The 53,635-nt window shown below is 68.9% G+C and carries 64 protein-coding genes, 2 tRNA genes and 2 pseudogenes (1 of these 68 cut by a window edge); 48 read left to right on the forward strand and 20 right to left on the reverse strand.

Translation table 11 applies throughout. From position 1 onward, the window contains the following. Nucleotides 1-91: 91 nt before the first annotated feature. Nucleotides 92-1,048 (reverse strand): YihY/virulence factor BrkB family protein, encoded by a 957-nt coding sequence (locus tag ACWEO7_RS17915; protein ID WP_452424567.1) that lies wholly within the window; start codon nt 1,046-1,048, stop codon nt 92-94. A gap of 199 nt (nt 1,049-1,247) precedes the next feature. On the opposite strand from ACWEO7_RS17915, the gene ACWEO7_RS17920 reads away from it, so the two are divergent. After that, nucleotides 1,248-1,736, forward strand: coding sequence for an FBP domain-containing protein (locus tag ACWEO7_RS17920; protein WP_356961448.1), 489 nt, complete (start codon nt 1,248-1,250; stop codon nt 1,734-1,736). Between the two features lie 217 nt (nt 1,737-1,953). Here the strand turns inward: ACWEO7_RS17920 and ACWEO7_RS17925 are convergent, their stop codons facing one another. Then, on the reverse strand, nt 1,954-2,475 hold the full coding sequence (locus tag ACWEO7_RS17925; RefSeq protein WP_452424569.1) for a YbaB/EbfC family nucleoid-associated protein: 522 nt from the start codon (nt 2,473-2,475) through the stop codon (nt 1,954-1,956). 26 nt (nt 2,476-2,501) lie between these two features. Further along, nucleotides 2,502-2,894, reverse strand: a complete 393-nt coding sequence (locus tag ACWEO7_RS17930) for a DUF4440 domain-containing protein (protein WP_452424571.1) — start codon at nt 2,892-2,894, stop codon at nt 2,502-2,504. 91 nt (nt 2,895-2,985) lie between these two features. Here ACWEO7_RS17930 and ACWEO7_RS17935 point away from each other — a divergent pair, with 91 nt between their 5' ends. After that, entirely contained in the window at nt 2,986-4,098 is a 1,113-nt protein-coding gene (locus ACWEO7_RS17935) for an alcohol dehydrogenase catalytic domain-containing protein (RefSeq protein WP_452424573.1), read from the forward strand. Nucleotides 4,099-4,142: 44 nt separating this feature from the next. Here the strand turns inward: ACWEO7_RS17935 and ACWEO7_RS17940 are convergent, their stop codons facing one another. Beyond that, nucleotides 4,143-4,577, reverse strand: a complete 435-nt coding sequence (locus tag ACWEO7_RS17940) for a MarR family winged helix-turn-helix transcriptional regulator (protein WP_450024293.1) — start codon at nt 4,575-4,577, stop codon at nt 4,143-4,145. Between the two features lie 638 nt (nt 4,578-5,215). On the opposite strand from ACWEO7_RS17940, the gene dapB reads away from it, so the two are divergent. The 5 genes and pseudogenes from dapB to ACWEO7_RS17965 all read left to right on the forward strand — a co-directional run bounded on the left by dapB (nt 5,216) and on the right by ACWEO7_RS17965 (nt 8,112). Beyond that, entirely contained in the window at nt 5,216-5,962 is a 747-nt protein-coding gene (dapB, locus tag ACWEO7_RS17945; protein WP_452424574.1) for a 4-hydroxy-tetrahydrodipicolinate reductase, read from the forward strand. Between the two features lie 34 nt (nt 5,963-5,996). Beyond that, complete coding sequence (locus tag ACWEO7_RS17950; RefSeq protein WP_452424575.1) at nt 5,997-6,497, forward strand: hypothetical protein; 501 nt, start codon at nt 5,997-5,999, stop codon at nt 6,495-6,497. A 28-nt stretch (nt 6,498-6,525) separates the two neighbouring features. Further along, nucleotides 6,526-6,741 (forward strand): annotated as a pseudogene (locus ACWEO7_RS17955) (flavodoxin family protein); the annotation flags it as partial. 62 nt (nt 6,742-6,803) lie between these two features. Beyond that, a complete protein-coding gene (locus ACWEO7_RS17960; RefSeq protein ID WP_452424577.1) occupies nt 6,804-7,610 on the forward strand; it encodes a hypothetical protein in 807 nt (268 codons plus the stop codon). Nucleotides 7,611-7,659: 49 nt separating this feature from the next. Further along, nucleotides 7,660-8,112: a flavodoxin family protein gene (locus tag ACWEO7_RS17965; RefSeq protein ID WP_452424578.1), complete on the forward strand. Its 453-nt coding sequence runs from the start codon at nt 7,660-7,662 to the stop codon at nt 8,110-8,112. Here the strand turns inward: ACWEO7_RS17965 and ACWEO7_RS17970 are convergent. Then, a complete protein-coding gene (locus ACWEO7_RS17970) occupies nt 8,102-8,950 on the reverse strand; it encodes a hypothetical protein (protein WP_452424580.1) in 849 nt (282 codons plus the stop codon). The two genes, ACWEO7_RS17965 and ACWEO7_RS17970, sit on opposite strands and share 11 nt — an antisense overlap. Between ACWEO7_RS17970 and ACWEO7_RS17975 the strand changes: the two genes are divergently transcribed. From ACWEO7_RS17975 to ACWEO7_RS18030, 12 genes are all read left to right on the forward strand, one after another. Further along, nucleotides 8,949-9,155, forward strand: coding sequence for a hypothetical protein (locus ACWEO7_RS17975; protein ID WP_452424582.1), 207 nt, complete (start codon nt 8,949-8,951; stop codon nt 9,153-9,155). The genes ACWEO7_RS17970 and ACWEO7_RS17975 overlap by 2 nt on opposite strands. 349 nt (nt 9,156-9,504) lie before the next feature. Beyond that, complete coding sequence (locus ACWEO7_RS17980; RefSeq protein WP_452424583.1) at nt 9,505-9,840, forward strand: helix-turn-helix domain-containing protein; 336 nt, start codon at nt 9,505-9,507, stop codon at nt 9,838-9,840. Further along, complete coding sequence (locus ACWEO7_RS17985; RefSeq protein ID WP_452424585.1) at nt 9,837-10,448, forward strand: HNH endonuclease; 612 nt, start codon at nt 9,837-9,839, stop codon at nt 10,446-10,448. Before ACWEO7_RS17980 ends, ACWEO7_RS17985 begins: the two co-directional genes overlap by 4 nt. A 132-nt stretch (nt 10,449-10,580) precedes the next feature. Next, nucleotides 10,581-10,901, forward strand: a complete 321-nt coding sequence (locus ACWEO7_RS17990; protein ID WP_452424587.1) for a helix-turn-helix domain-containing protein — start codon at nt 10,581-10,583, stop codon at nt 10,899-10,901. A 95-nt stretch (nt 10,902-10,996) separates the two neighbouring features. Next, nucleotides 10,997-12,469: a hypothetical protein gene (locus ACWEO7_RS17995; protein WP_452424588.1), complete on the forward strand. Its 1,473-nt coding sequence runs from the start codon at nt 10,997-10,999 to the stop codon at nt 12,467-12,469. A 708-nt stretch (nt 12,470-13,177) separates the two neighbouring features. After that, a complete protein-coding gene (locus ACWEO7_RS18000) occupies nt 13,178-13,396 on the forward strand; it encodes a hypothetical protein (RefSeq protein ID WP_452424590.1) in 219 nt (72 codons plus the stop codon). 65 nt (nt 13,397-13,461) lie between these two features. Then, nucleotides 13,462-13,740 (forward strand): hypothetical protein, encoded by a 279-nt coding sequence (locus tag ACWEO7_RS18005; protein WP_452424591.1) that lies wholly within the window; start codon nt 13,462-13,464, stop codon nt 13,738-13,740. A gap of 110 nt (nt 13,741-13,850) precedes the next feature. Next, nucleotides 13,851-14,600, forward strand: coding sequence for a hypothetical protein (locus ACWEO7_RS18010; RefSeq protein ID WP_452424593.1), 750 nt, complete (start codon nt 13,851-13,853; stop codon nt 14,598-14,600). A gap of 70 nt (nt 14,601-14,670) precedes the next feature. Further along, on the forward strand, nt 14,671-15,177 hold the full coding sequence (locus ACWEO7_RS18015; protein ID WP_452424595.1) for a hypothetical protein: 507 nt from the start codon (nt 14,671-14,673) through the stop codon (nt 15,175-15,177). A 17-nt stretch (nt 15,178-15,194) separates the two neighbouring features. Further along, the gene (locus ACWEO7_RS18020) at nt 15,195-15,851 is read left to right on the forward strand and encodes a hypothetical protein (RefSeq protein ID WP_452424597.1); all 657 of its coding nucleotides are present in this window, start codon (nt 15,195-15,197) and stop codon (nt 15,849-15,851) included. A gap of 127 nt (nt 15,852-15,978) precedes the next feature. Beyond that, the gene (locus tag ACWEO7_RS18025) at nt 15,979-16,713 is read left to right on the forward strand and encodes a recombinase family protein (protein ID WP_452424599.1); all 735 of its coding nucleotides are present in this window, start codon (nt 15,979-15,981) and stop codon (nt 16,711-16,713) included. Then, on the forward strand, nt 16,710-17,363 hold the full coding sequence (locus tag ACWEO7_RS18030) for a hypothetical protein (protein WP_452424601.1): 654 nt from the start codon (nt 16,710-16,712) through the stop codon (nt 17,361-17,363). The genes ACWEO7_RS18025 and ACWEO7_RS18030 overlap by 4 nt, the downstream gene beginning before the upstream one ends. Nucleotides 17,364-17,442: 79 nt before the next feature. Here the strand turns inward: ACWEO7_RS18030 and ACWEO7_RS18035 are convergent, their stop codons facing one another. Beyond that, nucleotides 17,443-17,670 carry a hypothetical protein gene (locus ACWEO7_RS18035; protein WP_452424602.1) on the reverse strand — a complete coding sequence of 76 codons (228 nt, stop codon included), beginning with the start codon at nt 17,668-17,670 and terminating at the stop codon, nt 17,443-17,445. Further along, nucleotides 17,667-17,987 carry a hypothetical protein gene (locus ACWEO7_RS18040; RefSeq protein WP_452424603.1) on the reverse strand — a complete coding sequence of 107 codons (321 nt, stop codon included), beginning with the start codon at nt 17,985-17,987 and terminating at the stop codon, nt 17,667-17,669. Before ACWEO7_RS18040 ends, ACWEO7_RS18035 begins: the two co-directional genes overlap by 4 nt. 161 nt (nt 17,988-18,148) lie before the next feature. Between ACWEO7_RS18040 and ACWEO7_RS18045 the strand changes: the two genes are divergently transcribed. Further along, nucleotides 18,149-18,385 carry a helix-turn-helix domain-containing protein gene (locus ACWEO7_RS18045; protein ID WP_393234111.1) on the forward strand — a complete coding sequence of 79 codons (237 nt, stop codon included), beginning with the start codon at nt 18,149-18,151 and terminating at the stop codon, nt 18,383-18,385. A gap of 99 nt (nt 18,386-18,484) precedes the next feature. On the opposite strand, the gene ACWEO7_RS18050 is transcribed toward ACWEO7_RS18045, so the two are convergent. Both ACWEO7_RS18050 and ACWEO7_RS18055 read right to left on the reverse strand, forming a co-directional pair. Further along, nucleotides 18,485-19,267, reverse strand: a complete 783-nt coding sequence (locus ACWEO7_RS18050; protein WP_452424605.1) for a hypothetical protein — start codon at nt 19,265-19,267, stop codon at nt 18,485-18,487. Nucleotides 19,268-19,708: 441 nt separating this feature from the next. Continuing rightward, on the reverse strand, nt 19,709-21,139 hold the full coding sequence (locus ACWEO7_RS18055; protein ID WP_452424607.1) for a recombinase family protein: 1,431 nt from the start codon (nt 21,137-21,139) through the stop codon (nt 19,709-19,711). Between the two features lie 25 nt (nt 21,140-21,164). Here ACWEO7_RS18055 and ACWEO7_RS18060 point away from each other — a divergent pair. The 5 genes and pseudogenes from ACWEO7_RS18060 to ACWEO7_RS18080 all read left to right on the forward strand — a co-directional run. Beyond that, nucleotides 21,165-21,404, forward strand: a pseudogene (locus ACWEO7_RS18060) (flavodoxin family protein); the annotation flags it as partial. 73 nt (nt 21,405-21,477) lie between these two features. Continuing rightward, entirely contained in the window at nt 21,478-22,197 is a 720-nt protein-coding gene (locus ACWEO7_RS18065) for a DNA-binding response regulator (protein ID WP_452424695.1), read from the forward strand. Continuing rightward, the gene (locus ACWEO7_RS18070) at nt 22,161-23,483 is read left to right on the forward strand and encodes a sensor histidine kinase (protein WP_452424609.1); all 1,323 of its coding nucleotides are present in this window, start codon (nt 22,161-22,163) and stop codon (nt 23,481-23,483) included. Before ACWEO7_RS18065 ends, ACWEO7_RS18070 begins: the two co-directional genes overlap by 37 nt. Next, nucleotides 23,476-24,495: a hypothetical protein gene (locus ACWEO7_RS18075; protein ID WP_452424611.1), complete on the forward strand. Its 1,020-nt coding sequence runs from the start codon at nt 23,476-23,478 to the stop codon at nt 24,493-24,495. The genes ACWEO7_RS18070 and ACWEO7_RS18075 overlap by 8 nt, the downstream gene beginning before the upstream one ends. 32 nt (nt 24,496-24,527) lie before the next feature. Further along, nucleotides 24,528-25,727 carry a winged helix-turn-helix domain-containing protein gene (locus ACWEO7_RS18080; protein WP_379251309.1) on the forward strand — a complete coding sequence of 400 codons (1,200 nt, stop codon included), beginning with the start codon at nt 24,528-24,530 and terminating at the stop codon, nt 25,725-25,727. Nucleotides 25,728-25,737: 10 nt separating this feature from the next. Here ACWEO7_RS18080 and ACWEO7_RS18085 read toward each other — a convergent pair whose 3' ends face one another. Beyond that, nucleotides 25,738-26,181 (reverse strand): hypothetical protein, encoded by a 444-nt coding sequence (locus ACWEO7_RS18085; RefSeq protein WP_452424613.1) that lies wholly within the window; start codon nt 26,179-26,181, stop codon nt 25,738-25,740. A 148-nt stretch (nt 26,182-26,329) separates the two neighbouring features. Between ACWEO7_RS18085 and dapA the strand changes: the two genes are divergently transcribed. Together dapA and ACWEO7_RS18095 are read left to right on the forward strand one after the other, a co-directional pair. Beyond that, nucleotides 26,330-27,238 (forward strand): 4-hydroxy-tetrahydrodipicolinate synthase, encoded by a 909-nt coding sequence (dapA, locus tag ACWEO7_RS18090; RefSeq protein WP_452424615.1) that lies wholly within the window; start codon nt 26,330-26,332, stop codon nt 27,236-27,238. After that, complete coding sequence (locus ACWEO7_RS18095; protein WP_452424616.1) at nt 27,235-29,196, forward strand: ribonuclease J; 1,962 nt, start codon at nt 27,235-27,237, stop codon at nt 29,194-29,196. The genes dapA and ACWEO7_RS18095 overlap by 4 nt, the downstream gene beginning before the upstream one ends. 63 nt (nt 29,197-29,259) lie before the next feature. On the opposite strand, the gene ACWEO7_RS18100 is transcribed toward ACWEO7_RS18095, so the two are convergent. Together ACWEO7_RS18100 and ACWEO7_RS18105 are read right to left on the reverse strand one after the other, a co-directional pair. Next, nucleotides 29,260-29,817, reverse strand: coding sequence for a hypothetical protein (locus tag ACWEO7_RS18100; RefSeq protein WP_355070182.1), 558 nt, complete (start codon nt 29,815-29,817; stop codon nt 29,260-29,262). A gap of 26 nt (nt 29,818-29,843) precedes the next feature. Further along, a complete protein-coding gene (locus ACWEO7_RS18105) occupies nt 29,844-30,224 on the reverse strand; it encodes a DUF4189 domain-containing protein (RefSeq protein ID WP_355070184.1) in 381 nt (126 codons plus the stop codon). Nucleotides 30,225-30,636: 412 nt separating this feature from the next. Here ACWEO7_RS18105 and ACWEO7_RS18110 point away from each other — a divergent pair, with 412 nt between their 5' ends. After that, nucleotides 30,637-31,260, forward strand: coding sequence for a TIGR03085 family metal-binding protein (locus ACWEO7_RS18110; protein ID WP_452424618.1), 624 nt, complete (start codon nt 30,637-30,639; stop codon nt 31,258-31,260). A 116-nt stretch (nt 31,261-31,376) separates the two neighbouring features. Next, entirely contained in the window at nt 31,377-33,983 is a 2,607-nt protein-coding gene (locus ACWEO7_RS18115) for a DNA translocase FtsK (protein ID WP_452424620.1), read from the forward strand. 6 nt (nt 33,984-33,989) lie between these two features. Here the strand turns inward: ACWEO7_RS18115 and ACWEO7_RS18120 are convergent. The 3 genes from ACWEO7_RS18120 to ACWEO7_RS18130 form a co-directional block, all read right to left on the reverse strand. Further along, nucleotides 33,990-34,066: transfer RNA gene (locus tag ACWEO7_RS18120), tRNA-Leu, on the reverse strand. A gap of 30 nt (nt 34,067-34,096) precedes the next feature. Continuing rightward, nucleotides 34,097-34,169 (reverse strand) — tRNA-Trp (locus ACWEO7_RS18125). A 421-nt stretch (nt 34,170-34,590) separates the two neighbouring features. Then, nucleotides 34,591-34,716: a hypothetical protein gene (locus ACWEO7_RS18130; protein ID WP_452424622.1), complete on the reverse strand. Its 126-nt coding sequence runs from the start codon at nt 34,714-34,716 to the stop codon at nt 34,591-34,593. Between the two features lie 128 nt (nt 34,717-34,844). On the opposite strand from ACWEO7_RS18130, the gene ACWEO7_RS18135 reads away from it, so the two are divergent. Next, nucleotides 34,845-35,825 carry a TerC family protein gene (locus tag ACWEO7_RS18135; protein WP_452424623.1) on the forward strand — a complete coding sequence of 327 codons (981 nt, stop codon included), beginning with the start codon at nt 34,845-34,847 and terminating at the stop codon, nt 35,823-35,825. A gap of 4 nt (nt 35,826-35,829) precedes the next feature. Here the strand turns inward: ACWEO7_RS18135 and ACWEO7_RS18140 are convergent, their stop codons facing one another. Together ACWEO7_RS18140 and ACWEO7_RS18145 are read right to left on the reverse strand one after the other, a co-directional pair. Continuing rightward, nucleotides 35,830-36,114 (reverse strand): YciI family protein, encoded by a 285-nt coding sequence (locus ACWEO7_RS18140; RefSeq protein ID WP_452424624.1) that lies wholly within the window; start codon nt 36,112-36,114, stop codon nt 35,830-35,832. Between the two features lie 26 nt (nt 36,115-36,140). Beyond that, nucleotides 36,141-36,707 (reverse strand): amino-acid N-acetyltransferase, encoded by a 567-nt coding sequence (locus tag ACWEO7_RS18145; RefSeq protein ID WP_450016517.1) that lies wholly within the window; start codon nt 36,705-36,707, stop codon nt 36,141-36,143. 142 nt (nt 36,708-36,849) lie between these two features. On the opposite strand from ACWEO7_RS18145, the gene pgsA reads away from it, so the two are divergent. The 5 genes from pgsA to pspM all read left to right on the forward strand — a co-directional run bounded on the left by pgsA (nt 36,850) and on the right by pspM (nt 40,645). Next, nucleotides 36,850-37,509 carry a CDP-diacylglycerol--glycerol-3-phosphate 3-phosphatidyltransferase gene (gene pgsA / locus ACWEO7_RS18150; RefSeq protein ID WP_364426864.1) on the forward strand — a complete coding sequence of 220 codons (660 nt, stop codon included), beginning with the start codon at nt 36,850-36,852 and terminating at the stop codon, nt 37,507-37,509. Next, a complete protein-coding gene (locus ACWEO7_RS18155; protein ID WP_452424626.1) occupies nt 37,506-38,033 on the forward strand; it encodes a CinA family protein in 528 nt (175 codons plus the stop codon). Before pgsA ends, ACWEO7_RS18155 begins: the two co-directional genes overlap by 4 nt. A gap of 112 nt (nt 38,034-38,145) precedes the next feature. Continuing rightward, the gene (locus ACWEO7_RS18160; protein ID WP_452424628.1) at nt 38,146-38,595 is read left to right on the forward strand and encodes a helix-turn-helix domain-containing protein; all 450 of its coding nucleotides are present in this window, start codon (nt 38,146-38,148) and stop codon (nt 38,593-38,595) included. 199 nt (nt 38,596-38,794) lie between these two features. Further along, complete coding sequence (locus ACWEO7_RS18165; protein ID WP_355070202.1) at nt 38,795-39,616, forward strand: PspA/IM30 family protein; 822 nt, start codon at nt 38,795-38,797, stop codon at nt 39,614-39,616. Between the two features lie 138 nt (nt 39,617-39,754). Next, on the forward strand, nt 39,755-40,645 hold the full coding sequence (gene pspM, locus ACWEO7_RS18170) for a phage shock envelope stress response protein PspM (protein ID WP_452424629.1): 891 nt from the start codon (nt 39,755-39,757) through the stop codon (nt 40,643-40,645). A 10-nt stretch (nt 40,646-40,655) separates the two neighbouring features. On the opposite strand, the gene ACWEO7_RS18175 is transcribed toward pspM, so the two are convergent. Beyond that, nucleotides 40,656-40,856: a hypothetical protein gene (locus ACWEO7_RS18175; protein WP_067809022.1), complete on the reverse strand. Its 201-nt coding sequence runs from the start codon at nt 40,854-40,856 to the stop codon at nt 40,656-40,658. Nucleotides 40,857-41,101: 245 nt separating this feature from the next. Between ACWEO7_RS18175 and ACWEO7_RS18180 the strand changes: the two genes are divergently transcribed. The 7 genes from ACWEO7_RS18180 (at nt 41,102) to ACWEO7_RS18210 (ending at nt 46,765) form a co-directional block, all read left to right on the forward strand. Further along, nucleotides 41,102-42,610 carry a phosphatase PAP2 family protein gene (locus ACWEO7_RS18180; RefSeq protein WP_452424631.1) on the forward strand — a complete coding sequence of 503 codons (1,509 nt, stop codon included), beginning with the start codon at nt 41,102-41,104 and terminating at the stop codon, nt 42,608-42,610. 166 nt (nt 42,611-42,776) lie between these two features. After that, nucleotides 42,777-42,944, forward strand: a complete 168-nt coding sequence (locus tag ACWEO7_RS18185) for a hypothetical protein (RefSeq protein ID WP_450016530.1) — start codon at nt 42,777-42,779, stop codon at nt 42,942-42,944. 80 nt (nt 42,945-43,024) lie between these two features. Then, nucleotides 43,025-43,648: a PRC-barrel domain-containing protein gene (locus ACWEO7_RS18190; RefSeq protein WP_452424633.1), complete on the forward strand. Its 624-nt coding sequence runs from the start codon at nt 43,025-43,027 to the stop codon at nt 43,646-43,648. Nucleotides 43,649-43,879: 231 nt separating this feature from the next. Beyond that, on the forward strand, nt 43,880-44,053 hold the full coding sequence (locus ACWEO7_RS18195; RefSeq protein WP_355070211.1) for a hypothetical protein: 174 nt from the start codon (nt 43,880-43,882) through the stop codon (nt 44,051-44,053). Between the two features lie 60 nt (nt 44,054-44,113). Continuing rightward, nucleotides 44,114-45,271, forward strand: a complete 1,158-nt coding sequence (locus tag ACWEO7_RS18200) for a glycosyltransferase (protein WP_452424635.1) — start codon at nt 44,114-44,116, stop codon at nt 45,269-45,271. Between the two features lie 64 nt (nt 45,272-45,335). Continuing rightward, on the forward strand, nt 45,336-45,530 hold the full coding sequence (locus ACWEO7_RS18205; protein WP_450016537.1) for a DUF3046 domain-containing protein: 195 nt from the start codon (nt 45,336-45,338) through the stop codon (nt 45,528-45,530). Beyond that, complete coding sequence (locus ACWEO7_RS18210; protein WP_452424637.1) at nt 45,527-46,765, forward strand: APH(3') family aminoglycoside O-phosphotransferase; 1,239 nt, start codon at nt 45,527-45,529, stop codon at nt 46,763-46,765. The genes ACWEO7_RS18205 and ACWEO7_RS18210 overlap by 4 nt, the downstream gene beginning before the upstream one ends. Nucleotides 46,766-46,768: 3 nt before the next feature. Here ACWEO7_RS18210 and ACWEO7_RS18215 read toward each other — a convergent pair whose 3' ends face one another. After that, a complete protein-coding gene (locus tag ACWEO7_RS18215) occupies nt 46,769-47,284 on the reverse strand; it encodes a CGNR zinc finger domain-containing protein (protein ID WP_450016727.1) in 516 nt (171 codons plus the stop codon). A 154-nt stretch (nt 47,285-47,438) separates the two neighbouring features. Here ACWEO7_RS18215 and ACWEO7_RS18220 point away from each other — a divergent pair, with 154 nt between their 5' ends. Genes ACWEO7_RS18220 through ACWEO7_RS18230 form a run of 3 tightly spaced genes read left to right on the forward strand, consistent with a single transcriptional unit; the run spans nt 47,439 to nt 49,288 of the window. Beyond that, nucleotides 47,439-47,900, forward strand: coding sequence for a VOC family protein (locus ACWEO7_RS18220; protein ID WP_452424639.1), 462 nt, complete (start codon nt 47,439-47,441; stop codon nt 47,898-47,900). 29 nt (nt 47,901-47,929) lie between these two features. After that, a complete protein-coding gene (locus ACWEO7_RS18225; protein ID WP_452424641.1) occupies nt 47,930-48,814 on the forward strand; it encodes a pyridoxamine 5'-phosphate oxidase family protein in 885 nt (294 codons plus the stop codon). Between the two features lie 24 nt (nt 48,815-48,838). Beyond that, the gene (locus ACWEO7_RS18230) at nt 48,839-49,288 is read left to right on the forward strand and encodes a nuclear transport factor 2 family protein (protein ID WP_452424643.1); all 450 of its coding nucleotides are present in this window, start codon (nt 48,839-48,841) and stop codon (nt 49,286-49,288) included. Between the two features lie 68 nt (nt 49,289-49,356). Here ACWEO7_RS18230 and ACWEO7_RS18235 read toward each other — a convergent pair whose 3' ends face one another. Next, nucleotides 49,357-50,766, reverse strand: coding sequence for an MFS transporter (locus ACWEO7_RS18235; protein ID WP_452424645.1), 1,410 nt, complete (start codon nt 50,764-50,766; stop codon nt 49,357-49,359). Between the two features lie 98 nt (nt 50,767-50,864). Here ACWEO7_RS18235 and ACWEO7_RS18240 point away from each other — a divergent pair, with 98 nt between their 5' ends. The 3 genes from ACWEO7_RS18240 to recX all read left to right on the forward strand — a co-directional run. Beyond that, nucleotides 50,865-51,887, forward strand: coding sequence for an Lrp/AsnC family transcriptional regulator (locus ACWEO7_RS18240; protein ID WP_452424646.1), 1,023 nt, complete (start codon nt 50,865-50,867; stop codon nt 51,885-51,887). 170 nt (nt 51,888-52,057) lie between these two features. Next, nucleotides 52,058-53,101, forward strand: a complete 1,044-nt coding sequence (gene recA / locus ACWEO7_RS18245) for a recombinase RecA (RefSeq protein ID WP_452424648.1) — start codon at nt 52,058-52,060, stop codon at nt 53,099-53,101. A 196-nt stretch (nt 53,102-53,297) separates the two neighbouring features. After that, nucleotides 53,298-53,635 carry the 5' portion of a recombination regulator RecX gene (gene recX, locus ACWEO7_RS18250; protein ID WP_452424649.1) on the forward strand. 319 nt of this gene lie beyond the right edge of the window, so the window shows 338 of its 657 coding nt (coding positions 1-338); it begins with the start codon at nt 53,298-53,300; its stop codon lies beyond the right edge, outside the window.

Below are 53,635 nucleotides of genomic sequence, written 5' to 3' on the forward strand. Positions count from 1 at the left end.
ACTGCCTGACCCGCGGCACCGCCTACAACGAAGAAACCCACGTCAGCAACCGCCAACGCGTACTCGCCGCCTGAGGTTGACAGAAGGTGTCTCATTCGTCGGGCTCGTCGCGCGGCGGCAAGTATGGCTCGGCCTCCTCGGGGTGGCCGCCCGCGATGCTGCGCGCACGCGCGAGTTCGGCATCGAGTTCCGCCCCCAGCAGGATCGCGATGTTCGAGATCCACAGCCAGACGAGGAAGACGACCACGCCACCGAGGGAGCCGTAGACCCGGTTGTAGGAGCCGAAGTGGCCGACGTAGAACGCGAATCCCCAGGACGCGCCCGCCCAGAGCAGGACGGCTATGGCGCTACCGGGCGTCAGCCAGCGGAATCCCGGCTGCCGCACGTTCGGCGCCGCCCAGTACAGCAGGGCGAAGACCAGACCGATCAGTGCCATCATCACCGGCCACTTGACGATGCCCCACACCGTGATCGTGGCGTGCCCGAGGCCGAGCCACCGGCCGATCTGCTCGGCCAGCGAACCGCTGACGACGACGCCGACGGTGCAGGCGCCCAGCAAGACCACCACCGCGGCGGTCAGGGCGACCCGCACCGGCACGGTCTTCCAGACCGGGCGCCCCTCCGCGATGTCGTAGATGGCGTTGGTCGCGCGCATGAACGCGCCGATGTAGGCGGACGCGGTCCACAGCGCCGACGCCAACCCGAGCAACGCCAGCGGTCCGGCCGGTGCTTGCGCTTGCTCTATGTTGTTCACCGCGTCGACGAGCAGATCGGTGCCGCTGCCCGGCGCGATCTCGCGCATGGTGTCGATCAGCGCCTTGGTGTCGTCGCGTCCCAGCATGCCCAGCCCTGCGGTCAGCACGATCAACCCCGGAAACAGCGACAGCACGCTGTAGTACGTCAACGCCGCGGCCCAGTCGGTGAGATTGTCTCTTTGGAACTCGCCGACCGACCGCTCGACCACGCCCCACCACGCCCGCCACGGCAGATCCGCCGGCCCGCGCAGCCGACGTCGCGTCGTAAACCTTTTCTGCAATTCCTGCGCCACCCGCCTCACCTCCCGCTTGCGGCGGATACCCGGCGGGTGGGCTCCGAAACAGATTCGCGGGCAGCGATGTTCGATGATTTCTGCTCACTCGGCGGATGCTCGGCACGGTGCGCGGAGGGCGGAAAATCCGTTGTTCCCCGTACCACGCAACCGTAACGTCGCTCGAGTTTGTCCACCGATCGACCTAAGGAGACCCATCGTGGAACCCGTCACCGAACGCGACATCAGATCGTCGTTCGTCAACTGTTCGAAAGGCGACGCCAAACGGCTGCCGGTACCCAAGGACCTGGACGAACGGCCCTGGGCGGATCTGGACTTCCTCGGCTGGAGCGATCCGTCTCTGCCCGGGCGCGGGTACCTGGTCGTCCCGCGCGACGACCGCTTGGTGGGCGTGGCACTGCGCTATGCCACCGGCGGCACCGGCCGGGCGCAGATGTGCACGATCTGCCTGACCACCCATACCGGCGGCGGAGTCTCGCTGATGACCGCGCACAAGGCGGGCGAATCCGGCCGTAGGGGCAACTCGGTCGGCACCTACATGTGCACCGATCTCGCTTGCTCGCTCTACGCGCGCAACAAGAAGCGCCCCGCGCTCGGGAGCCGATACCGCGAGGATCTCACGCCAGAAGAGAAGATCGAGCGGGTGCGCGACAACCTGAACACGTTCCTGGCGAAGCTGTACGCCTGATCCTCGCGCCCATCCACCGGCAGCCGGTGCGCTGCCCGCCAGAACGGAGGTAGATGCCATGTGCCGACATTCGACAACCGCACTATCGAGCCACCCCGAGTCGCCTACACCGCAACGGGGCTCGGGGTGGCCGTGATTCCTCGCCGGTCGAGTCGACCCGGATCGCCCGGGTCGTCCCGTTCGGTGAGGAATCCCCACTCCGGAGATCCCGAGCGCGTCAGCCCGCCGGTTCGTCGCGCGCGGGTTCCCACACCGCGCGCAAGCTGGGGGCGCCGGGGACCAGATCCGGCAGGTCGGGGATCGAGCCAGCCTCGGCGACGATCGGAGCGATGATCGCCGCGTGCTGTTCGCGGGCCAGCCGAGCCGCCTGTTTGCCCGCTTCGGTGACCGAACGGCCCAGCTGTTCCGGTGTGCTGCGCAGCGCGGTCGGCGCGAACCGTACGTCGACGAGGATGCCGGCCGCATCCACGGTCACCTCCACCGACTTGTCCGCCGACACGGCCGTGCACCGCAGGGCGGCCAGCTGGTCGCGCACCTCCGACAGGTGGGTGCGCTGCTCGGCGAGCGCATCCAGGATGTGGTCCACCTGGTTGCGGATTCCGCTGTTGGCGGAGCGCAGCCCGTCGCGTTCCCACCGGTCCACCGGCACCGACCTCCTCGAGTCCACCTTGTTCCCGACCGTCGAATCGCGTCCGGGAACGAGGCCGAAATTGTCCGGCAGGCGGGACGCGAAACGCATCGCGCGCATCCCGACGCTGGGAAGGGTCAGGTCGGTGCGGACTCGGTCTCGTGCACCGACAGCCAGCGAACCGCGCCGGGGTCATCGGTCGTCAGCACGGCGGTCACGCGGCGGTTGGTGACGCTCCCGGCCGTCCGATGTGTCTCCAGGAACCGCACCACCGCGATGTCGCCGGAGCGCAGGAGTTCCTCGACTTCGGACACTTCGATCACCAATCCGGGCAGAGCATTTCGCGCGCCGCGGAGACCCGCGAGCAACGCGCCGCGCCCGAGCAATTCGCCACCGGTCGTCACCATACTGAACCGTTCGTGCTGCGCCGCGGCGAACCGCTCGAACACCTCCGCCTGCGCTTGCGACCCGAGCCACGTCGCCAGGTCGGCGTGCAACCGCTTAACCGCAGCCACCAGATCCACACCCATGCGCGGCATCGTACGCAGGCGGCTCCCGACGTGGCGGTGAGCGGCGACCGCCCCATGTGCCCGGACCGCAGGGCGCGGTAGCGTCGGCGGCATGAAGATTCGTGGAGCGGTCCTGGAGCAGATCGCGGCGCCGGCGCCCTTCGCCGAGTCGGCGCCCATCACCGTGTGCGATCTGGAGCTGCGCGAGCCGGGGCCGGGAGAACTGCTGGTCCGGATCGAGGCGGCGGGGATCTGCCATTCGGACCTGTCCGTGGTGTACGGCAACCGGGTCCGGCCGGTGCCCATGCTGCTTGGCCACGAGGCCGCGGGCCGGGTGGAAGCGGTCGGTCCCGGTGACGGTGATATCGCGGTCGGGCAGCGCGTGGTCATGACGTTCCTGCCGCGGTGCGGTGAGTGCGCGGGGTGCGCGACCGACGGTCGCACGCCTTGCGTGCCCGGCAGCGTCGCCAACAACGCGGGCGAATTGCTCAACGGCGGCAGGCGGTTGTCCCGTGACGGCGCCGAGGTGCACCACCACCTGGGTGTGTCCGCTTTCGCCACCCACGCGGTGGTGGATCGCAGGTCGGTCGTGCCGGTCGAGGACGACGTGCCCGCCGAGGTCGCCGCCGTTCTCGGTTGCGCCGTGCTGACCGGCGGTGGCGCTCTGCTGAACTCGGCGCGACCTGGCGCCGGTGACCGGGTGATGGTCGTCGGCCTGGGCGGCGTCGGGATGGCGGCGGTGCTGGTCGCGGTGTCGCTCGCCGCCGAGGGACACGAGGTGATCGCGGTCGACACCGTGCCGGAGAAGCTGGCGCTCGCCCGGGAATTGGGCGTAAACGCGGCGTACACCCCGGCCGAGGTCGCCGAGCTCGGTGTGCAGGCCGAGGTGGTGGTCGAGGCGGCGGGCAACGTCCGTGCCTTCGAGACCGCAGTCGCCGCGACCGCTCCGGGCGGCACGACCGTGACGGTCGGACTGCCCGCTCCTGACGCTCGTGCGAGTATCTCGCCGTTGGCGCTGGTCGCCCAGGGGCGCTCCATCGTCGGCAGTTACCTCGGTTCCGCGGTGCCGTCGCGGGACATCCCCGAGTACGTCCGCATGTGGCGGGCGGGACGTCTGCCGGTGGAGCGTCTCGTCTCGGCGCACGTCGGGCTCGACGAAATCAACCGGGCCATGGATGAACTCGCCGCGGGCCACGCCTTGCGGCAGGTCATCGTCTTCGACTGACCGGGTGCGCCGCCGGAGCCCGCTCGACCGCGGGCGCGCGTCGCTCAACCGGTGGGCCGGTCCATCCGGTCGATGAATCGCTCCAGCAGGCGGGCGAACTCGGCGCGCTCGGCGGGGGTCCAGTCGGCCATGGCGGCGGCCATGGCGGCCCGCCTGCCCGCTCTGGCCTCGGCCACCGCCTGGTTCCCGGCGGCGGTCAGGCGCAGGACCGAACGCCGTCCGTCGCGCTGATCGGCGACGCGTTCCAGCAGGCCGGAGGACACCGCCTGGGCTGCGAGGCGGCTGGCCCTCGGCTGATCCACGCCGAGCGCGGGAGCGAGCGCGCCGACCGTGTCGGCCGCGCCGTCGGCCACGGCGTCCAGCGCGCGGAACACCGCGACGGGAATCGCGCCGTCGCTCAGCGCACCGCGTGTCTGCCTGCGCCGGATCCGAACCATCGCCGCTTCGACGGCGACGGTGATCGCATCGTCCTCGTCCATTCCCTCACTCTGTCATGCCCGGAATTCATATGTGAATACATCTAATTGTCGCAACACATGCAAGGTCCAGTCGCGGACGCTGGCAGGTGACGCACTCGCTTGCCGACAGACCACAGCGCGCCGACGACATCCGTGACGCGCTCGACACGTTCTGAGCCGACGACTCCGAACGGCCGACCGAACTGGCCGGGCTCGTCGCCGACGGGCTGGTCTCCGACGACGGGGGCGCGCTGTCGCCGACCGAGGAGGGTCGTGTCACTCACGACGAGGCCTTCGTCCGGATCGCCGGTCGCGGAAGGCAATTGGCGGAGGGGAATCAGCGATGAGCAGTTCGCCGGAACCCTGCGGATCCTGCGACGGATGGTCGTCGACCTCGCAGGCGCGCCGAACTCGGAGGCCGGTGCACCGCGCCGGACGCGATAGGCGGCTTCCTCGCCTGGCTCGGCCCGGCGCGAATCCGAGGGTGGACGTCGTCCGGCGGCGTTCGTCGAGCGGCCGCCTTCGCCTCCGCTCGGCTCGGCGCAGGGCAGCGCGGAGTTCTGGTTGCCGCTCTTTCGCCGGGCACTGTCGGGCGGCGGGCTCGCGGTCGGCCCGGCCCATTAGGCTGATCCCGACCGGAAACGGAACGAGGAGGTGCGGTGGCCATTCGGGTCGGAGTGCTCGGAGCGCGAGGCAAAGTCGGACAGGCGATCTGCGCGGCGGTGACGGCGGCGGACGATCTGGAACTGGTCGCCGCCGTCGACAAGGACGATTCGCTCGACGGGTTCGTCGCGGCGGATACCCAGGTGGTCGTCGACTTCACCCACCCCGACGTGGTGATGGGGAATCTGAAGTTCCTGGTGGAGCACGGCATCCACGCGGTGGTCGGCACCACCGGTTTCGATGAGGCTCGCTTGGCGGAGGTGCGGAGCTGGCTGTCGGGTCGCCCCGAAGTCGGCGTGCTGATCGCGCCGAACTTCGCCATCGGCGCGGTGCTGTCCATGCGTTTCGCCGAGCAGGCCGCCCGGTTCTTCGAATCGGTGGAGGTCATCGAGTTGCACCACCCCAACAAAGCGGACGCGCCGTCCGGCACCGCCTACCGCACCGCGGGCTTGATCGCCGCCGCACGGGACAAAGCGGGCCTGAACCGCAGTCCCGACGCGACGACAACCGAGCTGGAGGGTGCGCGCGGCGCCGACGTGGACGGGGTGCGGGTGCACTCGGTGCGGCTCGCCGGTCTGGTCGCCCACCAAGAGGTGCTGTTCGGCACGCAGGGGGAGACGCTCACGATCCGGCACGACTCGATCGACCGCTCATCGTTCGCCCCCGGTGTGCTGCTCGGCGTGCGTGAGATCGCGAACCGCCCCGGTCTCACCGTCGGACTCGACCCGTTCCTGGACCTGTGAGCCGGTGGCGAGCGCCGCGGCGTGGAGCGCGACCGTGAGCGGCTCGGAGCCTGCCGAGCGCAAGGGCAGCGGGGAAATCGTCAAGGTCGTCGCGCCGATCGCGGCGCTCATCTTGGTGCTCGTGTTCTATTTCCTGCTGCTCGGCCGGATCGCGTTCAGCCTGATCGGTTCGGGCGAGGCGGCGGCGATCGTGATCGGCGTCGGCGTGCTGATCCTGCCGCTGCTGGGCGTCTGGATCGTCGTGGCCACGGTGCGCGCGGCCCTGGCGCATCAGCATCTGGCGCGGCGCATCCACAACGAGGGCCTGGAACTCGACACCTCCGCGTTGCCGCGCCTGCCGTCCGGCCGCATCGAACGCGCGGCCGCCGACGAGCTTTTCGCGACGGTCAAGGCGGAGTGGGAGGCCGACCCGGACAACTGGCGCGTCTCCTACCGCCTCGCGCGCGCCTACGACTACGCCGGTGACCGCACCAGGGCCCGCGAGACCATGCGCCGCGCGGTCGCCCTGGAACGGCACGAGCGCGGCACCGACTGACGATCGCGCGGGCCGATACCATCGCAGGGTGGCCCGGTTGCTGATCATCCATCACACGCCGTCCCCGCACATGCAGGCGATGTTCGAGGCCGTTGTCTCCGGGGCCACGGACCCCGAGATCGAAAACGTGGAGGTGGTGCGCCGAGCCGCGCTGGCGGTCACCGCGTCCGACGTTCTGGCCGCCGACGGATATCTGCTGGGCAGTCCGGCGAACCTGGGATACATGAGTGGTGCGCTCAAGCATAATTTGCACGGTTACCGGGGTACTAGCTTACGGGTATTGGACCGTTGTCAGCGGAGCCTGGGATGACAACAGTCGTGGCGTGGGAGCGCGAGGTCGGCTCACAGCGCGAACTTGTGATGGCTAGCGATAGCCGTCTAGGTGGCGGCGAAGATTGGGACGCATGCGCGAAAATCTTCGATGTCGGTAGGTCGGACGCGCTGTTGGGGTTCGCTGGCAATACATGGCGAGCATTGCCCCTTATATTTCAGGTGCTTGCAACCACGAGATCCTACGAGGGATCGTTGCTACGAACCTTGGACTTACCAAAGTACGCCGGTCATCTTGAGCGCGTGTTGAATGTGGTCTTGGACCAAGCTATGGGACCAGCCGCAGCAGATCCTCCCGACTGTGAATTCCTGCTAGCGGGATGGTCCTGGTCCGAGGGTCGGTTCCTGATCTACCACTACCTATTCGACAAGGGTACTTCGCGATTTGTTCTTTCTGGGTTGCGGAACCCTCCGCCTTCTATCGCAAGGCCTGCCAAAGTCCGCTTGTATGGCGTAATTGGTGACGCTGGCCGCAAACTCACCGGCCAGCTGGCAAAGGGTTACAACCTTGGGGCCATGTCGGGGAAGCTCGATTACCGTCCTCTAGAGGCGCTGTACAAGCAGACGATGGATCCAGAAATACGCAGCGTGGGTGGCCCAGTGCAAGTCGCGAAGGTTTACAAATCAATCAGAGTTGAGCACTTCGCAACTCGCATCCACGGGAAGCTCTACATCTCTGGGCGTCCGGTATTACCTCACTCAGAGAACGTCGATCTTCGTGTGATTGCACGTGGTGAGGATGGAACGTGGGAAATCGAGCGACGGAAGGACTCGGCTGAGTGACGTGTCATCTGGTAGATGCTGAAGGTGTCGTTAAACAAAGGTCGCGCTTGTGACCCGCCTCCTGATCATCCACCACACCCCCTCGCCGCACTGCCAGGCGATGTTCGAGGCCGTGATATCCGGTGCGACCGACCCGGAAATCACCGGCGTGGAGGTGGTGCGCCGAGCCGCGCTGGCGGTGACGCCGACCGATGTCCTGGAGGCGGATGGGTACCTGCTCGGCACCCCGGCGAACCTGGGGTACATGAGCGGCGGGCTGAAGGTCGCCTTCGATGCGATCTACTACCCCTGCCTGGACTCCACGCGCGGGCGGCCGTTCGGGGCGTACTTCCACGGCAACGAAGGCACCGAGGGCGCGGAGAAGGGCGTCACCTCGATCACAACCGGTCTGGGCTGGGTGAAAGCGGCAGAGTACGTGACGGTTTCGGGACCTCCGGCCAAGGCCGACATCGAGGCGTGCTGGGAACTCGGCGCGACCGTCGCCGCTCAACTTATGCAGTAGCCGCCTCGGGATCGTCATCGGTCTCGGCGATAACCTGTTCGATCTCTCCTTGCTCTCCTTGTCGTTCTTCGCCTACGGCCTCGTGTAGGGACTTCCAGACAGCCGGGTCGGGTGCGGTGATGTTGTCCGGCAACGGCGTATCCACCGGTGCCGTCCATACCTGAACCTCCCTGTCCAGGATGGTCCTCGTGACGACTACGTTGTCGGTCAGGACATCACGGCTGACTGCCAGCACACCCTGATCGATCAACGATTTCAGCATCACCGCCGTGTAGATCACTCGGTCGCAGATTCGAGCGACCCCCTGGGCGGCGGCCTGGAAGCGGTCATCGATGCTGAGATCGCGGATGATGGGGGATCTAGGAGTCATCGCGTGTACGACGTCACCGTAGAGCCAGGCGTACATCAGCTTTCGGTCTGTGATCGATCCATTACGGGTACCTACGTAGTACGCCTGGGCGTCGAGATTAGCGTCGATGACCTCGCGCCAGTAGCCGCGCCACCAGTCCAAATCGATCTCGGTGCTGAGCTTTTCTGAGCCGACCACCTCTTCCAAGGCATCAAACACCTTGTCGTAGTAGATCGGCTCGCTGCTCAGTATCAAAGGGCGAACTCTGCTTGCGAGGGACTCCAATCTCTCCTCGTCGGGGAACTCGGCCCTGAGCCGGTAGTTCTCCTCCCCAGTCTTGGTGTTCACTGTGACTACGACGTTGATCTCGCCCTTATGAAGCCGCTCCATCAGCTCCGCCTGGTCTCGGATTAGCGAGTGCTCCATCACCCGACGAGCGCGAAGCAGAAAGCCCTCGATGATCGCCTGCGGTGTAGGTTTCTTTGCCATGTGTGGCACTGTAAGCACAGCCTCCGACAGCCCTCATTGGTACCGCCGCGAGATCCTGGACATGCTGCGGCGCGTGACCGTGCTCAAAGCCCCCAAAGGCCGCCGGTCGTCCGGCGCGTACTTCTCCCCGGAGTTCGTCCGGCTGGAGTGGATGACACCTACTGCCGCTGGACATTCCGCAGGAGCCCGATTCACCACCGACTAACGGCTCGGCCGAGCCGTGGTGTGTACGGAGTCGCCCTGGCGCTGTGTAAATCCTTTTGCAAAATCCCTGCTCAGAGGGGTCTCAGAGCTAGGTCAACGCCGGTTCGTGGCCTATCGTAGGTCCTACGCCCCAAGCGATGATCAACCTCCGCAGGGAGTTTGGGGCGGCTCCACGGAACGAACCACCGGGACCTACAGAGACGGACCCGGCAGGCGGAGTGGAGATGCCGCAAGCCGCGTTGGGAGACGCTGAGCGTCTTCCTCGCACGTAGACCCGGAGACCAGGCGCGGAGGCTGGTCGGCTCAGGGGAGCGTGCGGAATCACCCACTCACCCTGGGAGTTCCGCACAATGTCCGCCACCAGCCACTACCTCTCCACCACCGATATCGCGAAGCGGTTCGAAGTCCAGGTGGACACCGTGTACCGCTACGTTGCCGAAGAGGGCCTTCCGGCGCATCGCATCGCCCGCCGCTTGAGGTTTCTCCCCGACGAGGTGGATGCCTGGGTTCGCGCCCGGACCACCTCCGCCTCCGGGATGCCCACTGCCCCTGCCGCGGCGGTGCGCTCCGCCGACCCCGATTGGGTCGCCACCCAGCTGGCCCAGTTCACACCGGCTGACCTTCGCCGGGCGGGGGAAGTTCTGCTCTCCCTCGCGGGCACCCTGGACGGCCGGGGCGCGGCATGAGCCAGAAGCGGGACATGCCGTCCATGAACGCCATCGCGGACCACTGGCGCAATGCGGTCCCGGAGTGGCTGGAGCGCAAGGTGCTCGATAGCCATCCGAACGCCTGGCACTGGCCGTTCTGTTTCGGCTGTGGCTGGTTCGCGCCGGTGACGGGTAGGCGGCGTGACTCCTGGATCAGGGCGAACGGCTGGTTGGACCGGGCGCACCTGGCCGATCGCGCGCGCGGAGGTCCGGACACGCCGTCCAACCTGGTCCCGCTATGCCACCTGTGCCATGACGTGATGCCGTCGTTCGATGAGCGGGCTGTCGCCTTGGAGTGGGTGCGGATGCGTCCACGCTGCGAACCGCTCTGGCAGTGCCACACCGATGACCGGTTCGACTCCAGCTACCCGCCGAATCGCCACACCACGCTGATCCGCGCACGGGCGCGCTACCTGGAGACGCAGGCGAATATCGCGGAGATCCTGGCCGCTGCCACGGAGACCGGTCCGCCGCTGACCGCGCAGCGCTTCGCCCAGCTCGCACAGTGGATCGGCGGACCTGAGCGCCTGGAACACGCCATCGGCCGCGACTTCTGGCCCGTCATCGCCGCCCAGATAGCCGCGTAGCCCCCGCTGCCGCTGCCCATAACGCACTGGGTCCGTGGAATGCCTTGTCCCCGTGGTTCTTCCACGGACTCCTCTGCACCCACGTTTGCCAGAGTCCTATCAAGCCCTCGCCGACCCCAGGAGATCGACACCATGACCCCCGAAATTCCTCCCCGCCGCCGGATGGTCGGCACCAAAGAGGCAGCAGCGCAGATGAATTGCGCGGAGAAGACCATCCGGAAGCTGTGCCTGTCCGGCGACATCCCGGCGGTGAAGGTGGGCGCGCACTGGCGGATCGACCTGGACGCGCTGCCTGGCCGTGGCCCTGCGACGCCAGCCGCCGGACTCCCGGCCGAACTCATCGCGTCGCTGGTCGCGGAGGTCGTCATGGCCGCTGAGGTGCTCACCCAGGCTGATGCCCACGCCATCGCCGGAGTGGTGAAGCAGGCGTGGACGACCTCCGCCGCCGCGTAATCCCCAGGACGCCTGGCGAATCAGGCAGTCCTCCACCTACGAAACGGCCCGCCCCGAGTTCGCCTTCGGGACGGGCCAGAGAGGGGATCAACCCCATGAATTCCGAGATCGAGTCTATCCCGACGATCAAGCCCTTTGCCGAGTGGCGTGCCGCCGCCGCACTGGCCCCAGCATCCGAGCGTGATGCTCGGCTGGCAAAGGTGCTGGCAGACAACATGGCCCTATTCGACTCCTCGCCGCAGCTGCGGCACGTCGCGGCGTTCGCGCGCAGCCGTGGGGCTGGGGTCTACGCGACCCTCGGTCACGTGCTGATGCGGGTGGTTGCGATGGTGCCGAACACGGTGGTGCTGCCGCCGATCATCGGCACAACCATGTCACTGAACCAGCTGATCATGTTCTCGGGAGACTCCGGCGGCGGTAAGGACGCTGCTATCGGAGCTGCGACGGACGGCCTGCGTTACGTTGCTGACGGCCGCGCCCGGACCTGGAGGGCCGTCCAGCCTGGTACCGGTGAGGGGCTGAACCGGTCCTACGCCAAGGGCGAGAAGGTCGGCGGCAAGCCGATGGTCAGGTTCCACAGTCGGGCCGCGATGTTCGCCTTCCGGGACGTGGCGGCGTTCGAGCGGCTGGCCGAGCGGCAGGGCGCGACCCTGGTCCCCGAGTTGCTGAAGGCCGCGCACGGCCAGGAACTCGGGTTCGCCAATGCCGACCACGACCGGCGGGTGATCCTCCCGGCGCATAGCTACCGGCTGTGCCTGTCGATGGGCGTGCAGGAGGGCAACGGCGGAGCGCTGCTGAACGAGCAGGCGGTACGTGACGGTCTGCCGCAGCGGCTGTTGTGGCTGCCGGTGAAAGACGGGTTCGCGACCAGGCGCAGCCGCCAGAGCGCCAAGGCGGCCGTGTCCGGCCCACTGACACTGGATATCCCGCAGTTCGGAGTGAAGCCCTTCGATCCGCTGGACCCCAGCGCGGTGGTGGACCCGATGGACCCGGAGGAACTGGACCTGGTGGAGATCAAGGTAGCAGACCACATCGCCGACTTGATCTGGGATACGAACGAGTTGAAGAACGCTCACCCGATGGGGCGTCTCCCGGCCGGTATGGACCCGATGGCCGGGCACCGGCTGCTGACGTGCGAGAAGGTCGGCGCGGCCTTCATGGCACTGCACGGAGAGATGGCCCTGTCGGGAGAGCGGTGGCAGCAGGCCGAAGCCCTGATGGCCGTCTCCGACGCGGTAGCGGCCTACAACCTGGAGGCGATCGCAGAGGCGGACGTGGCCGAGGACCAGCGGATCGGCCGCAAGCGCGGCGTACAGAACGCGGCGGCTGCGGCCGAGTCGGCGGGGATCATCCGGGCCTTCGAGGAAGCTCTTGCGTCTCGGGTCTTGGACCTGCTGCGCAAGGGCGGCGAACTGGCCTACGGCGAGATCAGCCGCAACCTGAGTACGAACCAGAAGGCGCAGCTCGGTGACGTGCTGACCAAGATGGTGCGCGGCGGGAGCATCGAATCCAAGCGCACGGAGTATCAGACCGGCAAGTTCAGCACGAAATACCGGCTGGTCGAATGATGTCGGGGTGGGGCGGCGAGCTGCGCGGAGGCGCACCGAACGGCGTAGGCGGAGTAGGCGGCGTAGGTTCGCGGTGTAGGTTCCGTTTCCGCAGGTCAGAGGGCGTAGGTTCGCGTAGGTCGCCTACGCCGCTCCGCGAGCGGAACCCCCAAAGGGATTCCCCTCTCTATATGACGCGAAGCCCAATAACGCACGTAATAAGTGCTATATCCCTTCACATAGAGAGGGGTTTCGCCCTCCGGTGCGGCGTAGGTCGCCTACGCGAACCTACGCCCTCTGACCTGGCAAAACGGACCCTACGCCGCGAACCTACGCGACCTACTCCGCCTACGCCGCTGCCGCTGCACAGCTCGCCCCTCCGGCCCGCCGTGCCATACCCGGAGCACCGGAGCGCACGCCCAGTGCGCCTGCGGGATCAGGCCGACAAAGCACGGAAACCGTTGCACTGCCATCGAATTCACCCGGGCAACCCCGGCCCTACAACCCCTCAACCGATTGGAGCTGTGAAATGACCACCTCGTTGCGTCTCTCGCTGACGTTCGCCCCCGACCCCAACAACCCGGATGGACGGGGCGGCCCCTGCCCGCTGGAGCAGCGTCTCGCCCTCGCGGAGGCTGCGCGGCGCGTGTTGGCTGTGCGGCCGTGCCCTGTGAGCCCGGACCTCGCGGTTCGGCTGGAGGCCGTGGCGAAGTACCGGTGGGCTGCGTCATGAGCACCGACAACGCACGGATTCCGTTGAACTCCATCAACTCCCGTGCGCCGCTGCCGCCGGGGCAGCGCCGGTTCCGCATCCCAGCGGACGAGGTGATGCGGCAGCGCCGGGCGGGCGGCGCATATGAGGGCCTGACTCGGATCGACCTGGCGGCGGCGGAGGTGGACCGGCTGAACGGTCGCGAACCTGCGCCTGAGAACCACCCCGAGACATAGACAGAGCGGCCCCGGTCGCTTCCCAGAGCGATCGGGGCCGGTAACCGTGAAAGGACTGCGAATCCATGATGACCGAGACCCTGCCCCGCCCTCAGCGCCGGGCCTTCGTTCCGCCGCCGCCCATCCTCGACCCGTGGTTCTACTGGCTGTCGGACTACTGCCCGCGTTGCGTGCACACCGCCGCCTGGCGGCCGGACAGCCTCACCGAGCCGCACGCCTTCACCTGGACGGGCGGCGCGACGGTGACCACGGCGCACACCTGCGGGTGCTGCGGCTCCCGCTGGACCTTCACCTGGCCGACTGCCCTTGTCCTTGAGCCCGAGGAAGCCCCCGAAACGTTCTGACCTGCCGGAACGGGCACCGCGGATTGTGGTCTAAATCACCCGCAAATCGTCAATTTATTCCCACTTACCCATCCTGACAAGGCATTTCGAGACACATAGGAGAACGAACCATGATCGAGTTCAGTGCCCGCGTGGGAGTGCCCGCCGGGCAGAGCTACAACGACCGGTACGGCTACCGGGGACCGAACCCCCAGGGGCGGGTCTACACCCAGGGCGAACGGGACCACCGCGCGGACTCCCTGGAGGTCCAGCGCGACCGCCGCCGGAAGCGGCTGACTGTGGTCTATGACGAACGCCTGCGCCTGTCGGCGGAGGTGGTGGAGGCGGTGGGCGGCGCATCGGCCGCTATCGCCTCCGACCGGCGGCCGACCCGGTGGACGACCGCGATCGGCGACGCCTTCGCGGAGATCGCGGCGGCGCTGACCGAGATAGCGGGAGCCGTGCGCACTCCCGTCCCGCACTGGCCCGCCACCCTGTCCGCTGGGGCAGTGGCGGATGGGGGATGGGCGTCGATGCTCGTGGAGGGCGCGCGGGGCATGGACGACGCCGTGAGCGCTGCGCTCGCGCCCAGCGCGCCGGGAGCGGCGAACACCTCGGAGTTCATCGTGGAGCGGCTGCGCACCATCGACAACGCCGGGCGGTCGCTGGGTGCCCACGTCGGGCAGATCCAGGCGGCGGAGGCTCCCAAGCCTCCGGCCCCGACTCAGGCCGCCGTGGCAGCGGCGGACCCGATGGAAGCGCTCCGGCGCAGGCACTCCCGCGAACGGGAGGAGCTGCGCGAGCGCCAGAGCGCCGAATGGGCCACGGCGAGTGCCGAAGTGAAGGCGGCCCGGATCGCTGCCCAGGCGGCACGGTCATGACCCGGACCGATGCACGGCCAGCCCGGAGGCTGGAGACCCAGAATCCGACTCACCACCCGGAGGCAACGACATGGCACGCCTGACCTTGTCCGATCTGACCGAGGACGAATACGGCCGCGTGCTGCTGGCTGTCCACGAGGCGGGACATGCCGTGATGGCGGCGCTGGCGGGCGGGTCGGTCACCAACTGCCAGGTCAACGCCGGGCACGGCAACGTGGAGTTCTACGGCCACGACCCGGCGCGCACCGCCGGTATCGCCTGGGCTGGATCGTTCGCCGAACTGCTGTTCGTCCATCGTGACCGCCCGCCGGAGAGTGCCGTCCGGGAGGCGTTCGCCGAGGTGTCCGCCGAGGACCGGGAGGGGATGACCTCCGGCCGTCCTCGGCAGGCCGAGGCCGATATCCGGTTCGCCATGCCCGCGATCCGCCGTCTGGCCTCGCGGATCTACGCCCAAGGGTTCGCGACCCGCACCGAGATCCACGCCGCGCTGGGTGTCCGGCCGGGCATGGATATCGACATGGTGCGCTGGGCGTACCGCAACCGCATCGACCCCGCCACCGTCACCCCGGCGGCGTGACCTAGGAGGTAATGACCATGCCGAAACCTGATATCGCCCAGGCCGACGAGCGGGACCGCCAGACGAAGGCGCTGGAACTGCGGATCGCTGGCGCGACCTATGACCAGATCGCGAAGACGCTGGAGTACTCGGACCGTGCCAGCGCCTACAACGCGGTGAGCGCGGTGCTCAAGCGCCGGGAGTCCACTGCCGCTGCCGAATACAGGGAGTTGGAGGACGCGCGGCTGGATCTCGCCCTGCGGAAGGTCGCGCCGGGAGTTGCGGCCGGAGACCTCAAGGCGATCGAGTTGTGGCTGCGGATTCACGATCGCCGGGTGAAGCTCCACGGCCTGGCTTTGCCGGAGAAGCTTCAGGTGCAGAACGTCGGCCTGGACCATGAAGCATTCACCACCACCGTGGACGAAGACATGCGGCTGCTGGGCATCCACCCGCAGATGGACGTGCCGCTGGTCGAGGACGACCCGGACGGGGAGCCCTGGGCCAACACCGGAGACCTGTTCCCGGGTGCGCGGTCCGCCCTGCCCGCCGCCGACAACCAGACCGGGCAGCCCAATCCGGCACCGGCGCTGCCGGACCCGACGCCCGTCCGCGCTCCGGTCGCTCCGCCACGGGATAGCCGGTGGGACGCGAGCATCGAAGGGCGGCGCTTGACGTGGGGTGACGTCCTGCGGTGAGACGGTAGGCCGCCGGAGGCGGGGATGTGCGCCGCCCGCCTCCGGCCCAGCCAATCCGTCAACCACATTGCAGCATTACTTAAAAGTATCGTTGCAGTGCTGGTCGGAGCGCTATAGGCTGGAAAACATGAAGGTCATCGCCTACATCCGCACCTCCACCAAGGATCAGCTTGCCGCCTACGGTCCGGCCCGGCAGCGGGAGGCGATCACCGCTTGGGCGAAGCAGCACGGGCACCGGATCGTCGCGGAGGTGATCGAGGACGTGTCCGGCACCGTGGCTCCGTTCGAGCGCGAGGCGTGGATAGACGTGGTGGCCCGGTGCTGCGACGGCGAGGCCGGTGGGGTGGTCGTCTCGGACCTCTCCCGGCTGTCCCGCGACCAGGTGCGCCTGGAGCTGACCATTGAGCAGATGGGCGTGTGCGAGGCGAAGCTGTTCTCCACCTCGGGCGAGGAACAGTCCATGCTCGACAACCCTGACGACCCACAGCGCAAGCTGATCCGCACGATCATCGCCGCCATCAACGAGTACGACCGGGCGATGATCGTGCAGCGGGTCCAGGCCGGACGGCGGATCAAGAAGGCGGCCGGTGGCTACGCCGGAGGACAGCCGCCCTACGGCTACCGGGGCGGTGACAGCTCCAAAGAACTGGTGCCCGACGAGGTTGAGCAGGCGGTGGTGCGCCGGATGTTGGCGCTGCGGCGCGAGAAACTTTCCACGCACAAGATCGCCGACGCCCTCAACGCCGAGGGGCTGACCAACCGGAAGGGCGGCGCGTGGGCGTCGGCGTCGGTGGCCCGGATCGTGAAGCGCGAGACCGAGACGGGCCGACACCACCCCCAGCCGAAAGGACGTACCCCATGAGTGGGACGGCCAACGTCAAGCCGCCGAAGACAAACGCGGAGTGGGTGCGCAACACCGAACGCCGCCTCGCCCAGACCGAACACCCCTCGTCCGCGCGGGTTGGAAACTGGGTCCTGTCCACCCACCCGGACACCGGCGACTTGATCGCTTCGAATGTCAACGGTGGAAGTTTGATCTTGGCCGAGCAGCCCGAACCCAGCGACACCCCGGACACCGTCACATCCCCGGCGTGCGCCGTGGTCGTAGGCCGTAGCTCCCTGCAATCCATCCCGTCCGGCGGCGCGTTCATCGTGTGGGACTCGAATCTGGCGGAGGTTGGCGGGGCGTGGGGCGCGGGAAGCGGCACGGTTTCCGCGCTGACCGTGCCGCAGAGCGGGCTGTACCAGATCGCGGCGTCGATTCATTGGGAAACGGGCGGCATCACGGCGACCTCCGCGATTTTCGTGGATGACCGCGCCGTGTTGTCCAGCCGGATCACCGATGGAATCGGAAGCTCGTGGATAACTTCCCAGGTCAATGGGCTTCGGAACCTTGAGCAGGGGGCGGTTGTGCGGATGTCCGTGAGCACCGGAGCCGGTAACAAGATCGGAGCAAGCCCTCTGACCGCGACCCCCGTCCCCTCCCAACTGAGCCTGATCCGGGTGGGCTGAGGCATCCGGATACCCTGAACAACGCCGAGACCCCGGCCGGATAGCTCCCGGCCGGGGTCTCGGTCTGTGTGCGTGGCGATCAGGCGGCGCTGTGTCTACGTCTACTCGCTGGTCTTCGGTCGGGCCGCGTGCCGTTGACCGGCCGCAGCCTCACCGTGTCGGCGGCGGCGGCCCGGCGCTCCCGCTCCACTCTCGCGCGGATGCCCTCCACGCTGCGCTCCGGCGGTATGCGCTCCGGCCACCACATCGCCCAGGCCAGCACCCCGAGGGGCAGCGTGATCACGGCGGCCCACCCGAGCGCGATCACCGGATGTCCTCGGCAAACACCGACCGCCGGGGAAGGCTGAGCCGGGGGTTCACGGTCTCCACGTCGGCGATCTCCTGGACTCTGCGCAGCTCCGCATGGTCCAGGTGGTCCGATGAGGGCATGAGCACGGTGTCGGCCCCGATGCACTGGAGCTGCGCCGACACCGGCAGCACCGATATCTCATCGGGCCAGACCAGCCGGTAGCCGAGCCTGGACGCCAGCCGCTCCACCCCCGCCCGGTCCCATTCGACGCTGAGTGATAGTTCGACATCTATCCATCCGAGCGCTCTGGGCTGGTCCGTTGTGTCGTGGGTCATAGTGTCCTCCGGTCATCCGTAATTGAACACTTATAAGTCTCCGTCAGAGGACACGATTACGCACGGTTTCCGTCTCATATAGGTATGGAGACGGATAGGTATGTAGACCTGAGAAGATTCGGCCGGGCACTCTGTCGGGCATCATGGAAGGTGATCTTCAGGTGACGCTAGGGCGCAACGTGCGTGCCATCCGGATAGCGCGTGGCCTGAGTCAGGAGGCATTCGCCGACGCCCTGGGTGTGCACCGGACCTACATGGGCACGCTGGAGCGCGGACAGCGGAATCTCTCCTTGCGAGCTGTGGAGCGGCTGGCTGATCTCCTGGGCATAGAGGACCCGCGCACGCTGCTGAGCGAGACCATGACCGTCTCCGTGACCGTGACCGACCCGGGGCAGTAGGTCCCGCTGCGTCGCCCGCGTAGACCGGTACCGTCCGACCCGACGCACGGAATCCCTACCCTTGCAACGGATTCCGTGCGTTATGCCATCACGTGACGGTCAGGGCGTTGGGTCGATGGTCACCGCATATGCCGCGCATTCGTACCCCACCGTCACCACCCGCTCGGACAGGGCATAGACCGTGTTGTTGTACGCCGGGACGCTGTGGCTTCCGGTGGTCACCACCTGCTCGAAGACCGGCGCGCGCCAGACGAACAGCGGGCCGGTAGCCACCAGGGTGTTCCCCAGCGCGGAGTCATACCCACCGCCGAACACCCACGTATTGCCCATGTTCGTCCGCAGCAGAGGCGAACCGCTGGCCGCCTTGAGGTATGCGGCCTGCACCGCCCAGCGCCGGGAGGCGTGGAGGTAGCCCGCATACCCCTGTTCGCCCAGGAACGCCTCCAGGGTGCCGATCGCAGTAGCCAGGTCCGGCACGACGGTGGGTGTTCCGGCGTCGGCCAGTAGCCGCGCGGCGAAGGCGGATTCGACCAGGTTCGGCTCGTGGAGGCTGCGGGTGTGGGTGGCGCGGGCCTGGACCTCCGCCTCCGTCTGGTCGGTCCGGCACTCCGAGGCCGCCCAGACCACCATCGGATCGAAGTGCAGCGGCGCGCCGCGCTCGCCCGCCGCCTTGATCGCCGGGTTGTCGTCGCAGAGTTCGGTGGAGTAGGTGCCTACGCCCGTGTCGCAGTTGTACGGGTAGAGGTCGACACCCGCCAGCAATTCCCGGGTGGGTTCGGTGGTGTCGAACACGCTCGCGGCGGCGTAGAGGCCGTATCCCTGGGTGGGCAGCGGCAGCGCTTCGAAGACGACGGGCAACGGGGTCGCGGCGGTAGTGGTCACGGTGTCCTCCTGATCGGATGCCCCGAGGCTACGAACCGACCCGGCAGCGCTGTCCTGCGCGAAGGGGAGCGGACACCCCGGCCGGGGTCTGTACGGCCAAGTCCAAGCTCTCCGGCCGGGGTGTCCGCTGGGGGCGCGACGTGACCGACTACCGCAGCAGGACCGTCGCGCCCTGGGGCAGACGGTAGGCGCTGGCCGTGCACAGACCGACCCCGGAGACGCCAACGGCCCGACGCTCCGGGCATCGGGCCGTGGTGTGAGCGGCCCACTGCTTCGGGCTGGGGACGCTCTGCCGATCGCGATAGGAGTTCGAACCGATTCGACGCCTCCAGTCTAGAAAGGTGGGGTGTGCGCTCCGGGCGCGCCACGGCCCGGCCGGATAGCTCCCGGCCGGGCCGTTGGTCGGTGGTGAATCAGGCAGCGCTACGACGCCCTCCAGGGCTACACGGGGCGGCGGCGGGGAGTGATGTTGATGCCTTTGCGCTTGTCCGCCCAGCGGCCCTTGCCGATGCGCTCGATCTCGATCACCAAAACCGCCTTGATGAATTCGCGCTGCGCGACCAGATCCAGCCCCCGCCACATCTTGACCGGATCAGGGGCTGTGGCGAGCGCTTTGACGGCCGGGTCGATGAACGTCGGCGCGGCGGCGGCTTCGGCCTCGGTGATCTGAGCCTCCAGCCGGGTAGCGACCCGGGCACCCGTGGCTGCGGGCATCCGCCCTTCGGCGATCTCCGTCTCCACTTCCTCCAGCTGGCGGCGCAGCTCGGCCAGCCGGACTCCGGCGGTGGGGTCGGTCGCGGGAGTCTCGGCCAGAGCCTCAAGCGCCTCCGGGGTGGTGAGGATGCCCTCAACGACTGCGTGTACGGCGTCGTCCACGATGTCCTGTGTGCGGGCGACGCACATCTTCTTGCAGCCGTACACCGGCCACTTCCGGCCGTCTACCTTGGACTTCCCTCCCCAGCGCCGCCAGACGGGCTCCTTGCAGACGGCGCAGGTCGCGATGCCGGAGGCGAGGTACTTCACCGGCACGCCACGCGGTCCGGACGTGCGAGCGGCGAACAGCGCCACGAGGTCGTTGTGCTGGTCCTCGGTGAGGATCGCCTCCCACGTCCCCTTGCCGTGAATGACGCCCCGGCCGCGCTTGCCGTTGATGACCTCGCTGTGGGTGCGGAAACCGGCCAGGGTCGGATTCACCAGCAGGCGACGGAGTTTCGCGGAGTCCCACCCGCGCGGGTCCTTGGTCTCCATCCAGCGCACCGTAGAGCCGAACGACTGGCCGTCGAGCACGCGGCGCGCTGCCTCCCGGATCAGCGCGGCCTGCGCCGGGTTCGGCTCCCACCACTTGCTGATCACCCGGCCCTGCTCGTCGGTTTCGGTGGCGACCCGGTATCCGTAGGGGATGCGCCCGTGGGGCTTTCCGGCGGCGAGGTTGGCGCGGTGGGCGCGCATGATCCGGTCCCGGATCTGGTCGGCCTCCTTCTCCGACAGCAGTGCGTCGAGGCCGGTCGCGAACCGGTCATCGCCCTTGGTGAGATCGAACAACTTCCCGTTGTACGACCAGAACACCCCCAGCTCGGCGCACAGGTCCCGCAGCTCCACGTAGCGGCCGAGTTCACGCTGAGCCCGCGACGCCTCCCAGGTCACCAGCACGTCGCCGGGGATGAGGGTCATCTTGAGGCGGGCGTACTCGGGGCGGTCCTTGGTGGCGTAGCGGGAGGCGGAGCGGTCGTTGTCGGTGAACACCTCGAACACCGGCCAACCATTGCGCTCGCACACCGCGCGGCACTCGGCCTCCTGCTCATCGACGGACCGGCCGCCTGCGTTGTCAGAGCTGACACGGGTGTAGATGAGGGCGCGGAGCGGGGTCGTCATAGTAGGGGAGTTTAAGACGTAAATACACGCGTTCGACACGTTCTACTATCCGTGCCTGGACTCCACGCGCGGGCGTCCGTACGGCTTGTATCTGCACGGCAACGAAGGCACCGAGGGCGCCGAGCGCGGGGTGGCGAGCATCACCACCGGACTGGGCTGGGAGCAGGCCTCCGCCGCGGTCGTGGTCTCCGGTCCGCCCGCCAAGGAGGATTTGCAGCGGTGCTGGGAGCTGGGCGCCACGCTCGCGGCCGGGCTCATGCCCTGATCCCCCGAATTCTGGTGTCTGACCATGGCGCACCATTGCCCGGCATACTGTCTGCGATGTTGTCGCGGTGGGGATGTGGACGAGTACCTCGGGATGGGAGAGCCAGGTGACCTGGGCCGAAGGGAGCGAGAACGCCCCGCGCCGAATCGGATTGGTCGAGGACCACGAATCGGTCGCGATCGGTCTCGCCGCGATGCTCGCGCGGGAAACGGATCTCGATCTGGTGCTGACCGCGGGCACCGTGCCGGAACTGCTGTCCGCCGCCGACGGCGCGCCGAAGCTGGATCTGGTGGTGCTGGACCTGCGGCTGGCCGACGGGTCCTCGCCCGAGGACAACGTGCGCGCCCTGCGTGACCGCGGCATCGAGGTGCTGGTCTTCACCGGCGCGGACAACGCCTTCCTGGTGCGGTCCGCCGCGCGCGCCGGGGTGCTCGGTGTGGTGCGCAAGTCGGAGGACGTGCAGACGGTCGTCGCCGCCGTCCGCCGTGCGGCCAGCGGCGAACAGGTGGTCACCACCGACTGGGCGGCCGCCATCGACGGCGACCCGCAGCTATCCGACGTGGGCCTGAGCCCGCGCCAGGAGGAAGTGCTCACGCTGTACGCGTCCGGGGAGAAGGCATCCCGGGTCGCGCGGTTGACCGGTCTGTCCGAGCAGACGGTCAACGACTATCTCGGCCGCATCCGGCAGAAGTACGCCGACGCCGGTCGTCCGGCGCCCACCAAGACCGACCTCTACAAGCGGGCGGTGGAGGACGGGTGGTTGCCGGTTCCCGAGCGGCAGCCGCGCGGATGACCGCGTCCAGCATGCTGGACACTCCGTCGAACCCCCGTTCCCGCCCGCTCGACCGGCCGCGTGCGAGCCGTTGGCGTCGCGGAGTCGTCGCGCTGTCCAGGGAGAAGGCCTCCGAGGGCGCCGCCGATCGCATCCTGCGCCGGTTCGGTTTCGCCATCGGCATCGCCGGCGTGATCGCCGCGATCGTGGAGCTGCCCGAGATCGCCGATCAGAGCCGCTTCGTTCCTGTCCAGTGGACGATCGTCGAGGTGGTGCTGGCGTTCGGACTGTTCCCGGTGCTCGCGGTCGTTTCGGTCGGCATGGGCCCGCGCGTGATCCAGCGGGTGGCCGCCGCGGCAGCGGTGAGTTTCCTCGGGGCCATGGCGGTGGTTCCGGTGGCGTACGCGACGCCGAATGCCGAAGCGGCTTCGGTGTGGCTGTATCGGGTGTTGGCCCTCGGCGTGCTCGCGGCCGTGCTCGCCTGGCGTCCGCCGCTGGCCGTGGCCTACCTGGTGGTGGGTGCGGCGTTCAGCGCGCTGGCCAATCTGGTCGTGCTGCGGGAGACCACCGCGCTCGCGCTGCTGGGCGATTTCGCCAGGGCGGCGGGCCTGAGCGCGCTGTTCCTGTGGTGCGTGATCTATGCCAGGGCGGCGGCGGCCCGAGTGGATCGTGAGTCGGCGATCGAGAGCAGCCGCGCGGCGGCGGTCGCGGGCACGGCGGCCCGGGAACGGGAACGAGCGCGATTCGCCGCGCTGATCCACGACGCCGTGCTGTCCACTCTGCTGGATGCCTCGCGCGCCGGGACCAAATCTCCGGTGCTGCGCCGCCAGGCTGAACGGACCCTGGAACAACTCGACGAGTGCCGGGGCGCCGAGATCGAACCCGACCGCCTGGACGCGCAATCCGCGATCGGGTTCCTGCGCTCGGCCGTGCACGAGGTGAACCCCGGTATCCGGTTCACCACGCGGCGCTGGGCGGGATTCGACGATCTGCACCTGCCGGTGGACGCCGCGAGCACGATCGCGGCCGCCCTGGCCGAGGCCGTGCGCAACAGCCTGCGGCACGCCACCGTCGTCGGGCGAGAGGTGCGCCGGACCGTCACTGTGACGATCAGCGCCGGCGGGATTCGCGTGGTGTTCCGCGACGACGGAGCAGGTTTCGACCTGAGCGCGGTGCCCGTCGATCGGCTCGGCATCTCGGTGAGCATCCTGGGCCGCATGCGTCAACTGTCCGGCGGTGCCGGGTTCGTGGAATCCGAGCCGGGCGAGGGAACGACCGTGACGTTGGTGTGGGGCGGGAATGGCTGAGACGGAAGCCGAATTCGGGTTGCGCGATCTGCTCGGGCTCCGCGACCGCGCGGCCTGGTTGTTCCTGGTCGTGCTCGAAGCGACCATCGTGCTGTACATGGTCCGGAACTTCTCGGAATCGCCGGTGGCCGCGGCGGTCGCGGCGCTGATCGTACTGGCGCTGGCCGGTGTCGTGGTGATGGCGGCGCAGACCGACCCGCTGCCTTGGCCCGCGACCGTGTTCGTCGCCGCCTCCGGACCGCTGGCCACCACCCTGACCTCGTTCGATGTCGAGCACGGTTGGTCGAAGCAGGTGTGGACGGCGTTCGCCGCGTCCTATGTGCTGGCCGTGCTGGTGCTGCGCGGACGATCGGCCGCGGCCTGGCTCGGTGTCGCCGGCATCGGCGTGGTGATCGCCGTGGTCGGTGTGGTGGCGGGCCTGCGGGAGGGCGTGGTCGTCGGTTCGATCGTGCCGGTCGCCACGGTCGCCGGGGTTTCCCTGTTCGCGGCGATCATGCGGCCCACCCAGCGGTCGCTGCGGCTGCTGCGCGACGAAGCGGCCATGCGCGCCGCCGCCGAAGCCGCGATGGCCGCGGAGAACTCCGAACGCACCCGTCAGCTGGCTCGGTTGGACGCGGTGGCGCGCCCGATCCTGGAACGCATCGCCGACGGCGACGAACTCACCGCCGCCGAGCGGGAACAGTGCAGGCTCCTGGAAGCCGAACTCCGCGACGGGCTCCGGGCCCCGCAGCTGGCCACCGACCAACTCAGCAGCGCCGCCCGCGGAGCGCGCTCCCGCGGTGTCGAGGTGATCCTGCTCGACGACGGCGGTTTCACCGGCGTCCCGCATCGGGTGCGCCAGCAGGTGATCGACGCCGCCACCAGGGAACTGGACGCCGCCAACGACGGTTCGGTCACCGTCCGCATCCTCCCGACGGGCCGTCGCATCCTGGCGACCGTCCTGGCCACCGCGTCGGACCGCGACCGCCGCACCGAGATCGACGCCACGGGCGCGGTCACGGTATCCACCTGACCTGTCGGTGCCGCATGGCATCGTTGTCGGTTATGCGGAAGATGGGTGCGGCGGCGGCGCGGCGAACGGCGTTGGCGGCGCAGGGCTTCGGGGCGCGCAAGCCCGGTCGGATCACGCGGCGGACGGTGCTCGGCGTGCTGGACCGGACGCAGCTGCTGCAGCTGGATTCGGTGTCGGCGGTGGTGCGCGCGCATTACGCGCCGGTGTTCAGCCGGATCGGGCCCTACGACCGCACGCTCCTGGATCAGGCCGCGTGGAGCAACGGCTCGCGGCGGCCACGGTCGCTCGTCGAGTATTGGGCGCATGAGGCCGCGCTCATCCCGGTCGAGGACTGGCCGCTGCTGCGCTGGCGGATGCGGCGATACGAGCACGGGCGCTGGTCCGGCATGCGCAAGGTGGTCGAACGCAATCCGACCTTGGGCAAGGACATCCTGGACGTGATCACCGCGGTGGGCCCCGCCACCGCGGGTGAGGTGGAGCGCCACCTGGAGCTGGACAAGCCGCGGCCGAAGGGCTCCTGGTGGAATCTCAGCGATACGAAGATGATCTGCGAGCAACTCTTCGCGGCGGGCGCGCTGTCTGTGGCCACGCGTGTGGGGTTCACCAGGCACTACGACCTGACCGAGCGGGTGCTGCCCGCGGAGGTGCTGGCACGCGACGTCACCGAGCAGGACGCCGTTCGTGAGCTCGTGCTGCGTGCTGCCACCGCGCACGGCATCGGCACCGAAGCGGACCTGCGGGACTACTACCGCCTCCAGCGCACCCAGACCGAACCCGCCATCGCCGATCTGGTGGACGCGGGCGAGCTGATCCCGGTGGAGGTGGCGGGCTGGGGGAAACCGGCTTATCTGCGGGCGGGCACTCCCACGCCGCGTCGCATCGAAGGCGCGGCGCTGCTGTGCCCGTTCGACCCGCTCATCTTCTTCCGCGCCCGCACGGAGCGGATCTTCGACTTCCACTACCGCATCGAGATCTACACCCCGGAACACAAACGGGTGCACGGGTACTACGTCTTCCCGTTCCTGCTCGACGGCGAACTCGTGGGCCGCGTCGATCTGCGGGCGGAACGCGCGAACGGCCGGTTGTGGGTGCCCGCCGCGTTCGCCGAGCCCGGCTACGACACTCCGGCCACCGCGCAGGCCCTCGGCGGCGCGCTGCGCGAGCTGGCCGACTGGCTCGAACTGGACGAGGTCGCGACAGGCGATCGCGGCAATCTCGCCGCATTGCTGTAGCGCGTTCGAGTCAGATGTCTCGTTTGGGCCCGTACCCGCGCATCTGATCGCGCAATGCTCCGTGGACGGCGCTCGACAGCCACGAGTTCAGGGACTGACCACTCTGTGCGGCAGCCTCTTCCGCACGCGCCTTCATCTGTTCCACCAGCCGCAGCGTGACCCTGCTGATGTCCCCGGTCATCTCCTCGAAGGAGGGGGTCTGCTCGCCCACCGTGCTCTTGCGCACATCGATGGAGGCGTCGGTGCCGTCGACCGAGACGTGCACCGTGCGGTCGCCGAGCGCGGCGCTGACCTCGGCGGCGAGGTCCGACAGCGCGGCGAGCAGCACCAAGCGGGCCGGGCCTTCCGTCGCCGCGGCCAGTGCGGCCGCCGTGGCCTGCGTCTTCTCGTCGCCCAGCGCCGCGGCGGCGATCAGGTTCTCGCGCAGTTGGCCGGTGTACTTGTTCAAATCCATGATGTCAGTGTGACGTCATGAATGACATCAGGCAAGCGGCGAAATGACATCATCGGACCGTCGTCGATATGGTTTCGCGTCCTTGTTGCGGCCTGATCGCCGACGACGGTGTCGAGGGCGTGTCCCCGACCGGGTAGCCTTTCTGACCATGAAGAACGGTGAATCGACGCCAACGGAGCTGCGTGCGTCCGGCACGGTAGGTGTCGCGATGGTGACCCCCTTCAGCGCCGACGGCAAGCTCGACGTCGATGCCGGGGTCGCGCTCGCGGCCCGCCTGGTCGACCGCGGCGTCGACCTGCTCGCGATCTCGGGAACCACCGGTGAGTCGCCGACCACCACCGAATCGGAGAAGGCCGATCTGCTGCGCGCTGTCGTCGACGCCGTCGGCAAGCGGGCGACCGTGATCGCGGGGGCGGGCACCTACGACACCGCCCATTCGATCGAACTCTCGCGCAACGCGCAGCGGGCGGGTGCGCACGGTTTGCTCGTGGTGACGCCGTACTACTCCCGGCCCTCCCAGGAGGGGCTGATCGCTCATTTCACCGCCGTCGCGGATGCCACCGATCTGCCGGTCACCCTGTACGACATTCCCGGACGGTCGGTGGTGCCGATCGCCAGCGACACCATCCGCAAGCTCGCCGAGCACCCGCGCATCGTCGCGGTCAAGGACGCCAAGGGCGACCTGAACATGGGCGCCGAGCTCATCGCGAGCACCGGTCTGGCGTTCTACTCCGGCGACGACGCGCTCAACCTGCCCTGGCTGTCGGTCGGCGCGGCCGGATTCATCAGCGTCATCGGACATCTCGTGCCCGAACGGCTGCGCGCGCTGCTGGAAGCGTACACGGCGGGCGAGGTCGTGCGCGCCCGCGAGATCAACACCACGCTGCTGCCGCTGCACGCCGCGATGGCCAGGCTGGGCGGCGTCGCGATGAGCAAGGGTGGTTTGCGGCTGCTCGGCGTGGAGGTCGGCGAACCGCGACTGCCCCAACTGATGCCGACCGGCGAGCAGCTGGAAGTGCTCGCCGCGGACCTTCGAGCGGTCGGAGTGCTTTCGTGAGCGAGTCCCTACCCCGTCGCCGCCGTCGCGGCGCGTCCCGTCCCGCCGGAGCGCCCGCCGCACCGGCAGAGCAGACGCCGTCGGAAACCGTCGCGCTGCCCGAACCGGCGCTCGACGAGACGACGGTGGCCGCCGTTCCAGCCGAGCAGCCCGCGCCCGTGCAGGCGCGTCGACAGACCAGGACGCAGGAGCCGGGATCCCGGCGAGCGGGCCGTGGACGGGGACAGTCGGGTGCGCGGCGGGTCGAAGAGCCTCCGGCGCAGGCGGATCCGATCGCCGCGCACGACCGGCTCGGCGCTCCGCCCGCCCTCCCGGAGAACGGCCTGCGCGTGGTCGCCCTCGGCGGCATCGGCGAAATCGGCCGCAATATGACGGTTTTCGAGTACGGCGGCGAACTGCTGATCGTCGACTGCGGCGTGCTGTTCCCGGAGGATCAGCAGCCGGGTGTCGACCTGATCCTGCCGGACTTCCGCCCCATCGAGGACCGGATCGACGACGTCGTGGCCGTCGTGCTCACGCACGGACACGAGGACCACATCGGCGCGGTGCCGTTCCTGCTGCGGCTGCGGCCCGACATCCCGGTCGTCGGCTCGAAGTTCACCCTGGCGCTGGTCGCCGCGAAGTGCCGGGAACACCGCCTGCACCCGAAGCTCATCGAAGTGACCGAGGGGCAGCACAGCGCGCACGGCCCGTTCCGCTGCGAGTACTTCGCCGTCAACCACTCCATTCCCGACGCGCTCGCCGTCGCCATCCGCACGCCGGCCGGCGTCGCCCTGCACACCGGTGACATCAAGCTCGACCAGCTTCCGCTGGACGGGCGGCTCACCGACCTGGCCGGATTCTCCCGGCTCGGTGACGAGGGCGTCGATTTGTTCCTGGTGGACTCCACCAACGCCGAGGTCCCCGGCTTCGTCACGCCGGAGCGGGAGATCGGCGGCGTGCTGGACTCGGTGATCGGCAAGGCACGCGGCCGGGTCATCGTCGCGTCCTTCGCCAGTCACGTGCACCGCATCCAGCAGGTCGTCGACGTGGCCCAGAAGTACGGGCGGCGGGTGTGCTTCGTCGGCCGCTCGATGGTCCGCAATATGCAGATCGCCCAGGATCTGGGCTATCTCACCGTGCCGGAGGGCGTGGTCGTCGACCTCGACGTCGCCGCCACCTTGCCCGGCCATCGCTTGGTGCTGATCTCGACGGGTTCGCAGGGCGAGCCGCTGTCGGCGCTGTCGCGGATGGCCCGGGGCGACCACCGGCAGATCAACATCCGCCCGGACGACCTGGTGGTGCTGGCCTCCTCGCTCATCCCGGGGAACGAGAACTCGGTGTTCGCGGTGGTCAACGGCCTGGCTCGGCTCGGAGCCACGGTGATCACCCAGCAGAACGCCAAGGTGCACGTCTCGGGGCACGCCTCGGCGGGCGAGCTGCTGTACCTGTACAACGCGGTGCGTCCGACCAACGCGATGCCGGTGCACGGCGAGTGGCGCCACCTGCGTGCGAACGCGGCGCTGGCGGTGGCGACCGGGGTGCCGCAAGAGCGAGTGGTGCTCGCCGAGGACGGCGTGGTGGTCGACCTGGTCGACGGCATAGCCTCGGTCGTCGGCCGGGTGCCGGTGGGACACGTCTACGTCGACGGGCTTTCGGTGGGCGACGTCGGGGAATCGACGTTGTCGGACCGGCTGGTGCTCGGCGAGGGCGGTTTCATCGCCATCACCGTCGCCATCGACGAGACCACCGGCAAGGCGGTGAGCACGCCGGAGCTGAGCGGACGCGGCTTCTCCGACGATCCCACCGCACTGCTCGATGCGGCCGAACTGGTGGAAGCCGAACTGCTGCGGCTGGCGGGCGAGGGCGTCACCGACACCCACCGCATCGCGCAGGGCGTGCGCCGCGTGGTGGGCCGTTGGGTGGCCGATACCTACCGTCGTCGTCCGATGATCGTGCCGACCGTGATCGGCGTCTGACCTTCCGCACAGCGAAAAGCGCCGGGCAGCCCAGCTGCCCGGCGCTTCTCACGCGGTAGCGGCTTACTCCTGGCAGGCCGCGGACTCGATCTTCGCGCTCTTGACGATGTTGCAGGCGAAGGTGTGGTCGACCTTCCACTGGCCGCCCTCGGACACGAATTGGATGAACGCGCTGTCCACCGGGGTGCCGTCGATGGTGACCTTGGCGTCGGCCTTGAGCTTGCCGTCCTTCGGGTCGCCCACGTTGGTGACCTCGACGGTGACCTTCTGCTTCTTCGCGGCGTCGACGAGGTTGGCGACCAGATAGGGATCCTGCTCGGCGGCCTGAATCCAGCTGATCTTCTCGGTGTTCGGCACGTTCGGGTCGAACGCCTTCTGCAGCCGCTCGTTGAGCTGCTGCGTGGTGGGCTTCGGCAATACGGGCGAGGACGGCGTGGTCGGCGCGGAGCCTGCCTCCTTGTCGCCCTTGCCCGAGCCGCCCTCCAATTCACCCGCGGGATGCCCGGGAGCGGCGCTGGTGCTGGGAGACGAGGAGTCGTCGTTGGAGGCGCAGGCGGTCAACGAGCACGCCAGTGCGGTGAGGACGACGGCCACGGTGGTCCGGAAAGTGCGGTGCTTCACGTTGTTTCCTTCTCGAATTCCGGGCGTCAGCCGTGGTTGGACGTGCAGTTCCAGTGCACGATGTAGGCATCGGAATCGTTGTGCGCCAGGGCCTGTCCCTGCGCGCTGCGCCGCGACGACGCGTACCCCCAGCTCCAGGTGCCGGTGCCACTGGAGTACGCCACGGCGCCGCAGCCGTTGCGGAACCAGACCACCGACTGGCAATCCCCTGCGCCACAAGAGTTGATCGCGCGTTGCTCCGCGGCAGCCGAGTTCGGGTAGTCGTAGGAGTACCCGATCAGACCGGTGGAGGTGGACAGCGCGATCGCGCCGTAGTTGTTGGTGTAGGCATTCGCGGCGGGCGCGCTGACAGCCAGCGCGGCACCTACCGCCGCGAGCGCGGCCACACCGGTAGCAAACTTCTTCACGAGGATTTGCCCCTTCTTGTCATTGGCCCACGACCCGATGGACCGAGTGACAAGGTACAGAGCCGATTCTCATTACGCTAGCCGGAGATTTCCCGGCAGGGAGAGCCGCGAATGCCGTGCTATGGATGCACGTCGATCGGCGTGGCGCCAAGTGTGGCCCACGGTCAGCCGCCTCGCAACCCGGAGGCGGGACTCACACCGCCTTCCTGTGCGGTGAAATCCACTGAACCGCAACGTCGTAACGATCCGGTTCCGGATGAGGCCGAGGCGCGGCAGTGCTTCGGTTTCCGCGGTCGGCCGCGGGCTGCGGTCAGATCCCGGTGTGGGATCGGCTGGTGGCGCGGCGGTTGCGGTGATCGCGGTGCGTCGTGCCGCGCGGCGGCATGGCCGAGCGGTCGGTATGTTCGGGACTGTGACTATGGCACAGCGGGAACGCCGGGGAATCGTCGAGGCGATGGAGTCCGCGGGACCGGACGCGCGGACGCTCTGCGGTGCGTGGACGGTGCGGGACTTGGCCGCGCACTTGGTGGTTCGCGAACGGCGGCCCGACGCCGCGCCGGGTATCCTGCTGAAGCCGCTCGCGGGGTATCTCGAGCGCGTGCAGGCGAAGGCGGCGGGCAAGCCGTTCCCCGAACTGCTGGAGCTGGTACGTACCGGCCCGCCGTGGTGGTCGCCGCTGCGGCCGGTCGACGCCGTGGTCAATCTGTCGGAGATGTTCGTCCATCACGAGGACGTGCGCCGCGCCGAGCCCGGTTGGCAGCCACGCGAACTGCCCGCGGCCGACGAGGAACAGCTGTGGTCGGTGCTGCGCAAGATGGCCAGGATGGCCTATCGCAAGGCGCCGGTCACGGTGGAGCTGGCGACGCCGGACGGCAGGCGCACGGTGGTGCGGTCCGCCGCCGAGGACGTCGTCACGCTGACCGGCAAGCCGTCGGAACTGGTATTGCATGCCTTCGGCCGGGACGAAGTGCGGCTGGAGACCGCCGGATCTCCCGAGGCCGTCCGGGCGGTACTCGAGTCCGACCGGTCGTTCTGATTTCCGCGCCGCCATCCCGTCGCGCGGGACCCGGGACCGGCGAAAAGCCGCCAGAGGCGCAACGGCACCAGTGTTGCGGATGGTCCGGATGGGGCGATTGCGGCTAGCCTGGGGCCATGGCAGGTAAGTCCCGCAGCACCACGACCAGTCGGGCGCGGGCGGGATCGGCGCGGGGGAGGACCACTGCGGCGCGGTCTCGCGCGGCCACGCCCCGCACCGCCACTCCCCGCACGGCGACGCCCAGGGCGACCGGCACGCCCCGCCGACGCGCCACCGCTGCCCGGCGCCCGGCGCGCCGTCCGTCCGACACGGCTCCGCTGACCGTGATCACCCGGGGTATCGGCAGCGGCTGGGCCATGCTGGCCCGCGGGCTCGGCGCCACCACACGCGCCCTGAGCCGTGCGGGCGAGATCGAACACGGACATCGGCGCGACGGCGTCGCGCTGGCGCTGATCGCGGTGAGCGCCGTGATAGCGGCGGCGGTCTGGTTGTCGGCAGGCGGTCCCATCGGCCACCTGGTCGAGGACGTGATCCGCGCGATCTCCGGATCGGCCTCCGCGGGTCTGCCGTTCGTCGCCTCCGGGATCGCCGTCGTACTGATGCGCACCGAACCGCGCCCCGAGATCCGGCCGCGGCTGGTGCTCGGCGGCCTGCTGATCGGCCTGCCGGTCCTCGGGCTGTGGCACATCGCCGCGGGCGCCCCCACCGACGCGCACGGGCGTTCCCGCGCAGCCGGTTTCGTCGGCTTCGTGACCGGCGGGCCGCTGACCGACGGCCTCACCGCCTGGCTGTCGGTCCCGATCCTTTTGCTGGCCATCGTCTTCGGCGCGTTGCTGGTGACCGGGACGACGGTGCGCGAGGTCCCCGCCAAGCTGCGGCGCTACCTCGGCACCGAGACAGGTGGCGGCGAATACGGCGAATTCGACGGCGACCGCGGGGACTACGACCCGGCCGACTACGACGCCGACGGATTCCCGGTGCATCGCGCCACCACCAAGCGGCGCGGTCGCACGCCCGCGGAGAACTACCCGCCCGACGAGTTCGGCGATCCCGACGCGGTCACCGAGTCTCTGGGCGAGCCCCCGCTGCGCGACGCCAAGCAGATCGGGGCCGAGGAGCCCGCGCCGAAACCGAAGCCGAAGAAGCAGCGCCCCGCCGCGGTGGTGGAGGATCAGACGCCACCGCCGCCGAAGCAGCTGGAGTTCGTCACCGACCGTGAGGTCGAAGGCGACTACACGTTGCCGCCGTTGTCGCTGCTGACCGACGGGGATCCGCCCAAGAAACGTAGCGCCGCCAACGAATCGATGATCGAGGCGATCACCGAGGTGCTGGTGCAGTTCAAGATCGACGCCGCGGTGACCGGGTTCGTGCGCGGCCCGACGGTGACACGCTACGAGGTCGAACTCGGGCCCGGCGTGAAGGTGGAGAAGATCACCGCGCTCGCGCGCAACATCGCCTACGCCGTCGCGACGGAGAACGTCCGGCTGCTCGCGCCGATCCCCGGCAAGTCCGCCGTCGGCATCGAGGTGCCCAACGCCGACCGCGAGCTGGTCCGGCTGGCCGACGTGCTCAAGGCGCCCTCCACGCGCAACGACCACCATCCACTGGTGATCGGTCTGGGCAAGAACATCGAGGGCGAGTTCGTCTCGGCGAATCTTGCCAAGATGCCGCACCTGCTGGTCGCCGGTTCCACCGGTTCGGGTAAGTCCAGCTTCGTGAACTCGATGCTGGTGTCGCTGCTGCAGCGGGCGACGCCGGACGAGGTACGGATGATCCTGATCGATCCGAAGATGGTGGAACTGACGCCGTATGAGGGCATTCCGCACCTGATCACGCCGATCATCACCCAGCCGAAGAAGGCCGCGGCCGCCCTGGCCTGGCTGGTCGAGGAGATGGAGCAGCGCTACCAGGACATGCAGGCCAACAAGGTGCGCCACATCGACGACTTCAACAAGAAGGTGAAGTCGGGGGCGATCACCGCGCCGCTGGGCAGCGAACGGGTGTACCGGCCCTACCCGTACATCCTCGCCATCGTCGACGAGCTGGCCGATCTCATGATGACCGCTCCGCGCGACGTGGAGGACGCCATCGTCCGCATCACGCAGAAGGCTCGTGCGGCCGGCATCCACCTCGTGCTGGCCACGCAGCGGCCCTCGGTGGACGTGGTGACCGGTCTGATCAAGACCAACGTGCCCTCCCGGCTCGCCTTCGCGACCTCCTCGCTGACCGACTCGCGCGTCATCCTCGACCAGCCCGGCGCGGAGAAGCTGATCGGCATGGGCGACGGCTTGTTCCTGCCGATGGGGGCGGGCAAGCCGACCCGGTTGCAGGGTGCGTTCATCAGCGACGAGGAGATCCACGGCGTCGTCGAGTTCACCAAGAACCAGGCGGAGCCGGAATACCAAGAAGGCGTCACCGCCGCGAAGGCGGGCGAGAAGAAAGACGTCGACCCAGATATCGGCGACGATCTCGATGTCTTCTTGCAGGCGGTGGAACTCGTGGTCACCTCGCAATTCGGGTCCACCTCCATGCTCCAGCGCAAGCTGCGCGTCGGCTTCGCCAAGGCGGGGCGGCTGATGGACCTTATGGAGACCCGCGGCGTGGTCGGCCCGAGCGAGGGGTCCAAGGCGCGCGACGTGCTGGTGAAACCCGATGAACTGGAAGGGTTGCTGTGGTCGATCCGCGGCGGCGGGGACGGCGGCGACTCCGACGAGTCGGCGTGATCCGGCTGGTTCCCTCGGCGAGATTCGAACTCGCATCTACCGGAATCTAGGTCCGGCGCCTCTACCGATTGGGCTACGAGGGATCGGTCGGGGTTCCGACCTGAAGGATTGGGCACGGACGGAGGGATTCGAGCCCCCGGCCCGCGGGTTTGGAGCCCGCTGCTCTACCGGCTGAGCTACGTCCGTTCGCACGAAAAAGGGGTCGCTCCTGGCGATTCGCCGCGGAGTGACCCCTTTCGATACGGTCTGCGAAAGACACGTTCAGGGGCGGCTCCGCGCGGCTCGCCAGGAGACATACCAAGCCGATAGCGCGGCGCCGGTGCGCGAGACATCACTCGGCGACACCCGTCGCTCCGCCGTCCCGGTCATCGTCTCGCCTTCCTGTGGTCTGATCTTCGCCGGCTCAGAAGGTAACACCGGATGTCGGTGTTGGGAACCGCTTTTCCCTAGCCGACGACCCTACCCGGTCAGTTCTTCCGTGCCTGAAGGGTATAGCTCAACGGTAGCCTTTCCAGGTGCCGGGTCCGCCGCCATTCACCGTCCCGGCCCGTTGTCATCAGGCCGGGCAGCGCGTTCCACGGAGCACTGCGATGTTCGACCAGGCCGGTCAGCGTGAGGTCCGGCGCGGCAGCGCGGTCACGACCTCGCCGAGACCGTGGGTCCATTCGTGCGTGATGGTCGGGCTGAACCGGGCGTCGGTCTCGAAGTAAGTGGTGCGGTAGTCGTCGCCCACGAACGTCGACGGTGGCACAAACGGCCGGGTGAACGCATGTGGAATTATGGGCGGCAATCACCCCGCTATCGCACGGTAACGGACAAATCGGGCATTATGGACATCATGTTCTTCGATCGGCACGCCGCATGCACGTAACCGCACTCGAATGGGGGATCACCGTCGTGGTGATCCTCGGCCTGTTCGTCTTCGACTTCTACGCCCACGTGCGCACCCCGCACGAGCCGACGTTCCGGGAATCCGGCTTCTGGTCCGGGGTCTACATCGGGCTGGCGCTGCTGTTCGGCGGCGTGGTCGCCTGGCAGTGGGGCTCGACCTACGCCGGGGAGTACTACGCGGGTTTCGTCACCGAGAAAGCGCTCTCGGTCGACAATCTGTTCGTCTTCCTGATCATCATGTCCACCTTCGCGGTGCCGCGGATCTACCAGCAGAAGGTGCTGCTGATCGGCATCGTGCTCGCCCTGGCCATGCGCGGCGCGTTCATCGCCGTCGGCGCGGCCGCGATCGGCGCGTTCAGCTGGGTGTTCTACCTGTTCGGCATGTTCCTCGTGTACACCGCGGTCAAGCTGTTGCGCGAGAGCGGCCACGAGGTCGAGGTCGAGGAGAAACGAGACAGCCGGATCGTCGCGCTGGCCAAGCGGGTCCTGCCGACCACCGATGAATACGCCGGCGACAAGCTGGTGACCAGGGTGGACGGACGCCGGGTGGTCACGCCGTTGTTGCTGGCGCTACTGGCCATCGGGTTCGCCGACCTGCTCTTCGCGCTGGACTCCATCCCGGCCATCTACGGACTGACCGAGCAGCCGTACCTGGTCTTCACCGCGAACGCGTTCGCGCTCATGGGCCTGCGGCAGCTGTACTTCCTGATCGGCGGATTGCTCGACCGGCTGGTGTACCTGTCCTACGGGCTGGCGGCGATCCTCGCGTTCATCGGCATGAAGCTGGTGCTGCACGCCCTGCACGAGAACACGCTGCCGTTCGTCAACGGCGGCGAGCACGTCGCGGTCCCGGAGATCTCCACGTCGGTCTCGCTGGGCGTGATCCTGGTCATCCTGGTGGTCGCGACGGTCGCCAGCCTGCTCCGCACGCGGGTCCGGGCGGACCGGTAGCCTCTCAGGGCGCGAAGGCGCCGAAGACGGGGGCCCATTCCACGGCGCGGACGTCGTCGATGAGGTTCGCCCGGGCGAACGGGTCCTGGGCGAGCAGGTCCTTCAGCTGTCCCGCGTCCGGCGAACGGAAGAGCAGCAGCGCTCCGGACCCGTCCGGGTACGGACCGCTGCTGAGCAGGGTGCCCGACTCGAGCAGACCGGCCAGCCAGGCTCGGTGCTCGGGTCGGTGGACGTCGCGGTCTGCGGCGGTGGCCTCGGAATAGGCGTAGTGGACGGCGAAGATCGGCACGGGTATCGCTTCCTGTGGGGAGGGGCTCAGAGTGTCAGCAGCATCCGAGTATTGCCGAGAGTGTTCGGCTTCACATAGCTCAAATCGAGGAACTCGGCCACACCGGTGTCGTAGGAGCGGCACATCTCGGCGTACACCTCGGCGGTGACCGGCGTGCCGTCGATCTCGACGAAGCCGTGCCTGCCGAAGAACTCCACCTCGAAGGTCAGCACGAACACCCGTTCCAGCTCGAGCTCGCGCGCCACCGCGACGAGACGTTGCACGATGAGCTTGCCCACACCGCTGCCCTTGACGTCGGGATGCACCGCGACCGTGCGCACCTCCCCGAGATCGGCCCACAGCACGTGCAGCGCGCCGCAGCCGACCACGCGGCCGTCGAGTTCGGCGACCCAGAATTCCTGTACCGCCTCGTAGAGGGTGACCAGGTTCTTCTCCAGCAGGATGCGGCCGGCGTAAACGTCGACGAGGCGCTTGATCTCGGGCACGTCGGAGGTTCGCGCGCGTCGGACGACCGGGAGGGAGCTCTGCGCGGCCGAAGCCGCGCCCGGATACGCGTCGCTGGTCGAACCACCTAGTGGTCCCCGAGAGGTCATGGGGTGCACAGTAGTCGGCTCGGCTACCGATAGTCTGAACGTGTGCCGCAGATCCAACCGTCCAACTCACCGCATCGCGCCGGGCGTCGCGGCGGTCAGACGAGGCGGCCGTGAGCGAGTCGATCGCCGGTGAGGCGACGGCATGAGCGTGCAACCCGACGAGACGGACCGCCCCTGGAGCGCGCCCGCCCCGATCCGTCCCGGCTTCGCGCCCGCGCAGGCCGAGAGCGGCCCGCCGCTGCTGAACATCGCGAACGTGCTCACCATGTTGCGCATCGCGATCGTGCCGCTGTTCGTCGTCGCGCTGTTCGCCGGAGATGGTCACCAGACCGGTTGGCGGATCGCCGCCGCGGCGCTGTTCGGCCTCGCCGCGATCACCGACCGGTTCGATGGGCAATTGGCTCGCAAATACGGGTTGGTGACCGATTTCGGCAAATTGGCCGATCCCATCGCGGACAAGGCGCTGATCGGGTCCGCGGTGATCGGCTTGTCCGTGCTCGGCGACCTGGCCTGGTGGATCACCTTGGTGATCTGCGGCCGGGAGATCGGCGTCACACTGCTGCGTCTGATCGTCGTGCGGCGCGGGGTCATTCCCGCAGGGCGCGGGGGAAAGCTCAAAACACTGGTCCAGTCGGTGGCCATCGCCATGCTCCTGCTGCCGCTGTCGGGCTGGGTCGCCGGTATCGGCATGCTGCTGATGTATGTGGCGGTCGCGCTGACCGTGGCCACCGGGCTCGACTACGTCGGTCAGGCGGCCCGGGTGTGGTTCGCGGGCGGCCCGGGGCGAAACCGCGGCGCATGAGCGATCCGCTGATCGCCGACGTGCCCGCCATCGATCTCGTTCGTGCGCTGGTGACTGTGCGGCAAACGGTAGCCACCGCGGAATCGCTGACCGCGGGTCTGCTCGCCGCGACCATTGCCGGGGTACCGGGCGCCAGTGCCGTGCTGCGCGGCGGGTTGGTGGTCTACGCCACTGATCTCAAGCACAGCCTCGCGGGCGTCGACGCGGAGGTCCTCGCGGCCGAAGGCCCGGTGGCGGCGAGCACCGCCGAACAGCTGGCCGTCGGCGCGCGCACGCGCTGCGGCGCGGACTGGGGTGTGGGGCTGACCGGCGTGGCGGGCCCCGATTCCCAGGACGGGCACCCGGTCGGCACGGTCTTCCTCGGACTGGCCGGTCCCGGGCACACCGAAGTGATGCGGTTGAAACTCCCCGGCGACCGGTGGACGATCAGAATCGGTGCGACGCGCACGGCGGTGGCGGAATTGCTGCGGTGTGTGCGGGAGGCGGGCACGGATCCGGCCGACCGCGTCGGGCGGAGCGGCTGAGGTGCTTCCCGCGGGAACCATCCGCCCCGGTTCCGACGTTGTGCCAGAAAGAACGGCATGCGGGGGGTCGGCGATCGCGTCGGCCCCGCGACCGGGAGCGAAGGAGAACGAGATGACGCTGCTGCGAGAGGCGATCGGGGACAGTCTGCGGCGTGCGCGTCTCGCCCAGAGCCGGACTTTGCGCGAGGTGTCGACATCGGCGCGAGTGAGTCTCGGCTATCTCTCCGAAGTCGAGCGGGGTCGCAAGGAGGCCTCCAGCGAACTGCTTGCCGCCATCTGCGAAGCCTTGGACGTCCCGCTGTCGCGGGTGCTGTGGGATGTGAGCACGATCATGGCCGGTGTCGACGCGGCGACGGCCGGCGCGCCCGCGGACGAGGCCGCGGCCGCCGCGGCCGAGCCGGAGCGGACGGCGGCCGAGCCCGCCGCGCAAGCCGAGTCCGCGTCCGCGGCGGCCACCATGTCGGCCGACGCCGCGGCGCGGCCGCTGCCGCTGGCGGAGGACACCCGGATCGTCATCCCGGCTCCGCGATCGGACATGTTGGTCCTGGTGAAAGGTGCGTGACCGGCGACGAGATGCGGCCACGGCGGCAACGCTGCGGGCCGGTGCGGAAAGCGGATAGATTCTCCGTAGGCGTCGGTTGGGCCGGGTTCGCCCGGCCCTGGTGCCACATGGTGGAGGATAGGCACATATCGGGTGCGTGACGGTCGCGCACTGGAGTCGCGCCGGAGCGCGGCATGTCAGATGGAGGCGGGATCAATCGATGGCTAATCCGTTCGTCAAGGCCTGGAAATACCTGATGGCCCTCTTCGACGCGAAGATCGAGGAGCACGCGGATCCGAAGGTCCAGATTCAGCAGGCTATCGAGGAAGCCCAGCGGCAGCACCAGGCCCTTTCGCAGCAGGCCGCCTCGGTCATCGGCAACCAGCGTCAACTGGAGATGAAGCTGAACCGGCAGCTGGACGAGGTCGAGAAGCTCAACGCCAACGCACGGCAGGCCGTCCTGCTGGCCGATCAGGCCACCGCGGCGGGCGACACCGAGAAGGCGATCCAGTACACCAACGCCGCCGAGGCGTTCGCCGCGCAACTTGTCACCGCCGAGCAGTCCGTCGAGGACCTGAAGGTCCTGCACGACCAGTCGCTGCAGGCGGCCGCTCAGGCGAAGAAGGCCGTGGAGCAGAACGCGATGCTGTTGCAGCAGAAGGTCGCCGAGCGCACCAAGCTGCTCAGCCAGCTGGAGCAGGCCAAGATGCAGGAGCAGGTCTCCGCCTCGCTGCAGCAGATGGATTCGACGCTGTCGGCGCCCGGCAGCACGCCGAGCCTGGACGCGGTGCGCGAGAAGATCGAACGCCGCTACGCCAACGCGCTGGGCGCCGCGGAACTCGCGCAGAATTCGGTGCAGGGCCGCATGCTCGAGGTGCAGCAGGCCAGCATCCAGATGGCCGGGCACAGCAAACTGGAGCAGATCCGCGCGTCCATGCGCGGGGACCAGCTGCCCGCCGGTGGCGCCCAGCCCGCCATCAATCCGGCACAGGCCGGTTCGGCGCAGCCGCAGATGAACAAGGGACAGGCCGCGCAGCAGTAGCCGCCTCCGGGTGTTCGGCGAACACGTGTCGGTGGGGGCTGGTTCACTGGAGGACAAGGCGTGGGGACCCGACCGGCCGGCCGTCGGCCGAGTCGGGTCCCGGTCTGTCCGATGTGTGCAACCGGTGGGAGAGAAGGTATGAGCGGCAGTGCATTTCGCGAGCGTGGGCCCGAAACGCGGCGCCTGCGCGGGACGGCGATGATCCGGGCCCAAGCCGCGCTCGCGCCACAGCCGGGCAGCCTGCCGGACAGTCTTCGCGAAGTCGGTGAGAACGCGCTCGTCGCCGTGCGGCGCTGGGCCGATCCACGGGAGCGGGAGTTGCGCCGCCGCCGCAGGGCCCGCCGCCGCAGCTTCCAGCTGGGCACGGTGTCCGGCCTCACCACAGTGGGAACCGTTGGGCTCGTCGCCCTTTCGGCGCCGGTGTGGGCCGTGGTCGTGGTCGGCGGCGGCGCGGTGGCACTGGTCACCGGCGCGGCGCTGAGCACTCGTCGCTATCTGCGACTGCGGGGAGCGCCGCTGCCACATGCGGTGTTCCTCCCGCGCAAGCAGCCACCGGTATGGTCGAACGCCCGCCCGTCGATCGCGCGTCTGGTGCGCGCGGAGAAGGCATTGCACGGCTTGGGCGTTCAGATCGCCCGCTCGCATCGGCTGCCTCCGGACGAACTGGCCGACATGCTCGAGACCGCCGCCTCGGGTGCGGCGGCGCTCCATGCGCTGGCTGCCGACATCACGGCGATGGAACAGGGGCTCGGGGCCATCGGAAGCGCGAATTCGCCCGCGGCGGTGGCGCTCACCGAGAACCTGCGGCTGATCCTGGCCAGGCTCGACGCGGGCGTCACGGAGTATGAGCAGGTGGTGGCCGCGGCGGGCCGGATTCTCGCGGTGCCGGAGACCACCGTGGTGCGGCACAACTTCGACACCATCGTGGCGGATCTGCGCCACGCCTCCGACCGGCTGGACGGGTGGGCGCAGGCCCTCATCGAGGTGGCCGACAAATCGGTGCCCGCGTCGCCGCGGCCACCGATCTGATCCGGGCCGGTCAGCTCGGCCGGTCCCGGCGGCGAAGTTCCTCGGCTCTGGCCCGAAACGCCGCGCCGACCAGTTCGCGGCTTTCGGCCATGAGGTCGAGCACTTCCCACGACGCTTTGCGGGCGGCCGATCCGACGATTCCCGCGATCGCCGAACCGTGCCGCCGGGCCGCGGCCGCGAGTTCCTGTGCCAGCTCGTTCGTCTGTTCCATCGGGGTCCCGGCCGTCAGAGGAGATTCAGTGCATGACTGTGTGCTGATCGGGGTGTCTGCGTCATTGGATCATCCCTTCCCTGGTGTCGCGCAGCGCCGTTTGGCGTTGAAGATTAGAGTACATCCGTGCACTGAAGTCGCATCGGTCTCGACCGCGCCGGGGGATCCCGCGCACGCCCGAGCGCTCGCGTCCGCACCGAGTGGTCGTGTGGGCGCGGCGCTCGAGCGATCGGTAGGCTGCGGCGATGCGGTTTCTCTCGACTCGCGAACGCGACGGCGGGGTGATCGGAATGACGAGCAGCCTGGATCGCTGGCTGGTCGGCCGCAGTGCGCGCGTGCGGGCGACTCCGGCGGACCGGGCGTTGAGCACCGCCGCCGACAAGAGTCGCTTGTGGATGGCCCTCGGGGCGATCTTGTTCGTCGCCGGAGATCGCTCGGCCCGCCGCGGCGCGGTGCGCGGGCTGCTCGCGCTGAGCATCGCCAGCGGCGTGGCCAACGGTGTGGCCAAGCCGCTGTTCCCGCGCCGTCGTCCGCCGGACGAATCAGTTCCGTTCGTGCGCAGGCTGGTCGCGCCGCCGGTCTCGTCATCGTTCCCCTCCGGGCACGCGGCCTCCGCCGCGGCCTTCGCGACGGGCTTGGCGCTGGAATCGCCCGCGGCGGCCGTCGCGGTGGCCCCGATCGCCGCCGCGGTGGGATATTCGCGTGTGCACATCGGCGTGCACTGGCCCTCTGATGTGGTCGCGGGCGCGCTGTTCGGTAGCGCGGTCGCACTGGTCACTCGGCGGTGGTGGGCGGTGCGCGACGACGAACACGCCGCTCTCGGTCCGGTCGAACACATCGACCCGCTGCCGAAGGGCGCCGGATTGCTGCTGATCGGCAATCCGCACGCGGGATCGGGCGATGGCGACGACGCGCTCGCCGACCTGCGTGCGCGACTGCCCGCCGCCGAGGTGCTGGAACTCGGCGGCGACGATTTCGAGGAGCGGGTCGACGAACTGGTGCGGCGCGGCGATCTGCGCGCACTCGGCGTCGTCGGCGGGGACGGAACGGTGTCGGCCGTCGCGGAGTACGCGGTCCGTCACCGGTTGCCGCTGGCGGTCTTCGCGGGTGGCACGCTGAACCACTTCGCCAGGGACGCCGGAGTGGAGCGGACCGACGTGACCGTCGCCGGGCTGGAAGCGGGCGAAGCGGTGCGGGTCGACGTGGCGGGTGTCTGTTTGGACGGCGCCGAGCAGCGCACCTTCGTGAACACCGCCAGTCTGGGCGGTTATCCCGATTTCGTCCGTGTTCGCGAGCGCTGGGAACGGCGGATCGGCAAATGGCCCGCGGCGGGAATCGCCATGGTGCGCGTGCTGTTCCGCGCCCAGCCGCTGCACGTCACCGTCGATGGCGACCACACCGCGCTGTGGATGCTGTTCGTGGGCAACGGCACCTACCACCCGGCCGACCAGATCCCCATGTCGCGTCCGGAGTTGCGCGGCGGCACCCTCGATGTCCGTTACCTGCGCGCCGATGTTCCGTTCTCGCGGCTGCGGCTGGTGTTCGCGACGTTCACCGGCACGCTGGCGTACTCGCCCACCTATCGGCACCGCAGGGTTTCCCGCGTGGATGTGCGGGTCGCCGAGGAGGCGGTGTCGCTGGCCACCGATGGCGAGGTCGACCATCGCGGCAGGGACTTCCGATTCACCAGCGGACCGTCGGCGCTGATGCTGATCAAGCGTGGGCGGGCGGGGAGCTCGCAGCGAAATGGATAACAAATAGCTATCAGATAGCTGTGTCATCGCTTCTGTCGCGGCGTGTCGGCGAATTGGGTGCTGAGGCTGGTTTGGTCGAGCAATGCGCGGGTAGTTGCCAACATGTAGCTGATCATTTCCGGTCTCGTCTGGGGCCGGGCACATGCACTACTGGCAGGAGCACGTCATGCTCGATGTTTCCTACCGTCGATCGCTGCTCGACCAGGACACGCAGCGGCTGGACGTCAGCCGGTATCTGACGTGTGACAGCGCCGAGGACCCGGTGCGGCTGTCGCGCAGAACGCAGCGCGTCGCCGCGAGCCCCGACGTCACCGATCGACCCACCAGCGATTGAACTGCTTTTCCCAGCACGCGCGGTGGACAGCCGCGTTCTGTCGAGCTGCGCATCGCACGGACGAACTGCGGAGGAACCCCATGACTGAAATGCTGGAAACGCTCATCGGCAGCTCGGTGTACGGCCCTGAAGGCGAGAAGATCGGCAAGGTCAAACGGGTCTACGTCGACAACAATTCCGGATCGCCCACCTGGATCGCGGTATCCACCGGTCTGTTCAGCGCCGACGCGTTGGTCCCGCTGGCGGGCGCCGAGCATCGCCCCGAGGCGGCCGTGTTGCAGGTGCGAGTCGGTAAGGATGCGGTCAAGGCCTCGCCGCAGCTGGACCACAACGGGCAGATCAGCCCACAGGCCGAGCAGGAACTGTTCGACCATTACCAGATCGATCCGGATCAGTCCGCCTGGGATGTCTACGGCAGGCAGCCGGTGCCGCAACCGCCGCGCACCCGCCCCGCGATGACCCGGCCGCCGGAGCGGCGGACCGGGGAACCGGGAGGCGTCGCGACGGCGCGTATGCGGAACAACCCGGGTCCGGACGAGGAGACGTTGCGGATGCCGGCGTCCGGCGATCGGTCGCGCATGGGCCTGGATCCGATGGTCGACCCCTACGCGGTCGACACCGCCGATCTCGGTATGCGGGAACCGGATGGCATGCCGCACGACGATCCTCTGGCCGACGAGTTGCCGGACGCCGAGCCCCGCTGATCGGCTCGTCCTCGACGATGGTGTGCGCGTCCTGCGACGCGCATACCATCGTGGCGTATTCGGGACGGGAGATCTTCGGTCGGCGGCGAAACCCCGATCGCCGCGCGACAAGCGGGGCGCCGACCTAAGGGGGAACCCTGATTTACACCCCGAAATGCTTCCTCACCTGGTGATTTCCGCTGATTCAGGTGCCATGCTCGAAGCGTAAACCGACTTCTTGGAGGCATCGAAATGTTGTGGAAGATCATCGGCATCGTCGCGGTCGTCTGGATCGCGCTGGCCGTCATCGGCGCGCTGATCAAAGGCCTGTTCCCGATCCTGGTGATCAGCGCCATCGTGTTCGGGCTGTACCTGCTGTACAAGGCGGTCTCGGGCTCGGACAAGTCGACGGTGAGCAAGCTGTAGCAGACGAGTGCCGCGATGTGGGTGTGATCGGCCCCGGAGGGGGTGTGGCAGGCTAGGCGGATGCGAGTAGCCGTCGTCGCAGGGCCCGATCCCGGTCACGCGTTCCCCGCAATCGCGCTGTGCTCGAAATTCCTGGCGGCCGGTGACGAGCCGGTCCTGTTCACCGGTCCGCGGTGGTTCGACGCCGCGCTCGCCGCCGGAATCGGGGTGCGCAGACTGAAAGGCCTGGCGCCGCGACCGGTGGACGACGACACCGACGCCGGGCAGCGCATCCACGAGCGGGCCGCGCACATCTCTACCGAGATCCTGCCCGAATTGAGCGCCATGCTGCCCGAACTGGTGATCTCCGACGTGCTGACCGCGGGCGGCGGGATGGCCGCGGAACGGCTCGGCGTCCCGTGGGTGGAGCTGTCCCCGCATCCGCTGTACCTGCCGTCGAAAGGGTTGCCGCCCATCGGAAGCGGGCTCGCGCCCGGTTCGGGTCTGCGCGGTCGGGTGCGCGACGGCGTACTGCGCGGCATGACCGCACGCGCCCTGCGGAACGGGCGTCGCCAGCGGGAGCGGGCGCGGGAGAGCGTCGGCCTCCCCGCGGTCGATCCCGGGCCCGCCGCGCGCCTGATCGCCACCCTGCCCGCGCTCGAGGTACCGCGCCCCGACTGGCCGGAATCCGCCCACGTGATCGGTCCGCTGCTGTGGGAGCCGACCGACGCGATCCTGGACCTGCCGCCCGGGGACGCGCCGCTGGTCGTGGTCGCCCCCTCGACCGCGCACACCGGTGTGGCGGGCATGGCCGAGACCGTTCTGCGGGCGTTGGAGGGAACCGGTATCCGCGTGGCCATTTCGATGCTGGACACGCCGCCCGCCGATCTTCCGCCATGGGCCACGGCGGGGTTGGGGCGGCAAGACGAACTGCTGACCCACGCGTCCGTCGTCGTCGGCGGCGGCGGTCACGGCCTGCTCGCCAAAACGCTGTCCGCCGGCGTCCCGATCGTCACCGTTCCCGGCGGCGGCGACCAGTGGGAGCTGGCCAATCGGGTGGCGCGACAAGGTAGTTCGATCGTCGTCCGGCCGCTTTCACCCGAGGCCGTCCGTGCCGCGGTCGGTGCGATCCTCACCGATCCGCGCTACACCCGAGCGGCGAGGGAGGCCGCCGCCACGCGCGATTTCCCGGACCCTGTCGCCCTGTGCCACCAGGTCTGTTACGCCGTCCACCCCTGACCGGGGCGGGTGCCGGGCGTGCCCCTGACCAGCGAACGAGCGGGACGGGAGTAAGTTCGGGACGGTGCGGTTGACCGAGTTTCAGGAACTGTTGCATACCGAGTTCGGTGTGGCCCGCGGCGACGCCCTGCTGTCCGACCACGTGATCCCGGCGTTGGGCGGGCGCACCGGCGCCGCCGCCATCGAGGCCGGAACCGATCCCCGCGACGTCTGGCGCGCCCTGTGCGCCGAATTCGACGTGCCGAGGACGCGCTGGTGAGCGCCCCCGGGCAGGTGGAGCGCGACGAGCCGCTGTACCGGTTCGACGAGCGGCAGCGGATGATCCCGCACGACCCGGATCGGTTGGCGGTCCGGGTGGCGCAGGCACGCCCCGACGACTTCGCGAGCTACCGGCAGACCGGCATCGAGTTGATGCTGCTCGGCCGCTACGACGAGGCGCTCGAGCACCTCGATCGCGCGCTCGAACTGGTGGACACGGAGCGGCGCCGGATCACCGTGTGGATCAACTTGGGCGACGTCTACCGCTATCGCGGCGACGCGGGCACCGCGGAGACGTTGTACCGCCGCGCCGTGGAACACGCGCGAGTAGCCGCGCCGGAGGTGCTCTCGTTCGCCGTGCAGCACCTGGGCAAGGCGCTCGCCGAACGGAACCACCTGGCCGAGGCGCGCGAACTGCTGGCCGAGGCGATGCGGCTGCGCGTGGCCGAGGGCGATCCCGAGGAGATCGAAGCCACCCGCACCGCGCTGGACACGCTGGCCGAGCTGCCGATTCCGTTGCCGCCCGCCGTCGCGGCGCTGTTCGGCGAGGCGCCGAGCTGGTCGGACGAGCACGAGGGCATGAGCGGTGGTGTGGTGCGCGTCGACGGCGCCTACTGGCTCAAACGCGGTCCGAAGGCCGTCGCCGAGTATCAGCGGCTCACCTGGCTGCGTGAGCGCGGGATCGCCGTGCCGGAGGTGACGGCGTTCGAGGACGACGTGCTGGTGCTCGCGGATGTGGGCGTGCCCAGCTTGTCGGCGGGCTCCGGCAGCGCCCACGCGGCCTCGATCGGCGCCGCGCTGGGCGCGCTGTTGCGCCGGCTGCACAGCATTCCGGTCGCCGAATGCCCGTTCGACGGACGCCTGGACGTCGTGCTGGCGCGGGCGCGCCGCAACGTGGTCGAAGGTCTGGTGGACGCGGACGATTTCGACGACGACAACGCCGGGGCCACCCCCGCGGAGATCCTCGAGCGGCTGCTGGCACAGCGGCCGGAGCGTGAGGATCTGGTGGTGGCGCACGGTGATTTCACCCCGCCGAACGTGCTGGCGAACGGCGTTCTCCTCGACGTCGGCGGGCTCGGTGTTTCCGACCGTTACCGCGATCTGGCGCTCGCCGTCCGCGACCTGCGCGCGGATTTCGGCGAAGCGGAGGTGACGGCCTTCTTCGCGGCCTACGGACTGGCCGAGCCGGACGAGAGCCGCTTGACGTATTACCGGCTGCTCGACGAATTGTTCTGAGCCTCAGGGCTTTCGCGCGTAGTGCCGCGCCGCTTTGGTGCGGTTGCCGCAGGTGGCCATGGAGTGCCAGCGGCGGGTTCCGTTCTTCGAGGTGTCGTAGAAGAACAGCACGCACTCCGGATGCGCGCATTGGCGGATCCGATCGGGTGCGGTGCGCAGCAGCTCCAGCAGATTGTCGGCAGCCAGCCAGCCGGGCAACCAAGCTCGCTCCGGGACGTCCACCAGGTCGGCGGGCCCGGACGCGGTGAGCGCGCGGCGGACGCGGCCGTGTTCCAGCACGTCGTTGAGTCCGGCGGGGGAAGCGTGCACCACCACGTCGTAGATGGCGGTCCGAGCGGTCAGCACCGCGTTCAAGGTGGCTTCGTCGGCGGTCGCGCGATCGGTGAGTCCCGCCGACGCCAGCCAGGTGCGCAGGCCGGTGACATCGGTGAGCAGGTCCTGTGGTCCGTGCTCGATCCATCTCGTGTTCAGCAGATCGAGCGCCAGGGGTTCACCGAGGTGGGGGCGTGGATCGGGCATGCCCGAGGGTACCGAGTGGGCGCTCTCCTCCAGGGCCGTCACCTCCTTTCTAACTGCTGAAAATAATTTAGACGGTTGACACCATTGTTCCCGGGTCGGTACGTTCTAACCAGTGAAACCGCATAAGGCGGTTGAATCTTCCGAGGAGGAACTCATGACCGCGGTCGCCGCACCTCAGCTCAGCACCGGGCACATCGGCCTGAATGTCTCGGATCTGGATCGCTCGGTGGACTTCTACCGCCGGGCTCTTGGTTTCGAACAGCTCGCCGCGAGCGCCGACGAGCAGCGCCGCTGGGCCTTCCTCGGTCGCGAGGGCAAGCTGGTCATCACGCTGTGGCAGCAGAGCGGCGGCGCGTTCTCCACCGAAACGCCGGGGCTGCATCATCTTTCGTTCCAGGTCGACAGCATCGACCAGGTGCGCGCGGTGGAACGGGTGCTGCGTGAGCTCTCGGTCGCCTTCGCCCACGACGGCGTGGTGGCGCACGGCGAGGGCGTCGCCTCCGGTGGGATCTTCTTCACCGATCCCGACGGCATCCGGCTGGAGGTGTACGCGCCCAGTGGCGCGGAATCCGCTCCCGCGCCCAGCGGTGCGGCACCGACCTGCGGCTTCTTCTGATCCGGCCGCGTAGCGAAGGGAGTATCGCGATGGAGGCGTTCCACCGTGGGGAGGTCGCCGTGCAGCGCCGGATGGGGCAGGCGGACATCGCCGGACGGGTCGGTCGCATGATCCGCGCCGATATCCCCGCGGTCGCGGCCGATTTCCTGGCCGAGCAGCGGATGGTGGTGCTCGCCGCCGCCGACGCGGCGGGCAGGCTGTGGGCGAGCGAGCTGGTCGGGCAGCCGGGATTCGTCCGAGCGGTGGACGACCGGACCATTTCGGTCGGCACCATGCCCGCTGCCGCCGACCCGCTGCACGAAGCGCTGACCCGCCGGTCTCGCGTCGGCATGATCGCCCTGCAACCGCAGCGGCGCAGGCGGATGCGCGTCAATGGAAGGTCCGCGCCGGAGGACGCGGGCTTGCGCATCGTCACCGATCAGGTGTACTCGAATTGTCCCAAGTACATCTCGCGGCGGGACGTCGCGAGCTACACGCCCGGCGCCACGACGTCCGCGGTGCGTCGCGGTACCGAATTGGGTGCCGAGCAGCGGTCCGCGATCGCCTCCGCCGACACGTTCTTCGTCGCGACCGCGGACGAGGAAGGCAACGCCGACGCCTCGCATCGCGGCGGGAATCCCGGCTTCCTGCAAGTGCTCTCGCCCACGCGGCTGCGCTGGCCGGACTATCGGGGCAATTCGATGTTCATGACGCTCGGCAACCTCGCGGTCAACCCCCGCTGCGGGATCCTGATCCCGGACTGGTCCACGGGCGCTACGTTGCAGCTCACCGGCACGGCCGAGTTGGTCTGGGCGGCCGAGACCTTCACGGCGGGCGCGCAGTGCTCCCTCGATTTCACCATCGAAGAGGTGGTCGAGCGATCCGCGGGAGCGCTGAGATGGGGCCCTGCCGAACTTTCTCCCGTGAATCCCTGAAACTTCGAGAGAAGGAGTTGTCCCATGCGACCTCCGCTACCCCCGTTCGACGTGGAATCCGCCGAAGCCAAGGTGCGGGCAGCCGAAAATGTCTGGAACACGCGCGATCCCGAAAGGGTCGCCGCCGCGTACACCGAAGATTCAATGTGGCGCAATCGCGACGAGTTCTTCACCGGTCGTGACGCCATCGTCGAGTTCCTCACCAGGAAGTGGTCCATCGAGAACGGCTACGCGCTGCGCAAGGATCTATGGGCCTTCCACGGCAACCGCATCGCCGTGCGGTTCCAGTACGAATGGCACGACGAGTCCGGCCGGTGGTTCCGTAGCTACGGCAACGAGCAATGGGAGTTCGCACCGGACGGGCTGATGTCCCGGCGTGAGGCCAGCATCAACGATGTCCCGATCGGGGAATCCGAGCGGCGCATCTTCGGGCCACGCGAGCCTGGTGACGAGTCGGTGCTGCCGCAGCGTTAGGGCCGCAGGGGCACGGGAAACGGCGGCGCTCGTCCGGGACGCCGCCGTCTCTTCGTGCCGAATCGCGATCAGGCCGCGACGGCTTGCCGCTCGGCTTCGGGCGATCCGGCGTCCGCGCGCTTCCGGTGGAACAGTCCGAACGCGACCAGTCCGAATCCGATGCCCACCGCCGCCGCGATGCCGAACGCCGCGTCGAGCCCGGCGACGAAGTGCGGCAACGTCATCGGCTGCGCGGCGTAGGCCACCCCGCGGAAGACGGTGCCTAGCACCGCGACGCCGAGCGCGAGGCCCAGTTGCCGGGCAGTGTTCACCGCACCCGCGGCGGTGCCCGCTTGCTCCGGGGCGACCGCCGCCATGCCGACCGAGACCAGCGCGGGCGCGTTGACGCCGATCCCGATGCCGATCACCACGAATCCCGGGATCAGCGCGACCCAGGAGGACTCGGCGCCGACGATCATCAGCAGCCAACTGCCCAGGCCGACCACCACCAACCCCGCGCCGATGGTCCATTTCGGCGCGACATCGTGCAGCAGCCGACCGAAAGCGCCCGCCACCACGAACGCGGTCGCGGCCATCGGGAGCATCGCCAGACCCGCGTGCAGGGGCGACATACGCAGTTGCTGTTGCAGCCACAGCGAGATCAGGGGAGTGCTCGCGAACGCGGCGAACGTCTGTCCGAACGCGCCGAACAGGGTCGCGCCGAAATCGCGGTTGCGCAGCAGTGCCAAGGGGAACATCGGTGCGGCGCCGCGCGCTTCGACCCAGCCGAAGATCGCGGTCGCGGCGGCCCCCAGCGCGAACGCCGTCACCGCGGCCGCGTCCGTCCAGCCGTGCTCACCGCCGCGGATGACGCCGTAGGTGACCGCCGTCGCCGCGGTCGCGAAGGCCAGCATGCCCGGCACGTCCACCACCCGGCCCACGCGCCGCTGGACGGGCGGGAACACGGTGGCGGTCAGCCCGATCGCCAGCACGGCGATGGGCAGGTTGACGAAGAAGATCCAGCGCCACGACAGCGCCTCGGTGAGCACGCCGCCGAGCACCACTCCGATGCCCGCCGCCGCCCCGGACACCGCGCCCCAGACGCCGAAGGCGACACCGCGGTCACGGCCGGTGTAGGTGGCGTGCAGCAGCGACAGCGTGGTGGCGAACATGGCCGCGCCGCCGACGCCTTGCAGCGCCCGCGCCGCGACGAGGGCCGCCGCGTTCTCGGCGACGCCGCACCCGAGCGACGCGATCGCGAAGACGACCAGCCCGGCCAGGTACGCGTGCTTCGCGCCGACGCGGTCGGCGAGCGAGCCGAGCACCAGCAGCAGCGCCGCCAGCGCCAAGGCGTAGCCGTCCACCACCCACTGCAAGCCGGACAATCCGGTGTCCAGATCGGCGGCGATGTCCGGCAGGGCGACGTTCACGATGGTGACGTCGATGAGCAGCATCAGCGTGCCGAGGCACGCGGCGAATAAGGGGAGCCATTTCCTCACGGGAGCCTCCACGGCGGATTCGAATGATTTCGACGCCAAGCGTGCGGCAATCGGACGGATCCCCCTAGCCGCAGCGACAACTGCGTTAGATTCCTCCTGTGCGCGATGGTAGTCCGAGAGAATCTTCCGATCTGGATGTCCTGGACAAACAGATCGTGCACGCGCTGGTTCACGACGCCCGGATGCCATTCGCCCGGCTTGGCGGCGCTCTCGGCGTCTCCGAGCAAACGGTGGCGCGGCGTTACCGCGCGCTGCGGCAGCGCGGCATCCTGCACGTGGCCGGACAGGTGAACGCGGCGCCGCTCGGTCACGCGCGCTGGGTGCTGCGCTTGAAATCGACGCCGGCCAAAGCGCTGCGGCTGGCCGAATCCCTGTCCCGGTTCCCGGATCTGAGCTGGGTGACCCTGCTGTCCACCGGCTCCGAGGTGACCTGCGTGGGCAGGCCGCGCTCGATCGAGCGGCGTGACGCGCTGCTGTTGCAGATCCTGCCGCGCGCCCCGCAAGTGCTGGCGCTGACCGCGTACGAGGTCATCCATCGTTTTCCGCTCGACGAGGAGTGGCCGCGCTATCGGCACCTGCTCACCGCCGCCCAGCTCGACGCACTCGGCCCCGCCCGGCCCCGGACCGCGGACGCGGGACCGGACGCGCCGGTGAACCTTTCGGCGGCCGACGAGGCGATGCTCACGCTGCTCGGCCGGGACGGGCGCGCTCCGTACGCCCAGCTCGCGGCCGAAACCGGGTGGACAGCGCCGCGAGTCGCGCGGCGCATGGCCGAGCTGACCGCGGCGGGCGTGCTGTACTTCGACGTCGATTTCGCGATCGAGCGGATGGGCTACGGCGTGCGCGGCGCGCTCTGGCTGCGCGTGCTGCCCGCCGATCTGGAGGCGGTGGGGCGCGCGCTGGCGACGCACCCGGAGATCGTGTTCGTCGCCGCCACCACCGGGCCGTCCAATGTGTTCGCTTCGATCATCTGCCGCGACACCGCGGATCTCTACCGGTACGTGACCGAGCGGCTCGGCGCGCTGGACGGGATCACCGACGTGGAAGTGACGCCTTCCCTGCGCGTGCTCAAACAGGCGCAGACGCTGCTGGACACCGACCGGATCGCCCTGGTGCGCTGATCGCGCGGCGCTCGCCGGAGCGGGCGGGAGCGGCGCGATGCGCGCCGGGCGCGTCGCTTGACTCGAACACCTGTTCGTCTAGGCTGGTCGCCAGAACTTGTCGGTGCCGCGCTCTACTGTAGGCGCCAACCACAGAACGAGACCTACCCGTCGAAAAGGGGATCAAGACCATGGCACCACAGGCGTACGACCGGGACAAGGCGCTCGAACTCGCGCTGGCCCAGGTGGAGAAGAGCTTCGGCAAGGGTGCCGTCATGCGCCTCGGCGAGGAGGCGCGCCAGCCGATCTCGGTGATCCCCACCGGCTCGATCGCGCTCGACGTGGCGCTGGGCATCGGCGGCCTGCCGCGCGGCCGCATCGTCGAGATCTACGGCCCGGAATCCTCGGGTAAGACCACCGTGGCGCTGCACGCGGTGGCCAATGCGCAGGCCGCGGGCGGCGTGGCGGCGTTCATCGACGCCGAGCACGCGCTCGATCCGGACTACGCCCGCAAGCTGGGCGTCGACACCGACGCGCTGCTGGTCTCCCAGCCCGACACGGGTGAGCAGGCGCTGGAGATCGCCGATATGCTGGTGCGCTCCGGCGCCATCGACATCATCGTCATCGACTCGGTGGCCGCGCTGGTGCCGCGCGCCGAGATCGAGGGCGAGATGGGCGACAGCCACGTCGGTCTGCAGGCCCGCCTGATGAGCCAGGCGCTGCGCAAGATGACCAGCGCGCTGAACAATTCCGGCACCACCGCGATCTTCATCAACCAGCTGCGCGAGAAGATCGGCGTGATGTTCGGCTCGCCGGAGACCACCACCGGCGGCAAGGCGCTGAAGTTCTACGCGTCGGTGCGCCTGGACGTGCGCCGCATCGAGACGCTCAAGGACGGCAGCGACGCGGTGGGCAACCGCACCCGCGTGAAGGTCGTGAAGAACAAGGTCTCCCCGCCGTTCAAGCAGGCCGAGTTCGACATCCTCTACGGGCACGGCATCTCCAAGGAGGGCTCGCTCATCGACATGGGTGTCGAGCACGGCTTCATCCGCAAGTCCGGCTCCTGGTACACCTACGAGGGCGATCAACTCGGCCAGGGCAAGGAGAACGCTCGCAAGTTCCTGCTGGAGAACGTCGACGTCCGCGACGAGGTCGAGAAGAAGATCAAAGAGAAACTCGGCATCGGCGCCGATGTGACGGCCGATGCGGCCGCGGAGGTGCCCGCCGATTTCTGAGCCGACGCACAGCCGTCGCTCGCCCGGAACGGCTCCGGCCGATTCCGGGCGGCCACGGGCCGACGCGGTGCAGGAGATGCGGCGTCGGCTGGAAGAACTCTTGTCCGCTTCCGGTCCGCCAGACGGTGCCCGGTCCCGCGGACAGGACGCCGAACTCGTGCGGAGGGCCGAAGGTGGTTCGGTTGCGCCGGACACCATGGGAACTCGGCCGGGCGCGTCCGATCCGCAGCGGGCGCGCCCGGCTGGGTCCCGTCGTGGTCCCCGGGGTGCGCGGGCGCGTATCGGCTCGCCCTCGGCCGACTCCGGTCTTGCCGAAGGAGGGAGGGCCGATCCGGGAGCGGCCGGATCCGAAGCCGGAACGGTCGAACAGGCGAAGGAGGCGTGTCTCCGCTTGCTCGCCGTTCGCGCCCGCAGCCGTGCCGAGCTGGCTCAGCGTCTGGCCGCCAAGGGGTACTCGGCCGAAGTGAGCGAACGGGCGCTCGATCGCCTCGGCGAGGTCGGTCTCGTCGACGACGCAGCCTTCGCCGAGCAATG

Source organism: Nocardia sp. NPDC004260, assembly GCF_053603155.1.

Coding starts and splice junctions, on each gene's coding strand:
- ACWEO7_RS17925 (WP_452424569.1), bottom strand. CDS start 2,475: ATGCGTTTCGCGTCCCGCCTGCCGGACAATTTCGGCCTCGTTCCCGGA.
- ACWEO7_RS17930 (WP_452424571.1), bottom strand. CDS start 2,894: ATGGGTGTGGATCTGGTGGCTGCGGTTAAGCGGTTGCACGCCGACCTG.
- ACWEO7_RS17935 (WP_452424573.1), top strand. CDS start 2,986: ATGAAGATTCGTGGAGCGGTCCTGGAGCAGATCGCGGCGCCGGCGCCC.
- ACWEO7_RS17940 (WP_450024293.1), bottom strand. CDS start 4,577: ATGGACGAGGACGATGCGATCACCGTCGCCGTCGAAGCGGCGATGGTT.
- ACWEO7_RS17960 (WP_452424577.1), top strand. CDS start 6,804: ATGACAACAGTCGTGGCGTGGGAGCGCGAGGTCGGCTCACAGCGCGAA.
- ACWEO7_RS17975 (WP_452424582.1), top strand. CDS start 8,949: ATGTGTGGCACTGTAAGCACAGCCTCCGACAGCCCTCATTGGTACCGC.
- ACWEO7_RS17970 (WP_452424580.1), bottom strand. CDS start 8,950: ATGGCAAAGAAACCTACACCGCAGGCGATCATCGAGGGCTTTCTGCTT.
- ACWEO7_RS17980 (WP_452424583.1), top strand. CDS start 9,505: ATGTCCGCCACCAGCCACTACCTCTCCACCACCGATATCGCGAAGCGG.
- ACWEO7_RS17985 (WP_452424585.1), top strand. CDS start 9,837: ATGAGCCAGAAGCGGGACATGCCGTCCATGAACGCCATCGCGGACCAC.
- ACWEO7_RS17990 (WP_452424587.1), top strand. CDS start 10,581: ATGACCCCCGAAATTCCTCCCCGCCGCCGGATGGTCGGCACCAAAGAG.
- ACWEO7_RS17995 (WP_452424588.1), top strand. CDS start 10,997: ATGAATTCCGAGATCGAGTCTATCCCGACGATCAAGCCCTTTGCCGAG.
- ACWEO7_RS18000 (WP_452424590.1), top strand. CDS start 13,178: ATGAGCACCGACAACGCACGGATTCCGTTGAACTCCATCAACTCCCGT.
- ACWEO7_RS18005 (WP_452424591.1), top strand. CDS start 13,462: ATGATGACCGAGACCCTGCCCCGCCCTCAGCGCCGGGCCTTCGTTCCG.
- ACWEO7_RS18010 (WP_452424593.1), top strand. CDS start 13,851: ATGATCGAGTTCAGTGCCCGCGTGGGAGTGCCCGCCGGGCAGAGCTAC.
- ACWEO7_RS18015 (WP_452424595.1), top strand. CDS start 14,671: ATGGCACGCCTGACCTTGTCCGATCTGACCGAGGACGAATACGGCCGC.
- ACWEO7_RS18020 (WP_452424597.1), top strand. CDS start 15,195: ATGCCGAAACCTGATATCGCCCAGGCCGACGAGCGGGACCGCCAGACG.
- ACWEO7_RS18025 (WP_452424599.1), top strand. CDS start 15,979: ATGAAGGTCATCGCCTACATCCGCACCTCCACCAAGGATCAGCTTGCC.
- ACWEO7_RS18030 (WP_452424601.1), top strand. CDS start 16,710: ATGAGTGGGACGGCCAACGTCAAGCCGCCGAAGACAAACGCGGAGTGG.
- ACWEO7_RS18040 (WP_452424603.1), bottom strand. CDS start 17,987: ATGACCCACGACACAACGGACCAGCCCAGAGCGCTCGGATGGATAGAT.
- ACWEO7_RS18055 (WP_452424607.1), bottom strand. CDS start 21,139: ATGACGACCCCGCTCCGCGCCCTCATCTACACCCGTGTCAGCTCTGAC.
- ACWEO7_RS18065 (WP_452424695.1), top strand. CDS start 21,478: ATGTGGACGAGTACCTCGGGATGGGAGAGCCAGGTGACCTGGGCCGAA.
- ACWEO7_RS18075 (WP_452424611.1), top strand. CDS start 23,476: ATGGCTGAGACGGAAGCCGAATTCGGGTTGCGCGATCTGCTCGGGCTC.
- ACWEO7_RS18080 (WP_379251309.1), top strand. CDS start 24,528: ATGCGGAAGATGGGTGCGGCGGCGGCGCGGCGAACGGCGTTGGCGGCG.
- ACWEO7_RS18085 (WP_452424613.1), bottom strand. CDS start 26,181: ATGGATTTGAACAAGTACACCGGCCAACTGCGCGAGAACCTGATCGCC.
- dapA (WP_452424615.1), top strand. CDS start 26,330: ATGAAGAACGGTGAATCGACGCCAACGGAGCTGCGTGCGTCCGGCACG.
- ACWEO7_RS18115 (WP_452424620.1), top strand. CDS start 31,377: ATGGCAGGTAAGTCCCGCAGCACCACGACCAGTCGGGCGCGGGCGGGA.
- ACWEO7_RS18135 (WP_452424623.1), top strand. CDS start 34,845: ATGCACGTAACCGCACTCGAATGGGGGATCACCGTCGTGGTGATCCTC.
- ACWEO7_RS18145 (WP_450016517.1), bottom strand. CDS start 36,707: ATGACCTCTCGGGGACCACTAGGTGGTTCGACCAGCGACGCGTATCCG.
- pgsA (WP_364426864.1), top strand. CDS start 36,850: ATGAGCGTGCAACCCGACGAGACGGACCGCCCCTGGAGCGCGCCCGCC.
- ACWEO7_RS18155 (WP_452424626.1), top strand. CDS start 37,506: ATGAGCGATCCGCTGATCGCCGACGTGCCCGCCATCGATCTCGTTCGT.
- ACWEO7_RS18160 (WP_452424628.1), top strand. CDS start 38,146: ATGACGCTGCTGCGAGAGGCGATCGGGGACAGTCTGCGGCGTGCGCGT.
- ACWEO7_RS18165 (WP_355070202.1), top strand. CDS start 38,795: ATGGCTAATCCGTTCGTCAAGGCCTGGAAATACCTGATGGCCCTCTTC.
- pspM (WP_452424629.1), top strand. CDS start 39,755: ATGAGCGGCAGTGCATTTCGCGAGCGTGGGCCCGAAACGCGGCGCCTG.
- ACWEO7_RS18175 (WP_067809022.1), bottom strand. CDS start 40,856: ATGGAACAGACGAACGAGCTGGCACAGGAACTCGCGGCCGCGGCCCGG.
- ACWEO7_RS18180 (WP_452424631.1), top strand. CDS start 41,102: ATGCGGTTTCTCTCGACTCGCGAACGCGACGGCGGGGTGATCGGAATG.
- ACWEO7_RS18185 (WP_450016530.1), top strand. CDS start 42,777: ATGCTCGATGTTTCCTACCGTCGATCGCTGCTCGACCAGGACACGCAG.
- ACWEO7_RS18190 (WP_452424633.1), top strand. CDS start 43,025: ATGACTGAAATGCTGGAAACGCTCATCGGCAGCTCGGTGTACGGCCCT.
- ACWEO7_RS18195 (WP_355070211.1), top strand. CDS start 43,880: ATGTTGTGGAAGATCATCGGCATCGTCGCGGTCGTCTGGATCGCGCTG.
- ACWEO7_RS18200 (WP_452424635.1), top strand. CDS start 44,114: ATGCGAGTAGCCGTCGTCGCAGGGCCCGATCCCGGTCACGCGTTCCCC.
- ACWEO7_RS18215 (WP_450016727.1), bottom strand. CDS start 47,284: ATGCCCGATCCACGCCCCCACCTCGGTGAACCCCTGGCGCTCGATCTG.
- ACWEO7_RS18220 (WP_452424639.1), top strand. CDS start 47,439: ATGACCGCGGTCGCCGCACCTCAGCTCAGCACCGGGCACATCGGCCTG.
- ACWEO7_RS18225 (WP_452424641.1), top strand. CDS start 47,930: ATGGAGGCGTTCCACCGTGGGGAGGTCGCCGTGCAGCGCCGGATGGGG.
- ACWEO7_RS18230 (WP_452424643.1), top strand. CDS start 48,839: ATGCGACCTCCGCTACCCCCGTTCGACGTGGAATCCGCCGAAGCCAAG.
- recA (WP_452424648.1), top strand. CDS start 52,058: ATGGCACCACAGGCGTACGACCGGGACAAGGCGCTCGAACTCGCGCTG.